Annotated in this window: 54 protein-coding genes and 2 pseudogenes (2 of these 56 only partly in view); 30 read left to right on the top strand and 26 right to left on the bottom strand. The window is 69.9% G+C overall.

All coding sequences use genetic code 11. The features are described 5' to 3' along the window. Positions 1 to 246, bottom strand: partial view of an oxidoreductase gene (locus ACFFQA_RS24145; protein WP_377856442.1) — the start only. 579 nt of this gene lie to the left of the window's left edge; only the first 246 of its 825 coding nucleotides appear in the window; its start codon is at positions 244 to 246; the stop codon falls past the left edge of the window. A 68-nt stretch (positions 247 to 314) separates the two neighbouring features. On the opposite strand from ACFFQA_RS24145, the gene ACFFQA_RS24140 reads away from it, so the two are divergent. Genes ACFFQA_RS24140 through ACFFQA_RS24125 form a run of 4 tightly spaced genes read left to right on the top strand, consistent with a single transcriptional unit; the run spans position 315 to position 5,643 of the window. Then, a complete protein-coding gene (locus ACFFQA_RS24140) occupies positions 315 to 941 on the top strand; it encodes a DNA-binding response regulator (RefSeq protein ID WP_377856439.1) in 627 nt (208 codons plus the stop codon). A gap of 47 nt (positions 942 to 988) precedes the next feature. Continuing rightward, on the top strand, positions 989 to 2,929 hold the full coding sequence (locus ACFFQA_RS24135; RefSeq protein ID WP_377856437.1) for a hypothetical protein: 1,941 nt from the start codon (positions 989 to 991) through the stop codon (positions 2,927 to 2,929). Positions 2,930 to 2,938: 9 nt separating this feature from the next. After that, positions 2,939 to 4,183: an NAD(P)/FAD-dependent oxidoreductase gene (locus tag ACFFQA_RS24130; RefSeq protein WP_377856434.1), complete on the top strand. Its 1,245-nt coding sequence runs from the start codon at positions 2,939 to 2,941 to the stop codon at positions 4,181 to 4,183. After that, positions 4,180 to 5,643 (top strand): cryptochrome/photolyase family protein, encoded by a 1,464-nt coding sequence (locus ACFFQA_RS24125; RefSeq protein WP_377856431.1) that lies wholly within the window; start codon positions 4,180 to 4,182, stop codon positions 5,641 to 5,643. Before ACFFQA_RS24130 ends, ACFFQA_RS24125 begins: the two co-directional genes overlap by 4 nt. Here ACFFQA_RS24125 and ACFFQA_RS24120 read toward each other — a convergent pair. From ACFFQA_RS24120 to ACFFQA_RS24100, 5 genes and pseudogenes are all read right to left on the bottom strand, one after another. Beyond that, positions 5,640 to 5,942 (bottom strand): hypothetical protein, encoded by a 303-nt coding sequence (locus ACFFQA_RS24120; RefSeq protein ID WP_377856428.1) that lies wholly within the window; start codon positions 5,940 to 5,942, stop codon positions 5,640 to 5,642. The two genes, ACFFQA_RS24125 and ACFFQA_RS24120, sit on opposite strands and share 4 nt — an antisense overlap. A 411-nt stretch (positions 5,943 to 6,353) precedes the next feature. Further along, positions 6,354 to 7,328 carry an HNH endonuclease signature motif containing protein gene (locus ACFFQA_RS24115; protein ID WP_377856425.1) on the bottom strand — a complete coding sequence of 325 codons (975 nt, stop codon included), beginning with the start codon at positions 7,326 to 7,328 and terminating at the stop codon, positions 6,354 to 6,356. Continuing rightward, entirely contained in the window at positions 7,329 to 7,478 is a 150-nt protein-coding gene (locus ACFFQA_RS24110) for a hypothetical protein (protein ID WP_377856422.1), read from the bottom strand. It abuts the gene before it with no gap. Between the two features lie 169 nt (positions 7,479 to 7,647). After that, a pseudogene (locus tag ACFFQA_RS24105) lies at positions 7,648 to 8,292 on the bottom strand (class I SAM-dependent methyltransferase); the annotation flags it as partial. 177 nt (positions 8,293 to 8,469) lie between these two features. Continuing rightward, positions 8,470 to 9,912, bottom strand: a pseudogene (locus ACFFQA_RS24100) (SDR family oxidoreductase); the annotation flags it as partial. A gap of 88 nt (positions 9,913 to 10,000) precedes the next feature. On the opposite strand from ACFFQA_RS24100, the gene ACFFQA_RS24095 reads away from it, so the two are divergent. The 7 genes from ACFFQA_RS24095 (at position 10,001) to ACFFQA_RS24065 (ending at position 17,666) form a co-directional block, all read left to right on the top strand. Next, the gene (locus tag ACFFQA_RS24095; protein WP_377856420.1) at positions 10,001 to 10,432 is read left to right on the top strand and encodes a hypothetical protein; all 432 of its coding nucleotides are present in this window, start codon (positions 10,001 to 10,003) and stop codon (positions 10,430 to 10,432) included. 26 nt (positions 10,433 to 10,458) lie between these two features. Continuing rightward, positions 10,459 to 10,815, top strand: coding sequence for a winged helix-turn-helix transcriptional regulator (locus tag ACFFQA_RS24090; RefSeq protein WP_377856417.1), 357 nt, complete (start codon positions 10,459 to 10,461; stop codon positions 10,813 to 10,815). A gap of 79 nt (positions 10,816 to 10,894) precedes the next feature. Then, positions 10,895 to 12,805: a 4-alpha-glucanotransferase gene (locus ACFFQA_RS24085; RefSeq protein ID WP_377856414.1), complete on the top strand. Its 1,911-nt coding sequence runs from the start codon at positions 10,895 to 10,897 to the stop codon at positions 12,803 to 12,805. Between the two features lie 340 nt (positions 12,806 to 13,145). Further along, complete coding sequence (locus ACFFQA_RS24080; RefSeq protein WP_377856411.1) at positions 13,146 to 14,399, top strand: alpha/beta hydrolase; 1,254 nt, start codon at positions 13,146 to 13,148, stop codon at positions 14,397 to 14,399. A 41-nt stretch (positions 14,400 to 14,440) separates the two neighbouring features. Continuing rightward, positions 14,441 to 15,055, top strand: a complete 615-nt coding sequence (locus ACFFQA_RS24075) for a pentapeptide repeat-containing protein (protein ID WP_377856409.1) — start codon at positions 14,441 to 14,443, stop codon at positions 15,053 to 15,055. Between the two features lie 569 nt (positions 15,056 to 15,624). Further along, a complete protein-coding gene (locus tag ACFFQA_RS24070) occupies positions 15,625 to 16,503 on the top strand; it encodes an NAD(P)-dependent oxidoreductase (protein WP_377856406.1) in 879 nt (292 codons plus the stop codon). After that, positions 16,500 to 17,666 carry a cytochrome P450 family protein gene (locus ACFFQA_RS24065; RefSeq protein WP_377856404.1) on the top strand — a complete coding sequence of 389 codons (1,167 nt, stop codon included), beginning with the start codon at positions 16,500 to 16,502 and terminating at the stop codon, positions 17,664 to 17,666. Before ACFFQA_RS24070 ends, ACFFQA_RS24065 begins: the two co-directional genes overlap by 4 nt. Positions 17,667 to 17,911: 245 nt before the next feature. On the opposite strand, the gene ACFFQA_RS24060 is transcribed toward ACFFQA_RS24065, so the two are convergent. Then, a complete protein-coding gene (locus ACFFQA_RS24060; protein ID WP_377856401.1) occupies positions 17,912 to 19,327 on the bottom strand; it encodes an MFS transporter in 1,416 nt (471 codons plus the stop codon). A gap of 280 nt (positions 19,328 to 19,607) precedes the next feature. Between ACFFQA_RS24060 and ACFFQA_RS24055 the strand changes: the two genes are divergently transcribed. Next, complete coding sequence (locus tag ACFFQA_RS24055) at positions 19,608 to 20,240, top strand: transglycosylase family protein (protein ID WP_377856398.1); 633 nt, start codon at positions 19,608 to 19,610, stop codon at positions 20,238 to 20,240. 76 nt (positions 20,241 to 20,316) lie between these two features. Here the strand turns inward: ACFFQA_RS24055 and ACFFQA_RS24050 are convergent, their stop codons facing one another. After that, entirely contained in the window at positions 20,317 to 20,823 is a 507-nt protein-coding gene (locus tag ACFFQA_RS24050; RefSeq protein WP_377856395.1) for a hypothetical protein, read from the bottom strand. 148 nt (positions 20,824 to 20,971) lie between these two features. Continuing rightward, positions 20,972 to 21,754 (bottom strand): glycerophosphodiester phosphodiesterase family protein, encoded by a 783-nt coding sequence (locus ACFFQA_RS24045; RefSeq protein WP_377856393.1) that lies wholly within the window; start codon positions 21,752 to 21,754, stop codon positions 20,972 to 20,974. 66 nt (positions 21,755 to 21,820) lie between these two features. Between ACFFQA_RS24045 and ACFFQA_RS24040 the strand changes: the two genes are divergently transcribed. From ACFFQA_RS24040 to ACFFQA_RS24030, 3 genes are all read left to right on the top strand, one after another. Further along, a complete protein-coding gene (locus tag ACFFQA_RS24040) occupies positions 21,821 to 22,180 on the top strand; it encodes a hypothetical protein (protein ID WP_377856390.1) in 360 nt (119 codons plus the stop codon). Between the two features lie 123 nt (positions 22,181 to 22,303). After that, positions 22,304 to 24,340 carry a putative bifunctional diguanylate cyclase/phosphodiesterase gene (locus tag ACFFQA_RS24035; protein ID WP_377856387.1) on the top strand — a complete coding sequence of 679 codons (2,037 nt, stop codon included), beginning with the start codon at positions 22,304 to 22,306 and terminating at the stop codon, positions 24,338 to 24,340. Then, positions 24,337 to 24,759 carry an acyl-CoA thioesterase gene (locus ACFFQA_RS24030; protein WP_377856384.1) on the top strand — a complete coding sequence of 141 codons (423 nt, stop codon included), beginning with the start codon at positions 24,337 to 24,339 and terminating at the stop codon, positions 24,757 to 24,759. Before ACFFQA_RS24035 ends, ACFFQA_RS24030 begins: the two co-directional genes overlap by 4 nt. Here ACFFQA_RS24030 and ligD (ACFFQA_RS24025) read toward each other — a convergent pair. The 3 genes from ligD (ACFFQA_RS24025) to ku are packed head-to-tail and all read right to left on the bottom strand — an operon-like array spanning position 24,756 to position 28,003. Next, positions 24,756 to 25,667, bottom strand: a complete 912-nt coding sequence (ligD, locus tag ACFFQA_RS24025; RefSeq protein ID WP_377856382.1) for a non-homologous end-joining DNA ligase — start codon at positions 25,665 to 25,667, stop codon at positions 24,756 to 24,758. The genes ACFFQA_RS24030 and ligD (ACFFQA_RS24025) overlap by 4 nt on opposite strands. Next, positions 25,664 to 27,115: a non-homologous end-joining DNA ligase gene (ligD, locus tag ACFFQA_RS24020; RefSeq protein ID WP_377856379.1), complete on the bottom strand. Its 1,452-nt coding sequence runs from the start codon at positions 27,113 to 27,115 to the stop codon at positions 25,664 to 25,666. Before ligD (ACFFQA_RS24020) ends, ligD (ACFFQA_RS24025) begins: the two co-directional genes overlap by 4 nt. Positions 27,116 to 27,118: 3 nt before the next feature. Next, entirely contained in the window at positions 27,119 to 28,003 is an 885-nt protein-coding gene (ku, locus tag ACFFQA_RS24015; protein ID WP_377856376.1) for a non-homologous end joining protein Ku, read from the bottom strand. A 5-nt stretch (positions 28,004 to 28,008) separates the two neighbouring features. Between ku and ACFFQA_RS24010 the strand changes: the two genes are divergently transcribed. From ACFFQA_RS24010 to ACFFQA_RS23995, 4 genes are all read left to right on the top strand, one after another. Further along, positions 28,009 to 28,605, top strand: coding sequence for a subtilase-type protease inhibitor (locus ACFFQA_RS24010; protein WP_377856374.1), 597 nt, complete (start codon positions 28,009 to 28,011; stop codon positions 28,603 to 28,605). A gap of 20 nt (positions 28,606 to 28,625) precedes the next feature. After that, positions 28,626 to 29,150, top strand: coding sequence for a hypothetical protein (locus ACFFQA_RS24005; RefSeq protein WP_377856372.1), 525 nt, complete (start codon positions 28,626 to 28,628; stop codon positions 29,148 to 29,150). Between the two features lie 196 nt (positions 29,151 to 29,346). Beyond that, complete coding sequence (locus tag ACFFQA_RS24000; protein ID WP_377856369.1) at positions 29,347 to 30,708, top strand: oxygenase MpaB family protein; 1,362 nt, start codon at positions 29,347 to 29,349, stop codon at positions 30,706 to 30,708. 29 nt (positions 30,709 to 30,737) lie between these two features. After that, positions 30,738 to 31,577 (top strand): endonuclease/exonuclease/phosphatase family protein, encoded by an 840-nt coding sequence (locus tag ACFFQA_RS23995; RefSeq protein ID WP_377856366.1) that lies wholly within the window; start codon positions 30,738 to 30,740, stop codon positions 31,575 to 31,577. 17 nt (positions 31,578 to 31,594) lie between these two features. On the opposite strand, the gene ACFFQA_RS23990 is transcribed toward ACFFQA_RS23995, so the two are convergent. Continuing rightward, positions 31,595 to 32,710, bottom strand: a complete 1,116-nt coding sequence (locus tag ACFFQA_RS23990; protein WP_377856364.1) for a S1 family peptidase — start codon at positions 32,708 to 32,710, stop codon at positions 31,595 to 31,597. Positions 32,711 to 32,848: 138 nt separating this feature from the next. Next, the gene (locus ACFFQA_RS23985; RefSeq protein WP_377856361.1) at positions 32,849 to 33,427 is read right to left on the bottom strand and encodes a CGNR zinc finger domain-containing protein; all 579 of its coding nucleotides are present in this window, start codon (positions 33,425 to 33,427) and stop codon (positions 32,849 to 32,851) included. 38 nt (positions 33,428 to 33,465) lie between these two features. Between ACFFQA_RS23985 and ACFFQA_RS23980 the strand changes: the two genes are divergently transcribed. The 3 genes from ACFFQA_RS23980 (at position 33,466) to ACFFQA_RS23970 (ending at position 37,620) form a co-directional block, all read left to right on the top strand. Beyond that, a complete protein-coding gene (locus ACFFQA_RS23980; protein ID WP_377856358.1) occupies positions 33,466 to 34,539 on the top strand; it encodes a winged helix DNA-binding domain-containing protein in 1,074 nt (357 codons plus the stop codon). A 152-nt stretch (positions 34,540 to 34,691) separates the two neighbouring features. Continuing rightward, a complete protein-coding gene (locus ACFFQA_RS23975) occupies positions 34,692 to 35,579 on the top strand; it encodes a DMT family transporter (RefSeq protein ID WP_377856355.1) in 888 nt (295 codons plus the stop codon). Positions 35,580 to 35,832: 253 nt separating this feature from the next. Then, on the top strand, positions 35,833 to 37,620 hold the full coding sequence (locus ACFFQA_RS23970) for a thiamine pyrophosphate-requiring protein (RefSeq protein ID WP_377856352.1): 1,788 nt from the start codon (positions 35,833 to 35,835) through the stop codon (positions 37,618 to 37,620). A gap of 29 nt (positions 37,621 to 37,649) precedes the next feature. Here ACFFQA_RS23970 and ACFFQA_RS23965 read toward each other — a convergent pair whose 3' ends face one another. Beyond that, entirely contained in the window at positions 37,650 to 38,627 is a 978-nt protein-coding gene (locus ACFFQA_RS23965; RefSeq protein ID WP_377856349.1) for a helix-turn-helix domain-containing protein, read from the bottom strand. 51 nt (positions 38,628 to 38,678) lie between these two features. Here ACFFQA_RS23965 and ACFFQA_RS23960 point away from each other — a divergent pair, with 51 nt between their 5' ends. Beyond that, positions 38,679 to 39,071 (top strand): cupin domain-containing protein, encoded by a 393-nt coding sequence (locus ACFFQA_RS23960; RefSeq protein WP_377856346.1) that lies wholly within the window; start codon positions 38,679 to 38,681, stop codon positions 39,069 to 39,071. A 26-nt stretch (positions 39,072 to 39,097) separates the two neighbouring features. Then, a complete protein-coding gene (locus ACFFQA_RS23955; RefSeq protein WP_377856343.1) occupies positions 39,098 to 39,949 on the top strand; it encodes a hypothetical protein in 852 nt (283 codons plus the stop codon). Between the two features lie 51 nt (positions 39,950 to 40,000). On the opposite strand, the gene ACFFQA_RS23950 is transcribed toward ACFFQA_RS23955, so the two are convergent. The 3 genes from ACFFQA_RS23950 to ACFFQA_RS23940 all read right to left on the bottom strand — a co-directional run bounded on the left by ACFFQA_RS23950 (position 40,001) and on the right by ACFFQA_RS23940 (position 43,055). Continuing rightward, complete coding sequence (locus ACFFQA_RS23950; protein ID WP_377856603.1) at positions 40,001 to 40,783, bottom strand: carbohydrate ABC transporter permease; 783 nt, start codon at positions 40,781 to 40,783, stop codon at positions 40,001 to 40,003. A gap of 83 nt (positions 40,784 to 40,866) precedes the next feature. Next, positions 40,867 to 41,793 (bottom strand): carbohydrate ABC transporter permease, encoded by a 927-nt coding sequence (locus ACFFQA_RS23945; protein WP_377856340.1) that lies wholly within the window; start codon positions 41,791 to 41,793, stop codon positions 40,867 to 40,869. Further along, on the bottom strand, positions 41,790 to 43,055 hold the full coding sequence (locus tag ACFFQA_RS23940; RefSeq protein ID WP_377856337.1) for an ABC transporter substrate-binding protein: 1,266 nt from the start codon (positions 43,053 to 43,055) through the stop codon (positions 41,790 to 41,792). Before ACFFQA_RS23940 ends, ACFFQA_RS23945 begins: the two co-directional genes overlap by 4 nt. 189 nt (positions 43,056 to 43,244) lie before the next feature. Here ACFFQA_RS23940 and ACFFQA_RS23935 point away from each other — a divergent pair, with 189 nt between their 5' ends. Next, complete coding sequence (locus ACFFQA_RS23935) at positions 43,245 to 43,748, top strand: tetratricopeptide repeat protein (RefSeq protein ID WP_377856334.1); 504 nt, start codon at positions 43,245 to 43,247, stop codon at positions 43,746 to 43,748. 215 nt (positions 43,749 to 43,963) lie between these two features. Here the strand turns inward: ACFFQA_RS23935 and ACFFQA_RS23930 are convergent, their stop codons facing one another. From ACFFQA_RS23930 to ACFFQA_RS23910, 5 genes are all read right to left on the bottom strand, one after another. Then, entirely contained in the window at positions 43,964 to 44,326 is a 363-nt protein-coding gene (locus tag ACFFQA_RS23930) for a YciI family protein (RefSeq protein ID WP_377856331.1), read from the bottom strand. Positions 44,327 to 44,423: 97 nt separating this feature from the next. Further along, positions 44,424 to 45,125, bottom strand: coding sequence for a DUF6193 family natural product biosynthesis protein (locus ACFFQA_RS23925; protein ID WP_377856328.1), 702 nt, complete (start codon positions 45,123 to 45,125; stop codon positions 44,424 to 44,426). Between the two features lie 292 nt (positions 45,126 to 45,417). Beyond that, the gene (locus ACFFQA_RS23920) at positions 45,418 to 45,804 is read right to left on the bottom strand and encodes a VOC family protein (RefSeq protein WP_377856325.1); all 387 of its coding nucleotides are present in this window, start codon (positions 45,802 to 45,804) and stop codon (positions 45,418 to 45,420) included. A gap of 33 nt (positions 45,805 to 45,837) precedes the next feature. Beyond that, a complete protein-coding gene (locus ACFFQA_RS23915; protein WP_377856322.1) occupies positions 45,838 to 47,643 on the bottom strand; it encodes a S9 family peptidase in 1,806 nt (601 codons plus the stop codon). Next, complete coding sequence (locus tag ACFFQA_RS23910; protein ID WP_377856319.1) at positions 47,640 to 48,995, bottom strand: M20/M25/M40 family metallo-hydrolase; 1,356 nt, start codon at positions 48,993 to 48,995, stop codon at positions 47,640 to 47,642. Before ACFFQA_RS23910 ends, ACFFQA_RS23915 begins: the two co-directional genes overlap by 4 nt. Before the next feature lie 99 nt (positions 48,996 to 49,094). On the opposite strand from ACFFQA_RS23910, the gene ACFFQA_RS23905 reads away from it, so the two are divergent. Continuing rightward, the gene (locus tag ACFFQA_RS23905; RefSeq protein ID WP_377856316.1) at positions 49,095 to 49,613 is read left to right on the top strand and encodes an ArsR/SmtB family transcription factor; all 519 of its coding nucleotides are present in this window, start codon (positions 49,095 to 49,097) and stop codon (positions 49,611 to 49,613) included. A 33-nt stretch (positions 49,614 to 49,646) separates the two neighbouring features. Then, the gene (locus ACFFQA_RS23900; RefSeq protein WP_377856313.1) at positions 49,647 to 50,516 is read left to right on the top strand and encodes an alpha/beta fold hydrolase; all 870 of its coding nucleotides are present in this window, start codon (positions 49,647 to 49,649) and stop codon (positions 50,514 to 50,516) included. 17 nt (positions 50,517 to 50,533) lie between these two features. Here the strand turns inward: ACFFQA_RS23900 and ACFFQA_RS23895 are convergent, their stop codons facing one another. Next, positions 50,534 to 51,373: an alpha/beta fold hydrolase gene (locus ACFFQA_RS23895; protein WP_377856310.1), complete on the bottom strand. Its 840-nt coding sequence runs from the start codon at positions 51,371 to 51,373 to the stop codon at positions 50,534 to 50,536. A gap of 292 nt (positions 51,374 to 51,665) precedes the next feature. Continuing rightward, positions 51,666 to 52,670, bottom strand: coding sequence for a helix-turn-helix transcriptional regulator (locus ACFFQA_RS23890; RefSeq protein ID WP_377856307.1), 1,005 nt, complete (start codon positions 52,668 to 52,670; stop codon positions 51,666 to 51,668). 144 nt (positions 52,671 to 52,814) lie between these two features. On the opposite strand from ACFFQA_RS23890, the gene ACFFQA_RS23885 reads away from it, so the two are divergent. Further along, entirely contained in the window at positions 52,815 to 53,741 is a 927-nt protein-coding gene (locus ACFFQA_RS23885; RefSeq protein WP_377856304.1) for an alpha/beta hydrolase, read from the top strand. Between the two features lies 1 nt (position 53,742). Here the strand turns inward: ACFFQA_RS23885 and ACFFQA_RS23880 are convergent, their stop codons facing one another. Beyond that, entirely contained in the window at positions 53,743 to 54,306 is a 564-nt protein-coding gene (locus tag ACFFQA_RS23880) for a TetR/AcrR family transcriptional regulator (RefSeq protein WP_377856600.1), read from the bottom strand. Positions 54,307 to 54,394: 88 nt separating this feature from the next. Between ACFFQA_RS23880 and ACFFQA_RS23875 the strand changes: the two genes are divergently transcribed. Both ACFFQA_RS23875 and ACFFQA_RS23870 read left to right on the top strand, forming a co-directional pair. After that, the gene (locus tag ACFFQA_RS23875) at positions 54,395 to 55,255 is read left to right on the top strand and encodes an NmrA/HSCARG family protein (protein WP_377856301.1); all 861 of its coding nucleotides are present in this window, start codon (positions 54,395 to 54,397) and stop codon (positions 55,253 to 55,255) included. A 9-nt stretch (positions 55,256 to 55,264) separates the two neighbouring features. Next, positions 55,265 to 55,477, top strand: the beginning of a protein-coding gene (locus tag ACFFQA_RS23870; protein ID WP_377856299.1) for a hypothetical protein. The gene runs 363 nt beyond the window's last position; 213 of the gene's 576 nt are visible here — the first part of the coding sequence; the start codon lies at positions 55,265 to 55,267; its stop codon lies beyond the right edge, outside the window.

Genomic DNA, 55,477 nt, shown 5'->3' with positions numbered 1-55,477 from the left:
GACCTTGGTGGCGATCACCAGGTCCTCCGGGTACGGCCGCAGCGCGGAGTTGATGAGTTCGTTCGCCGACCACTGCGGCGAGAAGTAGAAGGCCGCCGTGTCGATGTGGTTCACGCCCAGCTCCACCGCCTTGCGGAGCACGGTCACGGCCTGGTCGCGGTTGATCGGACGGGTGATGAGGCGCATCGCGCCGAACCCGAGCCGGTTCACCGTGCGGTCGCCCATTCGCCACGTGGAAGGTGTCATGACGCCCTAGCCTGCGCGCCGGGCGGCACGCGGGTCCGCGAGTGGCAACTTCCTGCCACACTGGGCCGGTGGACAACGCCCTTGTTCGCGGCGAGGAGGAGCTTCTCGCGCGCACGACACACCTGTTCCTCCGAGCTGACGACGTGGCGTGCGCGGCCGACGACCTCAACACCTGGGCGACCACCCGCGCACGCCCCAGACCGCAGCTGCGCGGTGACAAGCGGATCCGCAAGATGTACCGCCCCGGCGTGCTGATGGACCCGTCGTCCGCCGAGCACCTCCGCGGCTTGGGCAAGCTCGGGGTGGACGTGCGGATCACTCCTGACGAGATCAACGAGACGATCATCCTCGACCGGCGGTTCGTGATCCTCGCCGGTGGGGTGGTCGGAGGTGGCCGCAGCTTCCGCCTGTTCGACAGCCCGGACGTGGCGCGCAGCGTGACCTCGCTCTACGAGGCGGCCTGGCGCGGGGCGACCCCGTTGTCGGTCTACGAGGCGCGCTTCGCCGCGCTCTACGACCTCGCGCCGAAGATCCTCGACATGCTCGCCTCCGGCTGCAAGGACGAGACGGCGGCCCGTGAGCTGGGCCTCGGTGTCCGCACGTACCGCCGCCGCGTCGCGGAGCTGATGGCCGCTGTCGGTGCGACGTCGCGGTTCCAGGCCGGAGTGCGGGCACGCGAGCTCGGCTTGCTCTGAGCCCGAGTACGGTGTCCGGCGGAGTCGCGTGGAGCTGGGGAGCACAGGTGTTCGCGGGGTTGGACAAGATCGACTGGGCGGAGCTGGAGCACGCGTACGGGCCGGCGGACGACATCCCGGAGATCCTGCGAGGGCTGGTCTCCCACGACCCGGACACCCGTGAGCTGGCGTACGAGGACTTCATCGGCGGCGTCCACCACCAGGGCGATGTCTACGAGTGCACCGCGCTGTGCGTGCCCTTCCTGCTCGAAGCCGTGTTCAGCCCGGACGTCCCGCAACGCGGCGAGCTGGTGCGGCTCGTCGCCAGTGTCGGTGGCGTCGACGAGCACGGTGTCGACACCTGGGACGCCGACGAGCCCGACCCGTTCGGCAACCACCCGCACATCGCCACCGCCAGGGCGACGGTCGCTGCCGAGCTGCCCCGGCTCCTCGGACTCTTCGACGATCCTGACGTCGCGGTCCGGCGCGCACTCCCGGACGTGCTCGTTGCCTGCCAGGACCGTTGGGGCGCAACACTTCCCCTGTTACGTGAGCGGATGACCGCGGAGCCCGACCCGCACGCTCGCGCGGCGCTGGTCCGGGCGGTCGGCATGATCGCGGCGCACCTCGACGACGACGCGGAACTGGACTCGGCGCTGACCTGGCTGGCCTCGCTCGCGGCCGAGGGCGACAGCCCAGTCGTGCGCCTCAGAGCGCTGGCCACGCTCGCCGACACCGACCCGGGCGCCCTGCCCCCAGACGTCGCCGACCTCGCCGTCGCGGCGGTGCGGGAGATCGACGAGCCGGGCATCGAAGCGCTCGTCCGTTCGCTGGACACCGCCCTCGGCAGCCGCACCGCCGACCGGACCGCGCTCACGACCGAGCTGCTGTCGTTCCCCGACAAGGAGATCCGCCGCCTCGGCGCCTCCCTGTCCGCGACACTGGTCCGTGAATGGCGCGGTGACCACAGTCGGCTGGTGCGGCGGCTCGGGGACCTCGTCTGCGACCCGGACATGGGCAAGGTCGCGGCCGAGGTGCTGGACGGCTTCGGCCCGGAGGCACTGCCAGCGGCGGACGCCCTGGTCACCGTTCTCGACAGCACGCAGCGGTCGTCGCCGCTGTGGTTGACCACGTTCGCGAGCGGCCCACCCGGTGCCGGGCCGGCCGTACGGGCGCTGGCGCACAGCGGAGACGCGCGGGCTGTTCCGGTTGTGCGCTGGGCGCTGGAGCTCGACCACGTGCCCACCGACATCGGCAGCCTGCTCTACGGCATCCGGTCACACGCCGCCGAGCTACTGCCACTGATCCGGGCGCGGCTGCGAGATCTGCCCGACGACGCCCGAGGCGGAGCCCTGCTCACCGCGATCGGCAACCTCGAACGGGCTGGTGCCGACGCCGTGCCTGACCTGGTCGAACTCCTGGAAGCCGGTCGGCGCAGCAGCGGGCTGTTCTACGCGTTCAGGGCGATCGGTCCCGCGGCCGGGGCCGCGGTGCCACTGCTGAGGCGGCTCTGCGACGAGCACCCGTTCGACGCTCCGCTCGCGGTGTGGCGCATCGCGGGGGACCCGGAACCGGCGCTGGCCGAGGTCTCCGACAGCGATGACGGGATGCGGCTTGCCGCCGCGCTCGGGCAGGAGGCCGCCAGCGCGCTTCCCCTCATCCGGAAACGGCTGGCCGCGCCGCAGGACGCGTGGGCACGGCTGCGCGCGGCGATCGCGCTGTGGGAGGTCGGGGGAGACCCCGAGCCCGTGGTCCCCGAGCTCATCGCCGCCGGGCGGGCCAATTCGTTCTGCCTCGCTCCTGCCGCGGACTGCCTCGCCGAGATCGGGCCACCCGCGCGCGCCGCGGAAGGGTTGCTGCGCAACGAGATCGGGCAGCTCCGGCGGCACAACAAGCACGTGTACCTCGGCGACGCCGTCAGCGAGGACGTGCGACTGCTGACCTCCTGCGCTCGGGCATTGGACCGAATTGCGGGGGTACCGGATGCGCCTGTTCCCGCCCGGCCCTAGCTTCGTGTCGTGACGGAGATCGTGGTTGTCGGAGCTGGGCTCGCCGGACTGAGCGCGGCGGAGGTGCTGGCCTCGGCCGGCGTGGGTGTCCAGGTCCTGGAGTCCTCCGACGACGTCGGCGGACGGGTGCGCACGGACGTGGTGGACGGCTACCGGCTCGATCGGGGCTTTCAGATCCTCTGCCCCGGCTACCCCGAGGTCGCGAACCGGATCGACCTGGAAGCCTTGCGGCCCAAGGCATTCGAGTCCGGCGCGCTGGTTCGCCGCAACGGCGCGCTGCACGCGCTCACCGACCCCAGGCAGGGACCCGGCGCCTGGCGGGACGTGGTCACCCAGCGCGTCCTGGGCCCAGGTGACCTTGCCGCCCTGGCGACCATGTCGGGGCGCGACTGGCTCACCAGCGACCGCGCGTTGGTGACCGCGCTCGACCGCAGCACGCGCGCGGAACTCGCGCGGTGGACACTGTCGGGTGAAGCGGTCACGAGCGTGCTGAGACCGTTCCTGTCCGGAGTGTTCCTCGAAGCGGACCTGACGACCTCGTCCCGGTTCTTCCACCTCGTGTGGCGCAGCTTCGCCCGCGCGACGCCGGTCCTGCCCGCCCAGGGCATGGCGGAGCTCCCGCGTCAGCTCGCCGGACGGCTGCCCAGCGGCGCGCTTCGCCTCCAGGCTCCGGTCGCCGAGGTGACGACGGACGGCGTGCTCCTGGCCGACGGCGAGAAGATCACGGCTGATGCCGTCGTGGTCGCCACGGACGGCAGCGTTGCCGCGAGGCTGCTGCCGGGGCTGCGCGAACCGCGATGGAACGCCGTGACCACGTGGTACTTCAGCGCTCCCGAAACGCCTCTCGCCCGCCCGGTCCTGGTGCTGGACGGCGACAGCGGACCGGTGGTCAACACCGTTGTGCTCAGCGAGGTCGCCGACACCTACGCTCCGGAAGACCGCGCGCTGATCGCCGCATCCGTGCTCGGCGCGGGCGACGACATCGACGAGTCGACCGTGCGCGCGCAGCTCGCGAGGCTCTACGGCGTGGACACCAAGAACTGGGACGTTGTCGGCCGCTACGTCATCCCACGTGCCCTTCCGGCGATGCCCGCGCCGCATTCGCTGCGCAAGCCGGTTCGAGTCGGCGACCGGCGTTACGTCGCGGGCGACCACCGTGACACGAGTTCCATCCAGGGAGCCCTGGTGTCGGGCCGTCGGGCCGCCCGCGCGGCGCTCGCGGATCTCGCGGTCGCCCCGCTGGCCGCGGTATGACAAGTCCACTGTGGATATTCGGTGACCAGCTCGGCCCGCATTTCCACGGCGGCGGTGAGCGCGAGATCGTGCTGATCGAGTCCGAGTCCGCGCTGCGGCGGCGTCCCCATCACCGGCAGAAGCTGCACCTCCTGCTGTCGGGCATCCGGCACCTGGCCGAAGAGCTGGGCGAACGCGCGACGGTGGTGCGAGCACCGACCTACCGCGCCGCGCTGGCGGAGTTCGGTCGCCCGGTCGCGGTGCACGAGCCCGGATCGCACGCCGCCGAGGACCTGGTGCGCGAGCTCGAACGGGACGGACTGGTGTCGGAGATCCTCCCGACCCCCGGATTCGCGTTGTCCCGCAATGATTTCGCGGAATGGGCGAAGGGGCGCGAGAAGTTCCTTATGGAGGACTTCTACCGCGACCAACGGCGTCGGTTCGACGTGCTGATGGACGCCGACGAGCCGTTGGGTGGCCGGTGGAACTACGACGCCGACAACCGCGAACCCCCGCCGAAGGGCGCGACCAGGCTGAAGCTCGACGAGCCGTGGTGGCCCACCGAGGACCACATCGACGACAAGGTCCGCGCCGACCTGGACGCCATGGACCTCGACACCGTCGGCCGCGACGGGCCCCGGCTGTTCCCGGTCACCGCGAACGAGGCGACCTCGGCGCTGGAGCACTTCGTCCGGCACCGGCTCGGCGCGTTCGGTCCGCACGAGGACGCGATCCTCACCGAGGACTGGGCGATGGCGCACTCACTGCTGTCCGTGCCGCTGAACCTGGGACTGCTGCACCCGCTGGACGTCGTGCGCGCCGCCGAGCGCCGAGCCGGGGACCTGCCGCTCGCCGGGGTGGAGGGGTTCATCCGGCAGGTGCTGGGCTGGCGTGAGTACGTGTGGCACCTGTACTGGCACTTCGGCCGGGAGTACATGCGCAACAACGCTTTCCGCGCGAGGGTGCCGCTGCCGGACTGGTGGCTGAACCTCGACGCGGGCGGAGCGCGGGCCGCCTGTCTGCGCACCGCGTTGGAAGGGGTGCGCGATCGGGGCTGGGTGCACCACATCCAGCGCTTGATGGTGCTCGGAAACCACGCCCTGCAACGGGGCTACCACCCGCGCGAGCTGAGCGAGTGGTTCACGACGTCCTTTGTGGACGGTTTCCCGTGGGTGATGCCGGTGAACGTGGTGGGCATGAGCCAGCACGCGGACGGCGGTCTGATGGCGACCAAGCCGTATCTCTCCGGGGGCGCGTACCTGAACCGGATGAGCGATCACTGCTCCGGGTGCTGGTACGACCCGAAGAAGCGGCTTGGCGAGCGCGCCTGCCCGTTCACCGGCGGCTACTGGTCCTGGCTGTGGCACAACGCCGATGCGCTCAAGGGCAACCACCGGATGGCGCGCGCGATCAGCGGGATGAAGCGCCTGGGTGATATCGATGCGGTTGTCGAGCAGGAGCTTTCGCGGGAGCAGTTCTAACGCGAGTCCTGATGGCGGTGTGTCGCGCCCTCGCTCGTTCCCCAGGCGCGAGGGGCGAGCCCGTTCGAGCCGTTGAAGGCGGCGAGGTAGCCGTGCGGCCCAGAGCCCGTGACCCCGACGACCTTGTCCTCGCCGTCCAGGGCAGCGGTGCAGCGCGCGACACCCTGCGAGTCGCTCTCGGTGAGCGCCGCCGTCAGCGTGGCCTCGTACAGCCCCCGTCCGGATTCGCGGTACAGGAGAGCCGAGGTCGGGGCCGCAACGGCGGCCGGTGCGAGCAGGACCACAGCGGCGAAACGCACGGAGGACTCCTCTGCGCAAACGAACAAAGCGGACACAGAGCATGATCAGAAACCCTGCAGACCCGCGTCTGGCGCACCAGGGACCGTCTCCTCTTCACCACCACGGTCCCCGGCCCCTCGTCCCCTCCGGTGCTGGCCGACTGCGTCATCACCTCCACCTGACCCCTCCCTCCGGCGGTCACTCGGCCATTCGCGGGCTTATGGACGTCCCTGGAGGCGCGGACACGTCCATAAGCCCGCGAATGGCCGTCGTCGGGGTGGGGTGGTGGTGGCGTTGGGGGTTGTGCTGCTGCCCCGACTCCGTCGGGTTGCCCCCGGATAATTCTCCCGGACTCCGGCGCGCATTTCCTTGGACATCCAGCACCGCTAGCCCGCTCACCTAATACGGTGGCGGGCTAGCCGGGGTCGGGTTTAAAACGGTGGACCAGGATCCGCTATCGGCTCAGGCTCCCGGACATACGTTCTTCCCATCGGCGTGGTCCAAATATGGATACCGCCCGGGAGCTGTGTTCGTTTCCACCGCGTGTGATGCTTCATCACATGATGCCGTCGACATTTCGCGCCCAGATCATCCGCGACGGTGTTGGTGCCGTCAAAGGGCTCGCAATGATCCAGATCGCAGCGGTGCGCCGGTTGACGGCAGCCGATCGCCACACACGTGACATCCCGCGCTCGGACCAGATCGGCCAGGGCCGCTGAGGGGCGGTAGTTCGTGCGCCCCACATCCACCGCCACCCCGGTCACCGGGTCGGTGAGGATCCGCTTCCACGTGCCCCCGGCCGCGATGTCGCGGGCCACGTCCGCGGGAATCGGCCCGTAGCCCGCGAGCATCCCGGGTTCCTGGTCCATGCCCATCAACGTGGTCGCGGGGAGGGTGACCAGGACCTTGACCTCACCCTGCGGGGCACCGGTCTCCTTGCCCATCAACAGGTCAAAGGCGACATCCGCCCGGCGCTGGTCCATGGTGCGCTCATCGTCCAGACCACGGGCGATCCGGTCGATCCGATCCCACACCAGGGCGCCCTGGACGGCGGTGAACTGGAACCGCAACGCACACATCGCGTCATCGAGGTTCAGCTTCTCCACCCGCCGGGTCCGCTTCTTCTCCTCATGCCGCCGAGCTGCCGCGTCGGGGTCGAGCTTGGCGATCAGGCGTTGGGCGTGCAGCCGGATCCGGCTGTAGTGGTGGGTACGGGCGTACTCGATCAGTACCGCTTCCACGATCTCCGCCTGCACAGCGGTCAACGGCTCCAGTTGGTCCACGATCAACAACGCCTTGCCCTGATCGATCCGACCCTCCTCCAGGGCGGCGAGAACGGCGGGGCGGGAGGCGAGGGTTTCGGCGTGACAGATCAGCGTGCTCGCCTTGCGTGAGGAAATCGACAACTACGCCCCGACCTCATCGCCGAGGTAGGGGTATTCCGCGAAATCCGTGCTGACCACCAAATCAGCGAGACAGCGCGCCAGGACCGCGTGCGCGTGATTCACCGCGCGGTAGGCGTCCTCGATTGCATCGAGGGTCTCGTCGGGGGCCATATTCCCATTCTATCCGCCCGAAAAAGTGATCATGGCTCTGTGGGATGAAATAGGGGGTCGATTCTTTCGCTGTCGGTGAACGTGAAGGTGTGGGTGGGGATGCGGGGTCAGCTCTGCCCCGCGAAGGCGGTGCCACAGAACGTGAAAGGTGCGCCGCACCGGACAGGCACTAGAACTCCAGGCGGTAGAAGTTCGCCATCCGGCTGATCGACGGGACCAGCGCGAAAGCCTTGAGCACCAAGCCGTACAGCGGGTTCTGCAGGTCGGCGAAGCTGGAGAGGTCGAAGGCGCTGAGCTGGGTGACGCAGCGCAGCCTCGGGTGGATCGACTCCAGCTCCGCGCTGCCCTCGATGCCCCAGCGCAGCCGGGCCTTGGCGGCGCGCACCGCCTTGTTGCGACGGGTGACGCGGATCCCGGTCTCGCTCAGCGCGTCGAAGATGAACTGGCCGCTGGGGAAGTGGTCGACGATCCGGCGGAACAGCTCCCGGCCTTCGGCCTCGTCGAGGTACATGGTCAGGCCCTCCGCCACCACCAGCACGGGGTGGTCGCCGGGAACCCGGTCCAGCCAGTCCGGGTCCGTCACCGAGGACGCGATCATCTCGTAGTCGCCCTCGCGCTGCGGGAACAGGCGTCGCCTCAGGTCGATCACTTCGGGGTAGTCGACGTCGAACCAGCGCACACCCGGACCGGGATCGACGCGGAAGACGCGGGTGTCCAGGCCGCAGCCCAGGTACAGCACGGTCGCGCTCGGGTACTCGGCGAGGAACTCGCTGGTCCAGTCGTCGAGGTGCTTGCCCCGCAACGCCACCGACTTCTCGTCACCGCGCCGGATGCCGACCTTGCGGAAGTCGACGTCGATCTTCCTCGCGGCGTCCAGGGCCAGCTTGTCGTGCAGGATCGACTTGGCTGACAGGGCGTCGAGCGCTCTGCCGTACAGAGTGGGCAGCAAGGTCGCCTTCTCTCCGGTCAGCCGCACTCTGTCGCCCGTCTTCCGCGCCGCGTTGAGGATGTTGCGCACCATGCCCCCGAAGACGATGCCGTGGAACGGCCACACCGCCCACCAGTACAGGTGGCCGAGCAACCCGTGCGGCAGGAACACCGCGCGCTGCCGGTACACCGAGCCGTTCCCATCCGACGCCACCGACAGCTCCAGCCACGCCTTGCCGGGCACCTTCATCTCGGCGCGCAGCCGCAGCAGTGTCCCGCGGTCGATCTCCTCGACCCGCCACCAGTCCAGCGCGTCGCCGGACTGGAGCAGGCGCGGATCGCGCCGGCCGCGCCGCAGCCCCACTCCGCCAACGGCCCGGTCCAGCCAGCCGCGCACCGCCCACGCCAGCGGGAAGGAGTACCAGCCGTTCTCGCCGCCGATGCCCTCCACGACGCGCCAGACCTCCGCGCGGGAGGCGGTGGAGCGCTGCTCGCGGACGTCGGTGTAGGCCGAGCCCCCCGACCAGTCCGGGTCGCTGGGCAGCGGCTCTGACGGCGCGCCCGCCGGCGAGGCGTTGGACCAGCGGGTCTCCACCTCGCCGTTGCGGATCTTGGTCAGCGCGAGCTCGACCGCCCGGTCGTATCCGGTCAGCCCGCCGTCCGGCTGCGGTATGACGGAGTCGATGTCGTGCTCGGTGCATACGACGTCGTGCACCAGCGAGTCCACCAGTGGCCGCGCGATCGAGGCCGGCACCGGGGTCACCCAGTTCACCCAGTGCGATGACAGGCGCGGCGTGAGCACCGGCACCGGGATGACCAGGCGCTTCGGCAGTCCCGCGACCCGCGCGTAGTGGCGCATCATCTCCAGGTAGGTCAGCACGTCCGGGCCGCCGATGTCGAAAGCCCGGTTGACGCCGGGCGGCAGGTCGGTGGCGCGCACGAGGTAGTGCAGGACATCGCGCACCGCGATCGGCTGCACGCGGTTGCGCACCCAGCGCGGCGTCACCATCGCGGGCAGCCGTTCGGTCAGGTACCGCAGCATCTCGAAGCTCGCCGAACCGGAGCCGATGATCACCGCCGCGCGCAGCACCACGCTCGGCACACCGGAAGCGAGGAAGATGTCGCCGACCTCGGCGCGCGAGGCCAGGTGATCGGAAAGCTCACCCGAGGGCGGAGTCAGGCCACCGAGGTAGACCACGCGCTTGACGCCCTGGCGAGCGGCGGCGTCGGCGACGATCCGGGCGGCGCGCCGGTCCACGTCGGAGAAGTCCTTCTTGTGCAATGAGTGCACGAGGTAGTGGATGACGTCGATCCCCTCGGTCGCCGCGCACACGGAGTCCGCGTCCAACACGTCACCGCGCAGGACCTCGACGCGATCTGCCCACGGCACATCGCGCAGCTTCACGGGCTCGCGCACCAGGCACCGCACTTCGTGGCCCTCCGCGAGCAGCAGCGGCACGAGCCGCCCACCGAGGTATCCCGTCGCTCCTGTAACCAGACATCGCACGCCCACAGCTTGGTCGTGAACGGCGGCCCGCGCAGCGCCAGTGGGCGATTCGACGTTTTTTCCAGTCAACGCAGGGAAAACCATCCTCATGCGACATCTACGCCGTTCGCATCAACCCGGTGACCAGTGGACACCCGTCAACGACACGGACCAGAACTTCGGCGCGATCCTGCTCGTCGAGCTGATCGTCCGGCCGGTCGTGTACACGACCTTCGACCCGGGGCCGGACGCGCGGCGCGGAGGTATCGCGGAGCTGCTCGCACTCACCTCCGTGCTGAGAGTGGACCACCTGCTCATGCGGGTGCGTGCACTGGTGGAGACGGAAGGGATGCGAGTTCCCGCTGGTGGGGCCGAGCGGCTGGCGGCGGTGGTCGTCGAGAGCTGCGAGGCGTTCACCGGACGGTGGCGCACGTCCCTGTTCGACGCCGAGGAGTTCAACCGGGACCTCACGGTGCTGGAGGAGCTGCTCGACGCGATCGCGCTCGACCTCGCGGCCGGACTGAGCGAACACAACGTCTAGTGGCTTACCTGGAGTAAGCTCCGACCATGAACCTGCACAGCGGTGACTGTCCGGGTAGGACCGTCCTGGACCACGTCACCAGCCGGTGGGGCGTGCTGATCCTGACCTCTCTGCGCGGCGGCCCGTTGCGCTTCTACGAGCTGCGCGACGGCATCGGCGGGATCAGCGAGAAGATGCTCGCGCAGACACTGCGCACGCTCGCCGGGGACGGCTTGGTGGAGCGCACGGTCGAGCCGACGATCCCGCCGAAGGTCAGCTACGAGCTCACCGAGGTGGGCAGGGACCTGACCGGGCCGCTGCAACGGCTGATCAACCGCATCGCCGCGAGAACGCCCGACGTGGTGGCCGCGTGGGAGCTCAACGGTGATCACGCGGTGAGGTGAGGAGGCACAAGCCGCGCCCGACCGCCGCTGCTGGGAGACTTGCGTGGATCTTGCGGACTGTGGCCGGAGAAGGGGAGCGGTGGACGCGGACCTGACGGCGCTTGCCGAAGCACACGGCGTTGCGACCTGGTACGAGGACGGACAGCGGCAGCGGGTCGACGTGGCCCCGGACGTGGTCGTCGAAGTGCTCGCGCTGCTCGACGTGGACGCGTCGACACCGGAATCGGTGCGCGCCGAGCTGGAGCGGGTGCGACAGCGCACGGCCGAGAACGCGCTGCCGCCGGTGATCGTGCTCCGGCAGGGCACCACGCGGGCGGTCGGTGCGGGTGCGCTGCGTCTCGAAGAGGGTGGCGAGCTGGCCGTGGACGGTGAGCTGCCCGCCGACCTTCCGCTGGGCTGGCACGAGCTCCACGTCGGCGACCAAGTGGTCACGGTGGCCGTCGCGCCGCCCGCGCTGCCGGAGCCACCACGAGCGTGGGGCTGGATGCTCCAGCTCTACGCGGTTCGCTCGGCCGGGTCGTGGGGGATGGGCGACCTCGCCGACCTGGCGGAGTTCTCGCGCTGGGCGGGGGAGTCGGGAGCCGGGGTGGTGCTGGTCAACCCGCTGCACGCGCCCAACCTCACTAAGCCGGTCGAACCGTCGCCGTACTCGCCGTCCAGCCGCCAGTTCGTCAACCCGCTCTACCTCCGCGTCGAGCACACCGATGCCTACGCGCGCGCGGACGAGGCGACCAGGGCGCGGGTCGACGCACTGCGAGCCCCGAACGGCGACCGCATCGACTACGACGAGGTGTGGCGGGCCAAACGCGGCGCGCTGGAGTTGTTGTGGCCCTTCGCCGAGGTGGCCGAGCCGGATGCCGCTTTGCGGGACTTCGCCACCTTCTGCGCGCTCGCCGAGGAGCACGGCCCGCGTTGGCGGGAGTGGCCGGAGGAGCTGCGCCACCCCCGCAGCGCCAGGACTGAGCTCACCGAACGCGCCCGGTTCCACGTGTGGTTGCAGCAGTTGTGCACAGCGCAGCTGGAGGCGGTTCGGCGCGGATCCACGGTCCGTGTCGTGCACGACCTCGCCGTGGGCGTGAACCCGGCGGGCGCTGACGGATGGATGCTCCAGGACGTCTTGGCGAAGGCCAGCGTCGGCGCTCCGCCGGACGAGTTCAACCAGCAGGGCCAGAACTGGGGGCTGCCGCCGTGGCGGCCGGATCGGTTGGCGGAGCAGGGGTACCGGCCGTACCGGGACGTGCTGCGCGCGGTGCTGCGGCACGCCGACGGCATCCGCATCGACCACGTCGCGGGGCTGTGGCGGCTGTGGTGGGTGCCGGAAGGCTCGGGCCCCGAGCGCGGAACGTACGTGCGCTACGACGCCGAGGCGATGCTCGGAGTCCTCGCTTTGGAGGCGCATCGGGCGAACGCGGTGGTGATCGGTGAGGATCTGGGCACGGTGGAGCCGGAGGTGACCGAGGCGCTGCACGAGCAGAACATGCTCGGCTCCACGGTGGTGTGGTTCCAGCGCGACCACGAGGCGGACGGCCAGCCGCTGCTGCCGCCGTCGACCTGGCCCGCCAACGCGGTCGCCAGCATCTCCACGCACGACCTGCCGACCGCGCCCGGCTTCCTCAGCGGTGAGCACGTCCGCGTCCGCGCCGAGATCGGTGTGCTGGCGCGCTCGCTCGCCGAGGAGCAGGCCCACGCGGACGCGGAGCGCGCCGACTTCATCGAGCTGCTGCGCGCGGAGTCACTTCTGGGATCAGGGGAAGCGACTGACGACGAGATCGTGGTGGCCCTGCACGGGCTGCTGGCGCACAGCCCATGCAGGGTGCTGCTGGCCTCGCCCTACGACGTGGTCGGCGAGGTGCGGCAACCCAACCTGCCCGGCACGGTCGCGGAGTACCCGAACTGGAAGCTCCCGCTGCCGTTGACGCTGGCCGAGCTGCGCGAAGACCCCCGCGTGCGCCAAGTGGTCGAGCTGTTGCGCACGACGCGGCAGGTGTGACCGTCAGCGGATCAGGTAGGCCGGCTCCGAGCCGAAGTCGCTGTGTCCCGCCAGCCCAGGACGTGCGTGGGGAACCGCCGCGGTCACCTCCGGCGCGGAGCCCCTTGACCTCGGTGAGGCCCGAGTTCGTCAGCGTGTTCAACGACTCTCCGAGCGGTCGCACATTAACGCTTTCACTAGGAAAGTAGTGCAAGCCTGCTACGGTGTCGCCGTGTGGAAACTCCTCGCGGCCGCACTGCTCGTGCTCACGCCGCTCCCGGCGAAGGCCGAGGTCACGTGGCGGCCGTGCGCTCAGGACGCGACGGCCGAGTGCAGGACGCTGCGCCTGCCCGTCACCGCAGTGGGCGGCACGTTCGACATGGCGGTGGCCAGGCGCAAGGCGACCAACCCCGCCAAGCGGATCGGTGTCCTGGTGCTCAACCCCGGTGGCCCGGGTGCCTCCGGAGTAAGGATGGCGGTCGGCGCGAAGGACCTGTTCTCTGCTGAGGTCCAGGAACGCTACGACCTGGTGGGCTTCGACCCGCGAGGCATCGCGGGCAGTACCCAGGTTCGCTGCTCGGGTGAGGTGATCGGGCGCAAGCCACGGGATTTTCCGCGCAACCAAGCCGAGTTCGACGAGCTGGTCGCCTACAACCGAGAACTGCGCGAAGACTGTCGCAAGTGGACGGGGCCGCTGTTCGACCACGTCGACACGCTCAGCGTCGTCGAGGACATGGACGCACTGCGCAAGGCTCTGGGCGAAAAGAAGATCAGCTACTACGGAGTGTCTTACGGCACGCTGATCGGCCAGCAGTACGCGCAGCGCTACGGCGCCAACCTGCGCGGCATGGTGCTCGATTCCGTCATGGACCACGGCCTTAACGCGAAGGACATGGCAGCCAGCGCGGCTGCTGGCGCAGAAGACTCATTCGCGGAGTTCGCCCGCTGGTGCGCCACGGATGCCGCGTGCGCCCTACATGGCAAACCCGTTGCTCAGCAATGGAAAGACTTCCTCACGGCGAGCGACCGCGGCGAGCTGCTGGAGTTCGGCAGTATCCCGATCTCCCCCGAGTACGCGATCGGCCGCGCCTACAGCGCCTTCATCCGTGTGGAGTGGCAGCAGTTCGCGACCTGGATGTCCGAGCTGCGGATCGGCACTGCTCCGACCGAACGTCCTGCGGCGCGCGGTATCGGAACACAGGCACATGGGCGGTTCGCAGTGTTCTGTCAGGACTGGTCGATGCGCCCGGCCTCATATGAAGATCTCCGGCGGACCGCGGACGCGGAGCGTGCTGCGGCTCCCGCGATGCGTTTCTCGCCGGAGCTGCGCGAGGCGATGCTTGACTGTGCCGGCTGGCCGCCGCCCACCAACCCGTCCGCGACGACAGTCCTCGCTCCGACAACACCCACGATCATGGTCGCGAACGCCCGCCACGACCCTTCGACGCCTTACGCGTGGGCGACGGGCGCCTACAAGCAGATGCGCGAGCGCGCGGTTCTGCACACCTACGACGGGTGGGGACACGGCGTCTACCACCGAGGACAGTGCAACCGCGCGGCGATCGACGCCTACCTGCTTGGCGGCCCACCACGCGACGCCACCTGCGGTGGCTAGCGGAAAGGCGGAGTGTCGGTGGGGCGTCGTACGTTGAGCGCATGGCTGAACGCAGGCGCGGCGCTCCACCGCCTCCGACGACCCGGACGGTTCACGACAAGGACTGGGACCACGACGACCTGTCCGGGTTGAGCCATGAGCGGGTGGCGTTCGTCGACGTCGACATGACCGAGGTCGTCGGCCAGGGCGCGGTGTTCACCGAATGCACGTTCCGCGATGTGCGGTTCAACGTCTCGGAGCACACCGGGGCCGCGTTCCTCAACTGCACGTTCACCCGCTGCGACTTCTTCGACGCCAGCTTCACCGACTGCAAGCTCGTCGGCAGCATGTTCGACCGGTGTGCGTTCGACCTGATGAAGGTCGTGGGCGGGGACTGGTCGTTCACCGGGCTGCCCGGCGCCGATCTGCGCAGGGCGTCGTTCAGCGGAGTGCGGATGCGCGAGGCGGACCTCACCGGGGCGCGCTGCGAGGGTGCGACGCTGCACCGTGTGGACCTGTCGGGCGCGTGGCTGGACAAGGCGAACCTGGAGCGTTGTGACCTGCGGGGGAGTGATCTGTCCTCAGTGGACCCGCTGACCGTGGCGCTCAAGGGCGCGGTGATCGAGCCGGAGCAGGCGATGGTGATCGCCGCCGCGCTGGGGCTGCGGTTCGGCTGAGGTCGTTGGGGACCGGGCGGCTCAGCGCCCGATGCTCGACGTGAGCAGGTGTCCGCTCACCCCGCCCGGCGGTCGATGAGCAGGCACCACCTCACCACCCCCTGGCACCCTCGCAACCCTCACCCCCGTGCCCCTCATTTCGCGTTTTGTAGCCTTAATGCGAAATGAGAGCGCTCTTTTGCGCATCAAGGTGACAAAACGCGATAACCGGACCACGCCAGCGCACGGGGGGGCGACGTGGCGTCGAACCGGCTGAAGCGCAGGATGCGCGTGGCCGCGGCGCCGTCGTGATGACCGTGAGCGTGGTCCCGATTGTCTGGGCCTTCACCAAGGTCGGCGTCTCGCTACCGCGCTCCAGCGGCGCGCAGTCCCGGGTCGGCAGGCGATCTCGCCCGGCGGTCGACGAGCAGGCCGAGACCGTCCAGGATGCGCTCCACTGGCCTTCTACGCGGGGAACGGGACGCAGTTCCACGCCCCGCAGGAGGGCGAGACGCTGAAGCACAGCCAACCTCGGCTGAGCCAACCCCGCCGGAATAGCATCGCTCTCATCCGGCAAGGAAGGCTTCACCGTGGACAAGCGAATCGGTTTCATCGGTCTCGGCGCGATGGGCACGGCGATGGCGGCCAACCTCGTCGCGGCGGGGTACGACGTGACGGTGTGGAACCGCAGTCCCGGCCCGGTCGAACTCCTGGTCGCGGCCGGAGCCCGTCCGGCGGCCGACCTGGAAGAGGTCTTCGGCACCGGGACGGTGCTGTCGATGTTGGCCAACGACGACGTCGTGGAGGAGCGCCTGCTGGACCCCGCCCTGCTCGCCGGCGCTCCGGAAGGCGCAGTGCACGTCAACATGGCGACTGTCAGCGTTGAACTGGCCAAGCGCGCCACGGCCCTGCACGCCGAGCACGGGGTCGGGTACCTGGCGGCCCCGGTGTTCGGCCGGGTTCCGGTCGCCGAGGCGGGTCAGCTCAACGTCCTCGCCGCCGGGCCGGACGAGCTGGTCGAGCGGCTCCGTCCGGTGTTCGACGTGCTCGGAAAGCGCACTTGGCCGCTCGGCACGCAGCCGCACCAGGCGAACATCGTCAAGATCATCGGGAACTACCTGCTCGCCACGGCGATCCAGTCGCTGTCGGAGGCGGTCAGCCTGGCCGAGAAGGCGGGTGTCGACGCGAACGACCTGGTCGAGCTGCTCACGGGCTCGCTCTTCCCGGGACCGGTGTACAGCGGCTACGGCAAGCTGATCGCCGACCGCGAGTACGAGCCCGCGGGCTTCACCGCCACGTTGGGCCTCAAGGACGTGAACCTCGCGATGAACGCCGCGGCGGGCCTCGATGTCCCGCTCCCGTTCGGCGAGATCGTCCGCGAGTCCCTGCACGAAGCACTCGCCAACGGTCAGGCGGACCAGGACTGGGCCTCCATCGCCGAGGTCCAGCGCCGCCGGGCGCGGTCATGATCACCGTCGTCTTCGACGAGGCGTTCGCCGCCGACCCGCACGGGCACTACGCCCGTCTGCGCGCGGCGGCACCGAGCCACCGCGCCGAACTGCCGGACGGTTCACCGGCGCGCCTGGTCTGCCCCTACGACCACGTCCGCGAAGGACTCGCGGACCCTTTGCTGTCGTTGAACAAGAAGCACGCGCGCGGCGGCTACGCGGGCTTCTCCCTGCCGCCCGCGCTCGACGCGAACCTGCTCAACATGGACCCGCCCGACCACACCCGCATCCGTCGCCTGGTGACCAAGGCGTTCACCACCCGCCGCGTCGAGAACCTGCGTCCCCGCGTGGTCGAACTCGCGAACTCCTTGGCGGACAAGCTTTCCTCCCCATCGGACCTGACGGTGGAGTACGCCACACCGATCCCGCTGACGGTCATCGGAGAGCTGCTCGGGGTCTCCCGCGCCGACCAGGCCGAGTTCTCGGTCCTGATCACGCGCATGTTCGCCCCGGAGCATCCACGCCAGGTCCCGGCGGCCATCGCGGCGATCACCGAGTTCCTGGTCCGCCTGGTCGCCTCGCGCCGTGAGCGCCCCGGCGACGACCTGCTGTCCACGCTGGTCGCGGCCCGCGACGACGGAGACCGCCTCACCGAGGACGAGCTGGTCTCGCTGGCGTTCCTGCTGCTGCTCGCGGGGGTCGAGAACGTCCAGCACACGATCGCCATCGGCGTGCTCCTGCTGCTGAGCCACCCCGAGCAGCTCGCGGCGCTGCGAGCCGACCCGGCCATGGTGCGCGGCGCGGTCGAGGAGATCCTCCGCTACGACCCCTCGGGGCCGCTGGCCATCCGCCGCTTCGCGCTCGCGGACGGGGCGGGCAGGGAGGCGGGGGAGACGGTGATGCTGAGCGTGGCGGCGGCCAACCGCGACCCCGCCCGCTTCCCGGACCCGGACCGCTTCGACATCCGGCGCGCCGACAACGCCCACCTAACCTTCGGCCACGGCATCCACCACTGCCTCGGCGCCGCACTGGCGCGGATGGAGCTGGAGGTCGCGCTCGGCACCTTGTTCCGCCGGTTCCCGGACCTGTCGTTGGCCGTGCCCGTCGACGAGCTGGCGTGGCGCAGGTCTTTCCGCTCCCGCGCGCTCGCCGCGTTGCCCGTGCGCCTGGGCACGACACCATAGGTGACGTGGGGCCGTCGGCCGGTCGCGCTGGGGGTCGCGATGGTCGGCCGACGGCTGTCCGGGAGCCGCTCCGGGCACGAACGCCGTGCTCTTGGGGTGGACCGCCGACCGGGGCGCGGGAGCCCTGGCCTGCGGCCGACACGGTGCGCGCTCTATCGGGCGCTCAGCCGGACATTTCGAACAACGTGCCACAGAGAACGCTTGTTCCCGCAGGTAACCGGCCTCACAGTCGGACAGCCGACGGCTCAGACGAGAGTCGGGACCGCGTTGCCGGACTGCTCGATCGCCCGCCGCACGGGCACCAGGGAGATGAGGATGATGCCCACCACGAAGAAGACCATCAGCGACAGGATGGCGTAGCGGAACGAGCCCGTCGCCTGGCCGATGCCCGCGTACAGCAGCGGTCCGAGCCAGGACGTCGAGCGCTCGCCGATCTCGTAGAGGGAGAAGTACTGCGCCTCGCGGCCGGGCGGCACCATCTGGCTGAACAGCGAGCGGGACAGCGCGTTCGTGCCGCCGAGCACGAAGCCGATGCCGATCGCCACGCCGAAGAACTGGAACATCTGCCCGGCCTCGACGAAGAACGCCGCGGCGAGCACCACGATCCACAGCGCGAGGCTGACCAGGATCGTCCGCTTCGCGCCGATGCGGCGGGCAACCATGCCGTGCACGACACCGCCGATGAAGGCGATGAACTGCGTCAGCAGGATCGTCGCGATCAGCGTCTCCTCGTCCAGCTTGAGTTCGAGCTTGCCGTACTGGCCCGCGACGTTGGCGACCGTGGAGATGCCGTCGGTGTAGATCAGGTACGCGCCGAGGAAGGCCAGCGTGAGGGGGAACGCCCGCGCCGAGCGGATCGTCGAGCCGAGCTCGCGGAAGCCGTCGGCGATCACCGAGGCGCCGGGGTCGCGCTTGGCTGGCGGCTGGTGCCGCTTGAGCCTGCTGAGCGGGACCAGGGTGAACCCGGCCCACCACAGGCCGGTGATCACGAAGCAGATCTGGACCGCGGTGCCCTTCTCCAGCCCGACCTGCTCGTGCATCAGGAAGAGCACGAGCTGGATGGCCAGGGCCAGTCCGCCGCCGAGGTAGCCGAAGGCCCAGCCGCGCGAGGACACAGCGTCGCGCTCGTCGGGCTCGGCGATCTCCGGCAGGAACGCGTAGTAGACGACGATGGAGGCGCCGTAGCAGATGTTGCCGATCACGAACAGGATCGCGCCGAGCTCCCAGTTCGACCCGGACACCAGGCCGAGCGCCAGGGTCGCTGCGGACCCGCCGAACGCGAAGCCGCCGAGCATCTTGCGCTTGTTCTGCGCCCGGTCGGCGATAGCGCCGCTGATCGGGAGCACCACCACCTGCACCACGGTCGCGATCGACAGCAGGTAGCCCCACAGCGAGCCCGCGGGGAACTGCAGGCCGAAGGCGATGATGTCGCAGTTGCGCAGTGTGTCGTCGTTGGGACACGGGTTGGGCCCGTTGAGCGCCGTGTCGGCCATGGCGGCGCTCTGCGCGACGGTGGTCAGGTAGAGGGAGAGGAACACGGTCACCACCGAGGTGGGGAAGACCGAGTTGGCCCAGTCGTACCAGATCCAGCCGCGCTGCTCCCGTTTGCGCGCGACCGGGTCCGGGTCAGCCATCGTCGCCGCGCCGTCCGCCGTGCTCATCAAGACCCTCCCGCCGGGGTGATCCAGAGCACCCGGCACGCGGACTGTACTGGTACGGGTACCCGGCGCTGACGATCACCGGGCGAGTTGACTGCGAATCGCGATGTACCCGTTCCCCGCCGTCCACTCAGGACCGCGGCCACTGGCCTGCGCCGACCTGGTGCACGGGGTCGGACCGAGGTTTCCGGAACCGCGGCAAATCCGCTCGATCGCGGTACTCAGGTGCCGGTTGTCGGGTGTGTTGCTTGTGGGGCGAACTACCTGCACTTACGGTCGCGCCATGTGTACAGTCCGTAACCTCGCGAAGGCGTTAGTGCTGGTCGCACTCACGGTGGCCCTCGGAGCGGCCGGGGCGGGGACCGCTGTCGCCGACCCGAGCACCACGGACTGGCAGCGGCTGCGGATGTGCGAGTCGACCGACCGCTACGACACCAACACCGGCAACGGCTACTACGGCGCCTACCAGTTCGACCTGCCGACATGGCGCAGCGTCGGCGGGATCGGCCTCCCGCACGAGGCGTCCAAGGCGGAGCAGGACTTCCGCGCGCTGTACCTGTACCGGATGCGCGGCTGGCAGCCGTGGGAGTGCGCGGACAAGCTCGGCCTGCGCGACGACCGCGACGCCCGCACGAAGCGCCTGCCCACCTATGCGGAGGCGGCGTACATCAGCGGCTCGCTCGGCTTCCCGCCGTGGCCCGGCAAGGTCTTCGACTACGGCGACTGCCACCCGGCGCTGCGCACGTGGCAGCTGCGGATGAACGCCTTCGGCTACAAGTTCCAGGGCACCGGGTGCTACTACGCCGAGACCAAGGCGGCGGTGCTCGCCCTCCAGCGCGCCAACGGGATCAAGGACTCCGGCCTGCTCGGGCCGAAGACCTGGGACGCCGCGTGGAACGGCAAACGCCCACGCTGACGAGGGAAGCGGACTGGTGTGGCCCGGCCACCAGTCCGCTCCGGTGCTCCGGGCGGTCAGAACCGCCGCGGTGCCGTCAGCACCTGCGGTGTTCGGTCCGGAGCTGGTCCAGGTGGTAGCGCATCTGGTGGCTGATCTCAATCACCAGGCGCTTGGAGATGTCCTTTCGCCCGGCGAGGAACTCGTGCTGGACGAACCGGCGGAGCTGCTTCTCCGCGCGGATGGAGAGCCGCTTGTGGTCGGCGAGGTACGCCCGCGACTCCTCGCGGACAACGACGCCGCACTTCCACGCCCGGTCCCGCGCCTTCGAGATCACGAAGATCGTGATCTTCTCGATGGTCGTGCGCTCGAAGAGCCGCTCGTACTCGATGACGTTCCTGCCCTTGATGAGCTGGCGGTAGTCGAAGACGTTGCGGTCGTCGTAGATGATCCTGCCGCTGATGATCGGGACCTTGCCCTCGTCGTGCGCCTGCACGGTCGCCGGCGGTTCCGCCGTGCGCGGGGGCGTCATGGCCTGGGCGACGGTGGCCGAGGACAGGGCGAGCGCGCCCGCCAGTCCGACGGCGGCGAGTAATCGAGACATGTCCTGCTTCCTCTCCTGGTGTCGAGTTGATCTCGGCACCAGGGCGAGTGCCCCGGTGTCACGCGCGCCATGCGGGGAGGGTCACAAGATCACGCGACCGGCCCCAAGATCATGTGGTGCGATCGGCTCAGCGGGGAGGCCCCGCCGCTCACGCCGCGGCCCAGACCTTCCGGCGGCGCAGTACGTCGCGCAGGGTGTCCGGGCGGTCGGTCACCAGACCGTCCACCCCCATGTCGAGCAGCACGGTCATCTCCGCCGCCGCGTCGACGGTCCAGGCGTGCACCTCCAGGCCCAACCTGTGCGCGATCCGCAGCAGTCTGTTCTCGATCACGGTGACTCGGCCGCGCCGGACCGGCAGCTGCGCGAGCTGACCGCGCACCGCCGAGCGCAGAGGGAGGACGGGCAGCCGGGCCGCCGCCCACAGCGCGCCGGCCGACCGGCTGCCCAGCGCCGTCAGCAGCCGCGCGCCGCCGCCGAGCCGCAGCCGGGTGAGCCGCTTGTCGGCGAAGGAGGCGAGGCAGACGCGATGCCAGGCGCCGAGGCGGTGCACCACCCGCAGCACCGGATCGACCGCGGAGTCGGCCTTGACGTCGATGTTGAAGAAGGTGTCCGGCAGCTCTTCGAGCACGTCCTCAAGGCGGCTGACCCGCTCCCTGCCGGCGATCCTGGCCTTGCCGACCTCGGCCCAGCGCTGCCCGGAGATGGGGCCGATCCGGTCGGTCGTGCGGTCCAGCAGGGCGTCGTGGTGCACCACCACGACACCGTCGCTGGTGGCGTGGACATCGGTCTCGATGTACTGGAAGCCCTCGGCCGACGCGCGCCGGAACGCGCTCAAGGAGTTCTCCATGCCGGCAAGCTCGTCGACGTGCCAGCCGCGGTGCGCGAAGGCCCTCGGGTAGGGGCCGTCCAGGTAGGGATGCGTACGGGCCACCCTTCGAGTGTGCCTGGGCGGCGTGGCGCGGGGGTGACCGCGTGGTATCCGGATAGCGTCGGGCACGTGCAGGCGGGTAGCGAGGGCACCGGCTGGGGCAGGCGCCCCGAGGCGCGGCACTGCGGATGGTGCGGACAGCGGCTGGCGGACGGCGAGGGGCGCGGCAGGCCCCGCCGGTACTGCGGACACTCCTGCCGTCAGCGCGCCTACGAGCGGCGCGCGGCCATGCAGCGCGGCGGGTTGCCCGAGGACGCCGTCGTGCTCTCGGCGGCTGAGCTGGCCGACCTGCAGGATCGGCTCTTCCAGCTCCGCTGCGCGGCCGAGGACGTGGCGACCGCCGCGGAGGACGGCGCGGACAGCGGCGAGCTGCGGAGGATGGCCGCCGGACTGGTTCAGGAAGCCAAGGGTCTGGAGCGGCTGCGGTAGTTCATGGGGCTTTGGAGACCTGCGGGGACGCCTGGTACCTGTATCAAGAACTGGCAACGATGGGCCCTTGCCCACGGGTGCACGGGGCGGCGACCATGGCGCTCAGCGGCGAGGAGGCGTTAGGTGTCGGACGACGGTGCGGCGCAGTTCGCGGTGCTGCGGCACACGGACGTCGGATTTGCGGTGACTGACCGTGGTGGTCGGTTGCTCTGGGTGAACCCTGCCCTGGCGAACATGCTCGGCATCCCCGAGGAGGGTGCGGCGGGCCGGTCGCTGCCCGCGCTCATGCCCGGTGTGCCGGACGGGCCGCGCGCGGGCATCGCCGCGTTACTCGCGCCCTCGGCCCGCCCGCAGGGCCACCGGTGGCTGGAGGTCAGCTGCACGCACCTAGACGGGACCGAGAACCTCCTCTACCGCGCGATGGACGTGACCGCGTGGCGCTCCCGCGAGCTGGAGGCAACGCAGCAGGCCCAGGCGCTGCACCGCGCGCAGATGCTCGGCCGGATGGGCAACTGGGAGTGGTACCTGCCAGACGACCGGGTCGTCTGGTCGGACGCGCTGCTGGACATGGTCGGCCATCCGCCGGGGACCGAGCTGGACTACGCGGCGTACACCTCGCTGATCCACGAGGACGACCGGCCGGAGTTCCAGCGGGTCGTCGAACGCGCGCTGCGCACCGGTGAGCAGTTCACCTACACCCACCGGATCACCCGCGCCAACTGCGGCTCCGAGCTGGTCTTCGAGTGCTTCGGCGAGGTCGTGCGCGACGACGCGGGCCGCCCGGTGCGGATGCTGGGCACCGCCCACGACGTCACCCAGTCCCACCGGCTGCACAGCGAGCTGCTGCGACTGTCCGAAGAGGACCCGCTGACCGGGCTGCCGAACCGGCGCGCGCTGACCAGGGAGCTGGAGCGCCAGCTCGCCGCGGGCGCGACGGGCGCGCTGCTGCTGCTGGACCTGGACAACTTCAAGGACGTCAACGACCTGCGCGGGCACGCCGTCGGCGACCGGGTGATGCGGACGCTGGCGACCAAGCTCAGCGGTCAGCTCGGACCCGGCCAGCTGCTCGGCAGGCTCGGCGGTGACGAGTTCGCGGTGGTGCTGCCCGATGTGGACACCGCGCAGGCCGCCGCGGTCGCGGAGAAGCTGGCCGCCGGGATCTCCGCGCTGCCGGTGATCACCGGTGCCGCCGCGACGAGGATGACCGCGAGCACCGGCGTGGCGCCGTTCGGCGACGGAGCCGGGTGGGAGGACGTGCTGGCCAACGCCGACCTGGCGCTGTACGCGTCGAAGGCGGCGGGCCGCAACCGCGTCACCGTCTACGAACCGGGCCACTACGCCGACACCGTCAAGCGGGTCTCGGTGCTGGACCGACTGCGGTTCGCGCTGGACAACGACGGGTTCGCGCTGCACGCCATGCCGATGGTGCACCTGCGCACCGGCCGCATCCTGGGCTACGAGCTGCTGCTGCGGCTGGAGGACGGCGACGGCCCCGCGCCTGGCCCCGCGGAGTTCCTGCCGGAGGCCGAGCGCTCGGGGCTGGTGCTCGACATCGACAGGTGGGTGCTGGACAAGGCGCTGGACACGCTGGTCAGACACCCCGACTCCGACCTGCGGTTCAACGTCAACGTCTCCGGCCGCACGCTTGAGGACGCCGACTTCGCCAAGTTCGTGCTGGACCGGCTGGTCGCGGCGGGCGTGACACCCGGGCGGCTCGGCCTGGAGATCACCGAGACCGCCGCGATGACCAACCTCGACGCCGTGCGCGACCTGGCGGAGCAGCTGCGCGCCACCGGCTGCCGGATCACCCTGGACGATTTCGGCGCGGGTTTCGGTTCCTTCGTGCACCTCAAGCACCTGCCGATCACCGGCCTGAAGATCGATGGCGAGTTCGTCCGCGGCATCGACCGCGGCACCAGCGACGCTGTCCTGGTCAGCGGCATCCTGGAGATCGCAAGAGGCCTCGGGCTGTCCACAGTGGCCGAGTGGGTGGAGCGGCCGTCCCAGGTCGACGCGCTCGCCCGGCTGGGCGTCCGCGTCGGACAGGGCTTCCACCTCGGCCAGCCGACACCGCTCGCGGAGATGCTGCGACACCGGAGGGAGCACCAGGCGCCAACAGACGCCGCGCACGGGCTGCCCAGCCGCAGGGCGGGCCGGTGACCGAACCGTTCAGCGTGCGCATCGGCGTGCGCGGCTACGAGCTGGACACCCAGGGCCACCTGCACGGCGCGACCTACCAGGACTACGGCGAGCACGCGCGCTGGGAGGTGCTGCGCGCCGCGGGCGTCCCGCAGGAGAAGCTGCTGGCCAACGGCGTCGGACCGGTCATGCTGGAGATCAACGTCCGATACCTCTCCGAGCTGCGCGCCGGTGACGAGGTGGACGTGACCTGCGGGTTCACCTGGGGCGCAGGCAAGACCTTCCTGATCGAGCAGGAGATCACCCGCACCGACGGCACGGTCGCCGCAGAGCTCAGGGTGGTCTCCGGCCTGATGGACCTGGGGCTGCGCAAGCTCGTCGCCGACCCGGCCGAACGCTTCACCGAGCTCGCCGAGCGGCCGGAGCTGCTCGGTCTCTAGCGGCTCGGCAGGAGGTTCGCCTCGCCGCGCAGGTCCGCGAGCAGGTCACCGTGTTCGGCAACGCGGTCCAGCACTGCGGCCGGCGTGAACACCAGGTCCTGCGGCCTCGCGCAGCTCTCGACCTCGTCCCAGGTGACTGGAGCGGACACGGTCGGGTGTTCGCGGGCCCGCAGCGAGTACGGCGCGACGGTGGTCTTCGCGGTGTTGTTCTGGCTCCAGTCGATGAGCACCTTGCCGTCGCGCAGCGCCCGCCGCATCTTCGACACGATCTGCTGTGGACGGTCTGCGGCCAGGCGCTCGGCGAGCTCGCGCGCGTACTCGCGGGGCCGCTCGGCGTCGGAGCCGCGAATCGGCACGTAGAGCTGAAGTCCCTTGGAGCCACTGGTTTTCGGGTAGGCGGGCAGGCCGTCTCCCGCGAGCTCGGCGCGCAGCAGCTCGGCGACGCGGCAACACTCCACAATGGTCGCCGGAGCACCCGGATCGAGATCGAACACCAGCAGGTCAGGATCGCGCCGGGCGCCGCGCGGGTCGACTGTCCACTGTGGAACATGCAGCTCCAGTGCCGCCAGGTTGGCCGCCCACACCAGGGTCGCGGTGTCCTCGGCCACGGCGTAGTCGGCGTGCTCGTTGCCCCTGCCGCTGCCCGGCGTCGCCAGCCGCACGGTGCGCACCCAGTCCGGGGCGTGCCGGGAGACGTTCTTCTCGAAGAACGACGGCCCGTCCACTCCGTCCGGGAACCGCTTGAGCGTCAGGGCTCGGTCGGCGAGGTGGGGGAGCAGGACCGGGGCGATCCGGGCGTAGTAGTCGATCACCTCGCCCTTGGTGAACCCGTCGGCGTAGAGCACCTTGTCCAGGTTGGTCAGCCGCACGGTCCGCCCGTCCACCCGCACCGACACGGCCTCGCTCATGACCTGCCCACCTCACCAGGGGTTTTGTCCGGGCGCAGGCCCCGCCAGCGCGGCAGTCGCAGCCGTCCGTCCTCGGTCCAGCTCTGGAAGACCACCTCGCCGACCAGGCTCGGCCGGACCCACTGCGCCCGACGGGCGTGCGCGCGGGGCACCTCGGGGGAGAACGGGCTGGTCCGGCGCGCGAGCCCGCGCAGGGTGGTGGTCAGCGAGCGCAGCGCCTCGTCGCTGAAGCCGGTGCCGACCTTGCCGACGTAACGCAGGGTCCCGTCGGGCTCGGGCAGGCCGAGCAGCAGCGATCCGATCAGTCCCGCCCGCTTTCCCGCGCCCGGCTGCCAGCCGCCGACGAGCACTTCACTAGTTTCAAGATCAGTGATCTTGATCCAGTCCGCCGAGCGGAGACCCGGTCGGTAGCGCGACTCGCGGCGCTTGGCAACGACCCCCTCCAGCCGCTGCTGCCGCGCGGCGTGCAGCACGGCCGTGCCCGCTCCGGGGTACGCGCGCGGCGTCAGCCAGTGGCCGCCACGCAGCTCCAGTGCCTCCAGCAGGTGTCTGCGCTGGTCATAGGGCAGGTCGAGGCAGGACCGCCCGTCGAGGTGGAGCAGGTCGAAGACCAGGTACGTGACGGGCCGCTGCCCGGCGAGCCGCGCGATCTTGGCCTGGCCGGTGGCGTTGATCCGCTTCTGCAACGCCGCGAAGCTGGGCCGCCCGTTCTCCAGCACCACGATCTCGCCGTCGAGCAGCGCGGTGCCCGGGAACTGCGGACCCAGCTCGCGCAGCTCCGGGTAGGTCGCGGTGATGTCGGCGCCGCTGCGCGCGAGCAGGCGCAGCCGCCCGCCGGTGATCCGGGCCAGCGCGCGCACGCCGTCCCACTTGAACTCGTAGGAGAACTGTTCGTCCTGGTCAGCGCTGGGGAGTGAGCCGCGGACCGCGAGCATCGGCGACAGCACCTCCGGTGGGGGCGTCCGCTCCGGCGTGCCCGCCTTCGTCGCACCGCGGCGGACCATCCAGTCCTTGCCGGCGCGGTCCTTCCGGTCCGCGCGGAAGAAGACGTACCTGCCGGTGGCGCGCGTGCCGTGCAGGACGACGTCCACCTCGTGCTCGGACCACTTCAGGGTGTCGTAGCGACCGCTGTCCCAGATGGTCATCCGGCCGCCGCCGTACTCGCCCTTCGGGATGTCTCCAGAGAAGTTGAGGTACTCCATCGGGTGATCCTCGGTGCGCACCGCGAGCCGGACCGTGTCCCGCTCCTCCGGCAGGCCCCTCGGCACCGCCCAGGACGCGAGCACCCCGTCGCGCTCCAGCCGCACGTCCCAGTGCAGCCGTCGCGCGTGGTGCTCCTGGATGACGAAGAGATCGTTGTTCCCGCTGGTCAGCTCCTCGGTGCCGGGCATCGGCTCCGGGGTCCGGGCGGCATCGCGCCTGCGGTGGTACTCCCGGAGGTCGGCCATGGCTCAGGCGCTCTTGTCCTTGGCGCCGGTCTTCTTCGCGCCGCTCTTCTTCCGGGCGGAGGCCTTCTTCCCGCCTCCGGCGTCGGAGCTGTCGGCTCCGCGCTTCGCCTCGGCCCGCCCCGCCTTGGCCTGCGCGACGCTGCGCTCCAGAGCGGCCATCAGGTCGATCACCTCGCCGCTGTCCTCGGCCTCCGGCTGCGCGGGCAGCTCCGCACCCTCGGCCTTGGCCTCGACCAGCTTCGCGAGCGCGTCGCGGTAGTCGTCGGTGAACTCCTCGGGGACGAAGGTGCCCGCCATGCTCTCGATCAGCGACTCGGCCATCCGCAGCTCCTGCGGCCGGACCTCCACGTCCCCCTCGAGGAAGCCGAACTCCGGCGTCCTGATCTCGTCCGGCCACATCATCGTGTGCAGCACGAGCACGTCGTCGCGGGCGCGCACCACGGCGAGCGACTCCCGCTGCCGCATGGTGATCTTGACGACCGCCAGCCGGTCCGCCCGCTCCAGCGCGGTCCGCAGCAGCACGTACGGCCGCACCGCCGCCTTGTCCGGCTCCAGGTAGTAGCTCTTCTGGAACAAGATCGGGTCGATCTCCTCGGTGGGCACGAACTCCAGCACCTCGATGGCGTGGTCGGTGGAGATCGGCAGCTTCTCGAAGTCCTCGCGGTCCAGGACGACCATGCGGCCGTCCTCCATCTCGTAGCCCTTGGCGATGTCCTGGTAGGCGACCTCCTCGCCGCACGCGGAGCAGACCCGCCGGTACCGGATGCGCCCGCCGTCCTCCCGGTGCACCTGGTGGAACCGGAAGTCGTGCTCCTCGGTCGCGGCGAACAGGCGCACCGCGATGGTCACCAGACCGAACGAGACCGCGCCGTGCCACATCGCCCTCATCGGCCATGCGTACCTCCTCAGCAGCGGTTTCGCACCTTGATCTCGCCGATGGCCCACCGGGGTTCGACTGCCTGCCGTATCCGTTTTTTCACCGCGATGGTCCAAGTCTTGTTCCACGGCGCGAGATTCCGGGCCGACCAAGCGTATTCGGGTCGGAACCCGCAAGGAGCCGGAACGCCGGCGAGAAAAGCGGGGCGCCAGCGCCGGAGGGAATTGGGATGAGAATTTCTTTGCCGATTGCACTGATTCTGGTGGCAGTCCTGTCGCCAAGCGCAGAGGCAACTGTCGCGCGGACAGAGCTCACGTTGACCCTCGCGAAGGGGGAGAAGCCCTTCCCCGCCGTGAAGAAACGGAGTCTGACCTGCGACCCTGTTGGCGGAACCCACCCATTCGCCAGGCAGGCATGTCGAGATCTCAAGCGCAGCGACGGGGACTTCCGGCGCCTCCCCGGCGATCCGCGGCACAGCGGGTGTCCACGGGACTACTGGCCGGTCACAGTGACCGCACGTGGTTTCTGGAAAGGACGGCCGATCGCTTTTAAGCACACCTACGGAAATGACTGTACGCGTAACGCGGAGTCTGGACCTGTGTTCCGGCTCTGACTAGCACGGAGGTAAGCAGAATGAAGCGAAAGTCAGCTGTGGCCGCCCTCATGGGGCTCGCAATGATGGTCCTCGGTACCGCCACGGCGAACGCCGCGGCACCGCCCCGGCTCCAGCCGCTGGGCGATGTGGTGGTCAGTGACAGCATCACGGCCTACGCTGGCCCGCGCATCGGCTCCAGCCATGTGACGCGCTGCAAGATCGAGGTGCAGGCCCGCTTCCGGACTGACATCAGCCCGGTCACCGTCCGGTTCGCCGGCCGCAACGACTGCAGCCGGGCGCTCTACCAGACCGGTCGTGCGCGCCTGCTGAACGAGACCAGGGCGATCGAGAAGTCCGCGCCCGCGTTCCCGATCGGCATGAAGACGAGGGCCGTCAGCCAGAGCACCTACCAGCAGTTCTCCAGGGGTCTGGAGCGCACCGTCCAGCACCACACGGTCGTGCGGGCGCCGCTCGGCCAGGTGTGGAAGGTCGTTCCGCAGGGCTGCCGTGGCAAGAACACCACGCGTCTGACCTGCACCTTGGAGCAGTCCTTCATCGTGTGACGCACACCTCTGGGCGGGGCCGAGCAGTCGGCCCCGCCCAGGGCGAGTCCCTGAAAGATCATTCCTGCCTGACATTGCCTGAACGATTTCGCCGCCACCGTCTCCCGCGACGGTGGCTTCTGCGTTTTCCTTGCCTGGCTTCTGTCGCCGCCGCGCGGGCTCCGGCCGTCGCGGCCCCACCCGCGGGACGGTCCCCATGAGTGATGCTCCTTCCACCGGCGGCCCGTTGCCCGGCCCGGGCTCTCTGATGTGGCGTTACGCGGGGCTGTGGCGGTTCATGCTCGTCCTCGGCAGGGCGCTGGTGCTGGAGACGGCGCACCCGGCCGTCGGCGCGGGGGTCGCGGAGTTCTCGACCTACCGGCACCGCCCCTGGCGCCGGGCCCAGCAGACCCTGACCAGCCTCCAGCGCATGGTCTACGCCGACACCCGGGGCCGGGAGAAGGAGGTCGCCCGGCTGGACCGGCTGCACAGCCACATCAACGGCGTCGACGAGGCGGGCCGGGCGTACAGCGCGCTCGACCCGGAGGCGAAGGCATGGGTCTACCTCACGATCTTCGAGGGGATCGTGACGATGTGCCGCACCGGTGGCGACCCGCTCTCCGCCGAGGACGAGGCCCGGCTGTACCAGGAGTGGCTGGCCATGGGGGCGCTGCTCGGTGTCGCCGAGGCGATGCCGCCGACCGTCGCGGACTTCTGGGCCTACTTCGAGCGCGTGTCCAGCGAGCGGCTGGAGCGGACCAAGGGACTGCAGGACCTGCTCGACGCGTTGGCCGGTGAGTTTCCGCTGCCCTCCGGGCTGGAGTTCGTGCCATTGCCGTTGTGGCGGCTGGTGAGCACGACGGCGGTGCGGGCCTACGCCGACGTGACCGCCGCGCTGTTGCCCCCTCAGCTGCGGGAGCGCCTGGAGATCCAGCCCAGCTTCGTCGGCTCCGCACTGTCCACTGTGGTCTGCCGTGGCGCGGGGCTGCTCGACAAGGTGCTGCCGACGAGGTTGCGCTACACGCCGCTCGCGGTGACCGCGCTGACCGCCGAACACCTGCTGCGTCCGAGTGGGCCGCGACCGGGCGTGGGCGGCTCGGAGATCTTCGCCAGGGTCCTGGACCAGAACGGCGACGGCGCGCTCAACTGGGTCGATCTCGCGGCGTCCGCGCGGGTGATCGCGGCGCGGCTCGATCTGGACGAGAAGACCGAGACCGCGCTCTACGACGCCTTCCACGCGTGGTGGGTGGAGCTGCGCGAGATCGCCGACGCCGACAGCGACGGCCGGGTGAGCGGGGAGGAGTACGCCTCGGCGCTCTACGAGGGCAGCGCCCTGCGTGCCGCGATGGACGTAGTCGCCGACGCCGTCGACCGCGACGATGACGGCTACGTCGAGCTGGCCGAGTACGCGCACCTGCTCGGCGGGGCGGAGCACCACGAGGTGGTCGAGAGCTTCCGGCGCTTGGACGCCGACTCCGACGGCAAGCTCACGGTCGCGGAGTTCGCCGTCGGGCTCGGTGCGTTCTTCCTCGGCCAGTCGGACTCCCCGGTGGACCGCCACCTGCTCGGACAGACCTGACCGCCGGATCCGGCGAGTAGCGTGGATGAATGAGGATTGCCAGCTACAACGTCATGAGCGGTGGTTTCGACGGGTACGACCACGAATCGTCCGTGCCGCAACGGCTGCCTGAGTTGACGCTGGCGATTCAGGAGCTGCGGGCCGACGTGGTCGGCCTCGTCGATACCTTCAGGTGGGACGAGGTATTCACGACCGACGACCTCTGTCGACAGTTCGGTTACAAGTACGCGTTTTGCGTCAGTTTGGACGACGAGCGCTTGAAGGAGCTGGGGCACGACAACGGACTCACGCTGCTGAGCAATGTTGAGATGGCAGATGTCCGTGCTGTCAGGGTCGCAACTCGAAACGCGATCTCGGCCCGCTTGCTCGGCGAGCGGGCCGAGGTGTCGATCATCCTCGCGTACCTTGACGACCTCAGTGAAGATGTGCGGGTCACGCAAATGAGGACCCTGTCGTCGGAGATCAACTCCGACGAACCGACGGTTGTCGTGGGTGACCTGAACTCGATCAAGGCGAGCGAGGTGACCAACCTGGCTCGATCGCTGTCCCGTGTTTACGAGACCAATCCAGGTCTCGCCGGGGCGCTGGAGCCGGTCGTAGCCGACATGCAGCGAGGGGAAGTTGTCGCGCTACTTGAGTCCTTGGGTTTGCGAGATGCGGACCCAATGGGTCGGCCAACACTCCCCACGCAGTTGTTCCCCATCAAGCTGGATGGGGCTCTTCTGCGTGTGGACTATTGCTTTCACTCGCCGTCGGTGACGGTGCGGAACTTCACGGTGCCAGATTCCGCGACATTCCAGAGGGCCTCAGATCACCTCCCCATCGCCTTTGACGCGGAGGTGGACCCTGGTGCGGCCCGGCCGAGGTAGGCGGGCGACGACGCTGGTCAGCCGGTCATCAGAGTGAGGTTGTACGCGGAGAGGATCTCCTTCAGTGGCTGGAAGAACGTGGTCGCCTTCCCGCCCTGGCACGTCCCGCCGCCCCCGGAGAGCACGCCCTGCGCCTGGGTGAAGCCCTCACCCGCGACCCAGGAGCCACCGGAGTCCCCGGACTCGGCGCACGCGTCGCTCTTGGTGAGCCCCTTCACCGAGCCGAGCGAGCCGCCGTAGTTCACGGTCTGGTCCTTGGCGAGCACGGTGCCGCAGTGCCAGCCGGTGGTCCGGCCGGACCGGCAGACCGCCGCGCCGACAGCAGCCTCCTCGCTGCCCTTCACGACGATGTTGGTGCCGTCCTGCCGGTTGACCCACGGCTTCGTGGTCCAGTCGGAGGTGGTCCGCACCCACGCGTAGTCGTTCTCGGGGAACGAGGACTCCACATAGGACCCCATCGCGACCTTGTTGAACCCGACGACCTTCTCACCCTTGGGGCCGCAGTGGCCCGCGGTCACGAAGCCGCCGTTGACGGCGAACCCGACCGAGCACGGACTGCTGCCGGTGTAGAACGCGTCGCCACCGCGGACGTCGTGCATCGGAGCCGGAGCCTCGTCGGCCTCTTCGACCACGATCGCGGGCGATACTCTCCGCGCCGTCTCCAGGAACCGCGCGGTCGCCTCGTCCTGTCTGCCCCGGAGCACCTCCACGACAACGGAGTTGTCACGGTCGTCGACCCGCCACCCGGTGACCGAGTCCGGCGCCTTGATTCCGTCCAATGTGGACTTCGCCGACCTCAGCGCGGCGTGGGAGTGCTTGACGACAGCGACCTCGGCTCCCTCCGCGCGCACCTCGTCGGCTTTGGCGGAGTCGGTCACGGCGACGACGAGCTTGCCCGCGTGAATCCACGCGCCACCAAAGGAGTCACCGGCCGATAGCCGTGCGCGCTGCTCGATCTGAGTGGCCCTCGCGTCACTGCTGAGCCGCGCACGCGCCTGCTGTGCGTCGAGCCCGAGGTCGCGCTGAACGGCGTGCAGCAGCTCCGGCGAGTAGTTCTCCGCCGCGGCGGGCGCGGTGATGGCACTGGCCGCTCCGGCAGCTAAGAGGACAGCGCCGGTCAGGGTGCGGTACATGGATCTCCCTCGTCTTCGGTGTGGCAGTGCAGGGGCCACCCGGCGAAGCTAACGACGAGAACTGCCTCGCGTCGCCGTTCGACAAGGTTGTTGAATTCACGGAAACTCCCTCACACTCTCCGGAGTGCGAGTGGGCGTTCAGCGGCGGCGTGCTCGTTGTTTGGCGCGGTTGCCGCAGCGATCCATAGAGCACCAGCGGCGCTGGCCAGGTCGGGAGAGGTCCACGAACACGAGTTGGCAGTTCTCCGCTGTGCACTCGCGGACTCGTGCGGCCGCGTCGCCGCCGAACAGCTCCACGGCATCCCTGGCGATCGACGACAACGCCTGTGTCGCGGTCGCCGGTGCCCATTCTCGTGCTCCGGAGGTGAGCACTGGGACCAGCGGTGGTGATGCGGCGATCTCGTTGAGCGCCGCAACCGCGTCGGCGGGGCGCGGCCGTCCTGCGAGTTGGGCCTGCGCCATGTCCCACACCGCCGTGCGGAGCCTCGCCACGACGGGCATGTCGTCCACTGTGGACGCGGCGTTCGGGACCCGTAGGCGGGACAACGCCAACCACCGCGTCAACAGCGTGGGGGTGGGGACCGAGTCGTGGGCCGCGTAGCGACCGACGCCACCCGTTGTGAGCAGCTCCAGGCAGACCGCTCCGGCGTCGAAGCCGAACTCCACGTCGTTCGGCCAGCGCAGTCGCAGTTCGTGTGGACTTGACCTCGTCGCCATGACACCACTATAACCGGTGTCAACCCACGGGAGACACGATGACCACTCTGAGCCGTGACCAGGTGCTGGCCTGGCGGATGAAGCGGCACCACATCACCGAGCCCGCGCACGCGAGCGCCGTCGAGCTGGCTCGCCGTCTCGCCGGAGTGCAGGCGCAGGTGTCCTCCTCCGCGGTGCAGGCGATCGCGTTCCGGCAGGCCAAGCCCGACTCCGACGAGGTCGACCGGGCGCTGCGGGACGAGCGGACGCTGGTCCGCTCGTGGTCCGTGCGCGGCACGCTGCACCTGCACGCCGCCGACGACGCCCCGCTCTTCGCCGCGGCCATGGCCGCCGTGCGCTCGTGGGAGAAGCCCAGCGTGTTGCGTGGCCACGGGGTCACGCTGGCGGAGATCACGTCGATCATCGAGGCCGTCGCCGAGGTGTTGCACGGACAGGTGCTCACCCGCGAGGAACTGACCGAGGCCGTGCTTGAGCACACCGGCTCGCCGCACCTCGCGGAGATCCTGCGCTCGGGGTGGGGCTTCGCGCTCAAGCCGACCAGCTGGCTCGGGTTGCTCTGCCACGGCCCCGCCGAGGGCAACCGGGTCACCTTCACCAGTCCTTCGACGTGGCTGCCCGGCTGGCGGACCGTCACCGCCGAGGAGGCTGGGCCCGAGCTGGTGCGGAGGTACCTGGGAGCGTACGGACCGTCCACTGTGGCCGACTTCGGCGCGTGGTTCTCCCGTGGTACCAAGGTTTCCTTGCTGAAGTCCTGGTTCGCCGCCGCTCGCGACGAGCTGACCGAGGTGGTCGTCGACGGCACGCCGATGCTCGCGCGGACCGAGGACGTCGCGGAGCTGGTGGACACTGCGCCGAACAAGCTCGTGCGGCTGCTGCCCGCCTTCGACCAGTACGTGATCGCGGTCAACCGCGACCTCGTCCCGGCCGAGCACCTGGCGAAGGTCAGCAGGGCTGCCGGGTGGATCTCACCGGTCGTGCTCCAGGGTGGGCGCGTCGCCGGGGTGTGGAAGGAGGAGGGCGGTGTCGTGCACATCGAGCAGTTCGAGCGCGTGCCGAGGAAGGCCCTCGCCGCCGAAGTCGCTCGCGTTCTGCCTGGAACCTCTCTAGGGTGACCGCCGTGCACCGAATCTTCATCGTCACGCCGCCGCCGGCCTCCTAGCGGGGCAGGCATTCAACAGCGCATCGTGCCGATCCGGCCATGCGCGTTCCCGGCGTGCCCCGCTTCAGCGACCTTTCCCCTTCTCGTCGCAGGAGCGCCGCACACATGCACGCACCGACTGTCACGTCAACCACCCGTGCCCAAGGGCTGTTGAGCCTGGCCACCGCCGGTTTCCTGTGGGGGACCGGCGGCCTGCTCGGCAGCCTTCTCGGCCGCGCGGCAGACCTCTCCCCGATGGCCGTCGCCACCTACCGGCTCCTCGTCGGCGGCTCGCTGCTCGTCGCCTTCCTGCTGCTCACCGGACGAGCGCTGCCCCGGGGACGGGCGGCGTGGACCCGCGTCGCGTGCATCGGCGGGCTGGCCGCGTTCTTCCAGAGCAGCTACTTCATGGCCGTCTCGCTGACCTCGGTCAGCATCGCCACCCTGGTCACCATCGGCTGCTCGCCCGTGCTGGTGCTCGTCGCCGAGCGGGTGCTGGGCTGGCGCCGGATCGACCGCGTCGCGGTGCTGACGCTCGCGCTCGCGCTGACCGGGCTCGCGCTGCTGGTCGGCGTGCCGTCCGGGGAGTTCTCCGGAACCGACGTGCTCGCCAGCGCCGGGTTCGCGGTGCTCGCGGCCGGAGGCTTCGCCACGATGACGCTGCTCGGGGCGCGACCGGTCGCCGGGCTGGACGACCTGACCAGCACGGGGTTCGCCTTCACCTTCGGCGGGCTGCTCATGGTCCCCTTCGCCGACCTGGGCTTCTCCGTGAGCCTGACCGGTGTCGGTCTGCTCGCCGCGCTCGGGCTGCTGCCGACGGCGGTGGCCTACACGCTGTACTTCCGGGGACTGCGCGGGATCGGCGCGAGCACCGCGGCGGTGATGGCGCTGCTGGAGCCGCTGACCGGGGCCATGCTCGCCGCGCTCGTGCTCGGTGAGCGGCTCGGGGCGACCGGGATCGCCGGGGCGGCGCTGCTGTTCGGGGCGGTGATCATCTCAGCCCGGCGGGGCTAGCCACGTGTCAGCGGCCTGGCGCCCACGCCACCTCACGCCTCCCCGCATTTCGCGTTTTGTAGCCTTAATGCGAAATGGGAGCGCTCTTTTGCGCAATTAGGTGACAAAACGCGAAAACTCCGTGCACGTCGGCCAGTGCGCACGGGGGGCGGTGTCGCCTCGGGGGATCGGGGCGACTTGCAGGACACGGGCTAGCCACGTGTCAGCGGCCTGCTTCCGGGTAGCCGGGTGAGGAGACGACCCGGGAGGAAGCATGGCCGAGACTGTTGCCGACTACCTGCTCCAGCGCCTGCGTGACTGGGGAGTGGAGCAGGTCTTCGGCTATCCGGGCGATGGCATCAACGGCATCGTCGCCGCCTTTGGTGACGCGGACAACGTGCCGCGCTTCGTACAGGCACGACACGAGGAGATGGCCGCGTTCCAGGCCGTCGGCTACGCGAAGTTCAGCGGACGCGCCGGGGTCTGCCTCGCGACCTCGGGCCCCGGCGCGATCCACCTGCTCAACGGCCTTTACGACGCCAAGCTCGACCACGTCCCGGTCGTGGCGATCGTCGGGCAGACCGCACGGAGCGCGCGCGGTGGCAGCTACCAGCAGGAAGTCGACCTCCAGGTGCTGTTCGCCGATGTCGCCAGCGAGTACCACGTCGAGGTCACCGTGCCGGAGCAGTTGCCGAACGCGCTGGACCGGGCGATGCGGACCGCGTTGACGCAACGCGCTCCCACGGCGCTGATCATTCCGAACGACGTGCAGGAGCAGGAGTACACGCCGCCGAAGCACGAGTTCAAGCAGGTGCCGTCCAGCCCGCCGAGCCTTGCCACGGGCGCTGCCGTGCCGCCACCTGAGGCGATCGCCGGGGCCGTCGAGGTGCTCAACGCGGGGGAGCGGGTCGCGATCCTGGTCGGCCAGGGCGCGCGCGGCGCCGCGCAGGAGGTGCTCGACGTCGCCAAGGCGACCGGCGCGGGCATCGCGAAAGCCTTGCTGGGCAAGGACGTCATCTCCGACGAACTGCCGTTCGTCACCGGCTCGATCGGCTTGCTCGGCACGCGGCCGAGCTACGAGATGATGCGGGACTGCGACACGCTGCTGATCGTCGGCTCGAACTTCCCGTACAGCCAGTTCCTCCCGGAGTACGGCAAGGCGCGCGCGGTGCAGATCGACGTGGACGGCCGCATGATCGGCATGCGGTATCCCACCGAGGTCAACCTCGTCGGGGACGCGAAGGCGACACTGGCGGCGATCGCGCCGATGCTGCGGCACAAGGAGGACCGGTCGTGGCGCGACACCATCGAGTCCAACGTGGAACGGTGGTGGAGCACGGTGGAGCGGCAGGCCATGCTCGACGCTGACCCGGTCAACCCGATGCGCGTCGTGCACGAGCTCTCCGCACGCGTACCGGACAACGCGATCATCACCGCGGACTCCGGGTCGGCGACCAACTGGTACGCGCGGAACCTGCGGATGCGCGGAGACGTCCGCGGTTCGCTGTCGGGCACGCTCGCCACGATGGGCTGCGGCGTGCCGTACGCGATCGGCGCGAAGTTCGCGTGCCCGGACCGGCCGGTGATCGCGCTCGTCGGTGACGGGGCGATGCAGATGAACGGGCTCGCCGAGCTGATCACCCTGGCCAGGTACCGCGAGCTCTGGCCAGACCGGCGGTGCGTGGTGTGCGTGTTCCACAACAACGACCTGAACCAGGTCACGTGGGAGCTGCGGGCGATGGGTGGGGCGCCGAAGTTCGAGGAGTCCCAGGTGCTGCCGGACGTGGACTACGCCGCGTTCGCCCGGTCGCTCGGGCTGGGCGGGATCGCGGTCGACAGGCCGGAGGACCTCGGTCCGGCCTGGGACCGCGCGCTGGCGGCGGACCGGCCGGTGGTCCTGGACGTGCGCTGCGACCCCGAAGTCCCGCCCATCCCGCCGCACGCGACCTTCGACCAGGTCGTCGCCATGACCGAGTCCGTGTTGCGCGGGGACCCGAACGCCTGGCACATGATCAGCCAGGGTGTGCGCACGAAGCTCCAAGAGCTGCTGCCGGGCCGGTGAGCGCGGCCGAAGGCATGGTCTGCCCTGCTTCACCGTGACGGGCTGAGTCCGAACCGCCTGCGATATGCGGACGGCGTGAGACCGGTCCGCCTCCGCATCTGAGCCCGAAGGTTGGACGCGGTCCCGAGGCCGCTGGCGTTGGCGACGGCGTCCAACCGCGGTTCGCCCCGTTCGATCAGGCGGCACGCCAGGGCGACCCGCTCCTCGGTCAGCCAGTCCAGCGGCGTCGTGCCCAGCTCCGCGCGGAACCGCCGGTGCAGCGTGGCCACGCTGACAGCGGCGCGTCGAGCCAGATCCACCGTGCTCAGCGGCTGGTCGAGCCGTTGCTGTGCCCATGCCAGCACCGGTGCCAGTGCTGTCTCCGGCACCACGGGCACCGGACGCTCGACGAACTGCCGCTGACCGCCGTCGCGGTGCACGGCGAACACCAGCCGACGGCTCACCGCGGCGGCGACCTCCGCGCCGTTGTCCCGGCGAATCAGGTAAAGCCCCAGGTCAAGAGCTGCGGCGCTGCCCGCTGCGGAGAGCACGTCGCCGTCATCGACGAACAGCACGTCCGGCTGGAGATCCACATCCGGGTACCGGGACGCGAACACCTCGGCCCATCGCCAGTGCGTGGTGGCCCGTCTGCCGTCGAGGACTCCGGCCTCGGCGAGGGTGAACGCGCCGGTGCAGAAGCTCACCAGCCGGGTCCCGCGCTCCGCCGCGCGCCGCACGGCGTCGAGGACCCGGGGTGAGGCACCAGCCTCCGGGTCGGGGCGGTTCGGTGCGATCACGGTGTCGGCCTCGTCGAGTGCGTCCAACCCGGCGACGTCGGAGAGCGTGAAAAACCCGTTGTGCATCCGCACGCTCGGCGTCGCCGAACAGAGCGTGAACTCGTACCAGGGCAGGTCCAGCTCGGGGCGGCGCAGCCCGAACAGTTCCGTGGCCACGCCCAGCTCGAACGGGTTGGAGCCCTCGTCGACGAGCACGGCGACGCGATGCGGCTGCGAGAATCCACGCGACATGTGCGATTCCTAGCACTCGCGTGGCGGGCGCGCCACGGGCACGCTCGTCGCATGACCACCAGTCCCATCGCTCTGACCAGTGCGCTCGCCCGCTTCGACGCGATCTGGAGCCCCCGGATCGTCGCCCAGGTCAACGACTACGACGTCCGCATCGCCAAGGTCGCGGGTGAGCACGTCTGGCACTCCCACGACAACACCGACGAGTTCTTCCTGGTGCTCGAAGGAGAGCTGACCATCGCGCTGCGGGACGGCGACGCCGAGCGGACCGTCGTCCTCGCTCAGGGCTCGGTCTTCGTCGTGCCACGCGGGGTCGAGCACAAACCGTCCTCCGCCGATGGCGCGTCCATCCTGATGTTCGAGCCGAGCGGCACGCTGTCGGTCGGTGACCGGCGGGACTCGGTTCCCGATCATGTCGATGTCACCACCGGACACCGGCTGGACTGACTCGAACCGACTGGCACCATGGGACGATGAACGTCGAAGTCCATGTGACGGATCTCGGCTTGCTGCTGGGGTCATGGACGGTGAACGTCATCGGCACCGAGATCAGGAAGATCACCGCGCTCCAGTGCGCGACCGGAGACCCGAGCCGGCCGCACGGCCGGACGGTCCGGGCCACCGAGGCTGACCGCGACCGGTGGTGCTCCGCGACGGACGAGTTCCTCAAGCAGATCCGTGCTCTCCAGGAACGGGAGCGTGTCGCGAGCCAGCACCTGTGGCCGCCCTTCCAGGGGCGACTGTGGTGGCGGCTCCGGTACGCGCTGCGGAACTGGAGCCTCCGCAGGAGCTACAACGACACCGCTGCCCAGTTGCGCTCGGACTTCGACACCGCGCTCGCGACCTATCAGGAACACGCTGGTGATCTTCCCGATTACGTCGTGGAGTTCACCGAGCGCGAGTCGGTACGCCGGGCGGAGGAAGACCGACGCGACAAGGCTCGGCGCGCGGCGGTGCTGACCACCGCCACCGGACCGGTGTGGGCGTACGAGCTCGTCGTGAGCCCAGCGCGTCGCAGCTTCGCGATCTGGCTTCCGAGCCTCGACGGCGGTCAGGCGACGCACACGGGAATGACCGCGAACCAGGTGCAGGCCGCGTTGGAGGCGGAACGGTCGGAGCACCCGTACACCACCGTCTACTGGGACATGCAGACCAGGCGGGCGCTGGAGGAAGGACACGGGAGCGACGTGCTGGGCTGGCGGTCCTTCACCGGCGTGCTCATCGACAGCCACCCGTACGACCCCAGCAAGCGGACGATGCCGTCGAAGTACCACTCCGGGCCGTCGAGCGACTACGGCAGTGGCGGCTTCGGCGGTGGCATCTGAGAAGACGTGAAGGCCGGGCACCACGCGGTGCCCGGCCTTCATGGTGCCCGTTCAGCCCTTGATGCCGGTCTCCGCGACGCCCCTGACCAGGAAGCGTTGCAGCGTCACGAAAACGAGGACCAGCGGCAGGATCGAGACCGCAGCGGCCAGGAACAGCTGGTGCACGTTCAGGTTCTGCGCGGTGAGGAAGCTCGACAACGCCACCTGGACGGTCCACGAGGACTGGTCCTGGGCGATCACCAACGGCCACAGGAACGCGTTCCAGCTGCCGATGAAGGAGATCACCGCGAGCGCGGCGATGAAGTTCCAGGAGTTCGGCACCACGATCCGCCAGAACGTCCCCCAGTAGCCGAGGCCGTCGATGCGGGCGGCCTCCTCCAGCTCCTTGGGGAAGGCCAGGAAGTACTGCCGGAACAGGAACGCGGTGAACCCGCTGAACAGACCGGGGATCACCAGGCCGCGCAGGTCGCTGAGCCAGCCGAGGCTGGAGACCACGACGAAGCTCGGCACGAACGTCACCGCCGCCGGGATCATCAGCGTGGCGACCACCGCGTAGAAGACCTTGCCGGAGTGCCGGTAGGGGATGCGGGCCATGCCGTAGCCCGCCAGGCCGCACAGCAGCAGCTGCCCGATCGTCTGCAGCACCGAGACGAGCACGGAGTTGCCCATGCTGGCCAGCAGCGGCACCGACGGGTCCGAGAACAGCTCGGCGAAGTTCTCCCAGTGCAGCGTGTCCGGGAAGAACGTCCAGTCCGGCGCGGCGACCTCGGCCTCGGTGGCCAGGCCGTTGCGCAGCAACAGGTAGAACGGCACCAGGAACAGCGCCCCGGCCACCACGAGCGCCAGGTAGCGCAGACCCGAGGTGATCACGCCCGCCGGGGTGCGCCGATACCCGGCCGGGCGGTGCACGTGCTCGCTCACTCGCCCCTCCTGAACCCGAACAGCCTGCCCTGCAACAACGTCACCAGCGCGATCAGCAGCGCGAGGATGACCGCGCCCGCGCTGCCGTGGCCGAAGTCCTGCCCACCGCTGCCCAGCGCGCTGTAGTAGAGGTAGACCAGCGGTGGCCGGGCGAAGGGCGGATAGCCGTCGGCCGAGCCCAGCACGTTGTAGAACTCGTCGAACGCCTGGTAGGCGGCGATGAGGGTGAGCAGGATGACCGAGACCGAGGTCGCCCGCAGCTGCGGCAGCGTCACGTGGCGCAACGTCTGCCAGCCCGGCTTGGCCCCGTCGATCCACGCCGCCTCGTAGAGGTGCTGCGGAATGCGCTGGAGCCCGGCGATGAACAGGATCATGTAGAAGCCGAGCTGCAGCCACAGCCGCAGCGTCACCAGCACCAGCCAGTACCACGGCGGGTCGGTGGAGACCGTCCACGCGATCGGCTCGATGCCGAACCAGGACAGCACGGTGTTGGCCAGCCCGTAGCGCAGGCCGTTGAAGATCGACAGCTTCCAGATCAGCGACGCGACCACGTAGGAGCACGCGGTCGGCAGGAAGAACACCGACCGGAAGAAGGTCCGCGCGAAGCCGATCTGGTTGACCAACAGCGCCAGGGCCAGCGACAGCACGAACGTCAGCGGCACGATGAACAGCGCGAACAGCGTGAACGTGCCCATGCTCTGCAGGAACGCGCCGTCGCTGAGCATGTCGATGTAGTTGTCCACCCCGACGAACTCCGTCGGGGTGACCGTGTTGTGCGCGTTGAAGAAGCTGAGCAGCAGGCTCCAGCCGATCGGCAGGTAGGCGAAGATCGCCAGACCGGCGAGGAACGGGCCGACGAAGAGCCAGAAAGCCTTGGCGTTGCCGGGTTTCTTCTTGCGGACGGTGGCGGCGGCCGAGCTCATCCGTACAGGCGCTTCAGCTCGTCCTGCGCCTTGGCCACCGCGCCGCGCAGCTCGACCGCCGGGTCGGCGCCCTCGCGCACCACCCGCGACAGCGCGTCCTGGTAGGCGGTGCGCATCGACTGCGTCCAGTCCGGCGGGTTGGAGGACTTGGCGAGGTCCTTGACGAAGGCCACCGCGTCAGCGGCCGGGCCGGCCTTGAGCTTGTCGGCCTTGCCGGCCAGCGAGGCGCGCGGCGGGATGTGGAAGCCGTAGGAGAGGTTGAAGTCCTCCTGGTACTCGGTGCGGTCGATCCACAGCCACTTCACGAAGGCCTTGGCCTCGTCGATCTTCTTGCTCTTCGCGTTGACCATCGCGCCGTACGCGCCGACCGGGACCGACGCGCTGCCCGATCCGGAGAGCTTCGGCCACGGCAGCAAGCCGAAGTCCTCGCCGAGCGCCTTCTGCACGGCGGGGACCGCCCACAGACCGCACCACTGCATGGCGACCTGGCCCTGGATGAACGCGTCCGGCTCCGACCAGTCCTTCACCGCGCCGAGCAGCAGGCTGTTGCTGGTGTTGAGCTCGCGCAGCTTGGCGACGGCGGTCGCGGCGGCCGGGTCGTCGAAGCCGACCTTGTGCTCCGGGGTGACGTAGTCCAGGCCGACCGACCACAGCGCGGGGCCGCCGAGCGTGGACACACCGCTGTCGTTGCCGACGAACAGCCCCTTCACGCCGCCGGAGGTGAGCTTCTTCGCGGCGTCGATGAGCTCGTCGACGGTCGTCGGCGGCTTGACGCCCGCCTTGTCCAGGAAGCTCTTGCGGTAGAACAACATCTGCATGTCGACGGCCTGGGGGATGCCGTAGACCTTGCCGTCCACGGTGTGCCCGGCGAGCACGGTGGCGGTGAAGTCGTCCTTCGCGGGCGCGATCACGTCGTCCAGCGGAACGATCTGGTTCGCGCGCACCATGCTGATCTGCAGCGTGGACTCGAAGACGTCAGGTCCGCCGCCGGAGAGCAGCGAGGTGGACAGCTTCGAGGAGTAGTCACCGGGGTTCCACTGCACGGAGACCGGCGTGGCGGTGTACGCCTTGGCGTAGCGCTCGACGGCCTGCTGGACGCCGTTCTCCCCGTACGCGTGGTACCACTGCTGGAGGCCCTGGCCACCGTTGCCGCCGCGGCCGGTGTTCGACCCGCACGCGCTGAGACCGCCGAAGGCGCCCGCGAGCGCGACCGCGCCCGCTGCGTTCAGGAAACCGCGCCTGGACAGCGGTGTTGAGGACATCAGTACCTCCATCGACACGTACTCGGTGTGGCCGGTGACTTTCCCACACCGAACCCCATCACGCCGACACGACCCGCGTCGATCATTCTCGCTGACTGAGATCGACACCGCTGCACCCCCGACTTCATCGCCGCGTGGCGATGGGTCGGAACTCGGGTCGGCCGGCTGCTGAGATGAGATGATCGCCCCATGTCGGAGTCTGTCGAGACCGGGATCGAGCGGATCGTCCAGGCGCGGAAGGAAGGACGCCTGGAGGACGCGCTGCGCGAGGCACTAGAGCTGTCCGATAAGTACCCGGACGACGCCCGCGTGGCGTATCAGACCGGGTGGGCGCACGACTCGCTCGGCAAGGAGTCGGCCGCTGTCCCGTTCTACTCTCGCGCGTTGAGCCTTCCCGGCCTGAGCAAGGTCGAGCGACATGGCGTTTTCCTCGGCCTCGGCAGCACCTACCGGACGCTCGGCCGGTACGAGGAGTCGCTGGAGACGCTGCGGCGCGGCGTCGCGGAGTTCCCGGACTACGCGCCGCTGAAAGCGTTCCTGGCGATGACGCTCTACAACTGCGGTGAGCACAAGGAAGCCGTCTCGTCGCTGCTGAACCTCGTGCTGGACACCACCGACGACGAGGAAGTGAAGTCCTACTCGCGAGCCATCGCGCTGTACGCCCGAGACCTCGACCAGGTCTGGGCCGACTGAGCCCCCCTGGCCCCCCAGCCCCCTTACCTCCGTGCCCCTCATTTCGCGTTTTGTAGGCTTAATGTGAAATGAGAGCGCTCTTTCGCGCATTAAGCCTACAAAACGCGAAAACCTCGACCACGTCGGCTGGGTTACGCGCGCACGGGGGTGCCGGGGGGACGGAGTTCCCACGGGGGGCGGAGTTCCCGCTAGGTCGGACGGCGTGCGGGGCCGGGTTAGCCGATCTGGTTGAGGTCGAAGACCGGACGCACCTCGACCTCGCCCCCGAGCCGCACGTCGGGCACACGTGCGGCGATGCCCACCGCCTCGTCGAAGTCGGCGCAGTCCACCACGTAGAAGCCGGCCAGGTGTTCCTTCGCCTCGGCGTAGGGGCCGTCGGTGGTCATCACCTTGCCGTCGCGCAGCGACACGTGCCTGGCGAGCTTCGGGTCGGCCAGCCCCTCGGAGGAGACCAGGTGGCCGGACGCCGCCAGCTCCTCCGTCAGCTTCTTGTGCCCCCTGCCGAAGTCCGTGCGCTGTTCGTCGGAGAGCCGCTCCCACCTGGCCAGTGAGGCGGCGTTGCTCTGGATGAGGATCATGTACTTCACCTGGGCCCCCATGGTTTCCAAGCGCGGTTTCCACGATTGTCCGACCAAGGCCGTCGACCTCAAGCCGTGAGGCGGGCGGAGGACCTGCTCACTCCGTGCGCAGGTCCTCCGCGGTTCCCGGCACCGCCGGTCCGCAGTCGGCGGGCAGCGCGGCGACCGCCACCGCGACCGCGCCTGCCGCGTCATCCTCGCCGAGCACCGTGTCGTCCGGGCCGACGACGCGGTAACGGCCTGCGCCCAGCGGCAGCACCACGGGCGGAACGCTCAGGTACGGGTAGCCGGTGCAGCGGCTGAACAGCAGTGCGCGGCGGCTGGTGAACGGGAACAGCTCGCGCAGCCGCGGCTCGGTCAGCGCGGCCTCGATCAGCGGGCGCAGGTGCGGGTCACCGTTCTCCAGCAGCATCCGCCACTTCACCTCCACGGCGTCGCCGCGCTCGTGGGCCTCGGCGAGCTCGGTGTAGGACAGCAGCGGCCATGCCGCGCGCAGGTCCGCAAGGCAGGCGCCCGCCTCCCATGCGCGGCAGATGCCCACCACCTCGGTGATGTCCGCGGTGTCACCGCGCGCGAGGTTCACCCCGCGGCTCCACAGGCTGAGTTGGAACGAGCGTTCCCTGGTGGCCAGGTCGACCTCGACGGTGCCCCGCGCGCTGAGCACGCGGGCGGAGTGCGGGTGCTGGTCGGGCTCCAGCGTGAGCTCGCGGCCGTCCACAGCGGACTGGCGCAGCAGCGCGGCGCTGAGGTCGGCCGCTTCGACGAGCTCGGGGTAGTGGGAACGCATGTCGTCACGCATGAGGTGCAGAGGTCCTAGTCCGTGGTCAGGCCGGTCGATGACCCGCACAGCATCCCCTGAGCCCCTCGCGTGGGCGCAGCCGACCCGCCACGCCGGTTCCGGGAACCGGGGCGGGTGGGGGAGAAGGGGGGACGGTGCGGCGGTCGCCTCACGGCGGATGGCACGAACGCGGCTCCAGCCGAACGGTATTCCGCGACGGCCTGAGGTAGGCCCGGGGGACACGTTCCGCACCGCCCCAGTCGATCAACTCATGACCACTGCCCGGTGTTCCCGGACCGGCGTGTGACCTGGGTCACGCGTCCCCGGAGCCGTACGGGCGGGTCAGGATCTCCAGCGCGTGGCCGTCGGGGTCGTCGAAGTAGACGCCCCGGCCGCCGTCATTGGTGTTGATCTCGCCGGGCCCTCGGTGGCCGGGGCCCGCCCAGTACGGCAGGCCGCGCTCGCGGATCCGGCCGAAGATCACGTCGAACTCGTCCTCCTCCACGAGGAAGGCGTAGTGCTGCCTGGTGAACTCGCCGGGGTTGTGCAGCACGTCCAGCGAGACCTCGTTGTCGGTCTGGACGACGAGGAACGGGCCGAACTCCTGCGGCTCGGCGAAACCGAGGACCGAGACCAGGAAGCTCGCGGTGGCCTCCCGGTCGGTGGCGTGGACGATGGTGTGGTTCAGCTTCACGGTCATGGTCCGACCGTAGAACCTCGATCTTGCTTGAGGTCAAGGCGCGAGGTGTTCGGCGAACCACTCGATGACCATCTCCTCCTCGCTCTCCCTGGTCTCGCGGTCGGCGACCACGTGCCCCTCGCCGTCCACCCGCACCAGCTCGACCGGCAGGTCCAGCTCGACCAGCCGCGCGTACATCTGGTCGGACTCGGCGATCGACACCCGCGTGTCGTTGATCCCGTGCACCAGCAGCAGCGGCGCCTGGAGCCGGTGCGCGTGCCGGTACGGGCTGGCCTCGCGCAGCCGGGCGTTGTCCGCGGGGTCGTCGGGATCGCCGACCCAGTCCCTCGCCCGCCGCCGCCACGTCGGCGGGAACGAGCGCACGTCGCTGACCAGGTCGGACACCCCGCAGATCGACACGCCCGCGCGCCACAGCTGCGGCAGCCTGGTGAGACAGCTCAGCGCCGCGAAGCCACCGTAGGACGCGCCGAACACCCCGAGCCGCTGACCGTCCACCCAGCTCAGCCCGTTGAGGTACGCGGCGGCGCCCGCCAGGTCGTCCAGGTCACCGCCGCCCCAGTCGCGGTAGATCAACCGCTGGTAGCTCAGCCCGTAGCCGGACGAGCCGCGGATGTTCGTCGCGAGCACGCCGATCCCGCGCGCCAGCAACCTCTGCGTCATCCCCGAGAACCAGGGCCGGGCCTGGTGTTCCGGGCCGCCGTGGATGTCGAGGACGACCCCGGCCCTGGAGACCCCGCGCGGGCGGTAGAGCAGGCCGTGCACGGTGCGGCCGTCCGCGCTCGGGAACCGCACCACCTCCGGCTCGACCAGGTCGTCCGGCAGGTCCGGGCCGGAGTCGGTGAGCTGCCGGACTCCGCCGGTCGTGAGGTTCACCGACCAGGCGTCCTTCGCCGCGGTCGCCCTGCTGGCCAGGACGAACAGCTCTTCGCCGCGCAGGTGGAGGGTCTGACCGTCGAAGCCGTACTCCTGCGTGGCCACGCAGCGGGGGAGCCCGTCGACCGTGCCGCGATCACCGGTCTGCCGGTTCAGCCACTCCAGCCTGGAGTAGCTGGCCACGTTGACGCCCCACACCAGCCATCGCCCGTCTGGCGAGAGCGCCGCGCCGTCGATGTCGTGGTCCGGCGTCGCCAGCCAGTCGAGCGAGCCGTCCGGCTTGAGCAGCGCGAGCCCGGTGTGGTCACGGCCGAGGGTCGTGCAGACGTAGATCCCGTCCTCCGACCACGCGGCGGGCAGGAACTTCGCCGGGCCCTCGTGCGGGGTGACGTGCTCGACCGCGCCGGTGTCGAGGTGGCACACGAACAGGTCGTGCTCGGTGCCCTGGTGCATCCGCAGCACGAGCAGCCGACGCGAATCGGGTGAGAAGAACATCGGCAGGTAGCGGTCCTCGCTGACCTCGTCACCCGCTTGAAGCACGGTGGTCACCGCGCCCGTGGTGAGGTCACGCACGAAGACGTCGAAGACCGACTCGTCCCTGGCGCTCGTCGCGTAGGCCAACAAGCGGCCGTCCGGGCTGTACGGATTGCCGGAGCTGGCATAGGGCACACCGATCTCGGCGCGGGTGCCCTCCGGGGTCAGCCACTCCACGGCGCCGCTGACCAGGTCGACCTCCGCGATCCGGTAGTTCTCGGCGCCGTCCGGGTCGATCTGGACGAGCAGCCTGCTGCCGTCCGGCCGCCAGCCGAGCCTGGTCACCGTGCCGTCCACTTCGGACAGTCGTGGTGCCGCTGCGCCGTCCAGCCTCAGGCACCACGGTTGTGGTGACCCGCTCGCGTCGGAGATGTAGGCGAGCAGCGTGCCGTCCGGGCTCGGCGCGAACCCGTCGATCTGGTCGGCGATCATCGGTGGTCTCCCAGGGTGAGCTGGATCGCTGCCGCGGCCACGATTCCGTTGAGGAACCGGTCGAGCTCCAGGTTCTCGTTGGGCGCGTGGTTGCGCTCGTCCACATTGGCCAGCGGGACGCCGTAACACGGGACGTCCAGCTCGTCGGTGAACGCGGAGATCGGCAGGCTGCCGCCGAGTGCGGGCACCAGCAGCGGGGGCTCGCACAGGCCCAGCTCGGTCCCGGTCAGCACGGCGCGGGTGAACGGCGTCTCCGGCAGCGTGCGGGACGGCGACATCGTGCCGCCCGGGATGAACTCGATGTCCGGAGCGTGCTCAGCGACGTGTCTGCGCATCGCCTCGACCACGTCCGGCACCCGCTGCCCGCCGACCAGCCGCACGTCGCAGCGCGCCACCGCGACGCTGGGGATCACTGTGCGGTGCTCCCCAGCGTCTTCGCAGGTCAACGAGTTGATCGTGAAGGTCGGCGCGGTGAGCCGCTCGTAGTAGCCGGGCTCGGCTGACGGCTCCAGCCGCGTGGTCCCGATCCCGGCGAGCACCTCGGAGAGGTTGAGCGGCAGCGCCTCCAGCGCGGCGCGCTCCTGGGGCGACAGCGGGATCACGCCGTCGTTGAAGCCCTCGACCAGCACGTTTCCGTCGGCATCACGCATCGACGCCAGCAGCTGCACGAGCTGCCACGCCGGGTTGAGCCCGACGCCACCCCAGTTGCCGGAGTGCAGCGCGGTGGTCGGCCCAGTGGCTCGCAGTTCGAAGGTGACGATGCCGCGCACACCGAGCACCACGCACGCGCGCCCGGACTCGTGCACCGGACCGTCGCTCCACAGCACCAGGTCGGGGCGGTCGTCGGCGAAGCGCTCGCGCACCACGCGGGGGAGGCTGGGGCTGCCGATCTCCTCCTCGCCGTCGAGCAGCACGGTCACGCGGCAGGGCAGACCTCCGGTGAGCTCGCGCAACGCGCGCAGACCCAGCAGTTGCGCGAGGTGCTGACCCTTGTTGTCGCCAGTGCCACGCCCGTACATCCGGCCGTCGCGGATCTCCGGCTCGAAGGGCGGCGAGATCCACTCGTCCAGCGGGCCCGCGGGCTGGACGTCGTAGTGCCCGTAGATCACCACGTGCGGGGCGCCCGGCGGGCCGTCGGCGGTGCCGATCAGCGTGGGAATGCCGTCCGTCGCAACGGCCTCGGGTTCGAGACCGCAGCCGCGCAGCAGGTCCATGCCATGCACCAGCGCCTCCGGCATGCCTTCACCGGTACGGCTGACGCTGGGCTGTGCGACCCATGCGCCGAACTCGTTGGTCAGGCTCTCGTGGCGCTCGGCCACCCACAGCCGGACCCGGTCGAGAAGTGCGTCCACCAGGACCCCCCAGACAAGTGATTGCACATAGTGAAATCGATAGCATGAAATCAAACCAGTGCGGGGTTGGACAAGACCGCCGTCGGTTAACCTGCGGAGATGTCACGACCTACCCGCACGGCGACGGTGGCCGAGCTGAAGGTGCTCGGGCATCCGCTGCGCTGGCGGATCCTGCGGCTGTGCCTGGACCAGGCGCTGACCAACCAGCAGGTGGCGCACCGGCTGGAGCTCTCGCCCGCCACCACGCTCCGGCACGTCCGCGCGCTGGTGAAGGCGGGTTTCCTGGAGGCGGAGCAGGTCCGCACGGGCGCCCGCGGCGCGCTGGAGCGGCCGTACCGCGCGACGGGCCGGACCCGGGGCCTGGTGGCGCTGGACCTGGACGCGGCAGAGCTGGTGCAGCAGATGGATCTCGCGCTGCTGTCAGCACACCGCGCCGAGCTCGCCCAGGCGGGACCGGATGCGGGGCGCGACATCGCGCGCGGCGTGCTGCGGCTGACAGAGGGGTCGCAGGCGGAGCTGAGGCAGCGCCTCGGCGCGCTGCTGGCGGAGTTCGAGTCCCGTGACGAGCCGGACGGCGAGCCGCTGAGCTATCTCTGGTCGCTCGCGGTCCGACCCTGAAACTCCCTTCCCACCACGGGGATGATGTCCGATATGGACAGTGGGGTTGTCGGAGTCGCTGACCCGGATCGCCTCGGGCGGACGCGCTTGCCGGACGGCAGGAGCCTCGGCTGGGCGGAGTGGGGACCGGAGGACGGCACCCCGGTCCTGCTGTGCCCGGGAGCGGCGACCAGCCGCTGGCTCGGCTTCGGCGCCCACGTGCCAGGCATCCGGCTGATCTCAGTCGACCGGCCGGGACTGGGCGCGTCCGACCCGCACCCCGGCCGCACCTTCGACGACTGGGCGGCCGACATCGCCGACCTCCTGGCCGCCCGCTCACTCACCCGGCCCGCGATCGTCGGCTTCTCCCAGGGAGCCCCTTTCGCGCTGGCCTGCGCCACCGCCGGGCTCACCGGCCCGGTCGCCCTGGTGTCCGCGGGCGACGAGCTGGCCGACCCGCGCTTCGCCGACCGCCTGCCGCCGGAGGTGCGCGGCATGCTCGACCTGGCCGCCCGCGACCCGTCTGCGGCGGAGTCACTGTTCGCCACCATGACCCCGGACGCCATGTGGGACATGGTGATCACCATGAGCGGCGGAACCGACCGCGAGGTCTACACGACTCCGGAGTTCGAGCGCGCCTACCGCCGAGCGATGGCGGAGTGCTTCGCGCACGGCTCGGCCGGATACGCCCGCGACACCCTGCTCGCGATGCGGCGCTGGCCCTTCGACATCGGGGCGATCACGGTCCCGGTCGATCTCTGGTTCGGCGCGAAGGACACCAGTCCGGTGCACTCACCGGACTTCGGAGAGCTCCTGGCCACCCGCATGCCCGCCGCGCGCCGACACGTGGACAGCGACGCGGGCGGAGCGATCCTGTGGACCCACGCGGAGGCAATCCTGAGCACACTCACGTCGCGGGACTGACCGGGTGAAACACAGCACTACGCCAGGAAGTCGATGAGGGCCGGAGCCAACACGGCGGTGTCCACGAAATGAGTCTGACCAGGCAAAACGAGATGCACGCCGTTCTTGACCCCCTCCGCGATCCGCTGCGCCGCCGCGCCGAAGAACGCCGGACTGTCACCGCCACTCATCGCCAGCGTCGGCACGGTGACGGAACCCAGTGACTCGGTGGGCACGGCCCCACCCCTGGCGACGTTGCGCATCACCGCCGAGTCATACGCCAACGACGGCGCGACAGCCTCCATGGCGGGCCAGTGCGGGCCGCTGCGCATCTGGTCGATCATCTCGGACGGCGTCCCGGTCGACGCGATGAACAACGCCATCGCATCCCCTGGCCTGCCCGCGCTCAACAACTCGATGAGCTTCGTGGCGTACTCACCGGCAGCCTTCCGCTGCTCCGGGCTGTCCTCGCCGAACGGCGCCTCGTAGAGCGCGAGCTTGGTGACCGGCAGCCCGGACGTCGTCGCCTCCAACGCCAGCACCGCGCCGGACGACATGCCGTACAGCGCCGCCGAACCTCCGGCCTCGGCGATCAGAGCCGCGATGTCCTCGACCTCGCGAGCGGCCGACTCCTCCTCGTTCCGCGCTGGCGCGCCCGGAGGCAACGGGTCCCCGCTGTCACCTCGTCCCCTGCGGTCGTAGGAGTAGACGGTGAACCGCTCGGCGAGCAGCGGTGGCAGGTCGCGGTCGGACTTCCGCGTCATCGTCGCGCCGCCGACATAGATCAATGGAGGACCGTTGCCCCTGCGCTCGAAGGCGATGACCGTGCCGTCGGCAGACCGCACAGTCTCTTGGCGCACAGTGCTTTGGGGGCTCATGATCTGTGCTCCGTTCGTCGAGAGGCCTCGATCCTAAGCAGGACGTCCGACACCGGAGACCTCATGAGCCCGAAGGGGTGGGAGACGCGCGCACTGTCCACATTCGACGTTCCGGTCCCGACGCGCGGCGCTGGCGTCTACCCCTTCACCTCGGAGCCCCCCCACTTACACCCGCCCGCCCGTCTTCTCGCGTTTTGTAGGCTTAATGCGAAATGGGAGCGCTCTTTCGCGCATTAAGCCTACAAAACGCGAAAACTGCGGCAGGTCGGGAGAGTCGCGTGAGCGCGAGGGGTCATGTGGCCGGTGTTCCGGGACGCCCAGGACGCCGAGGTCGGTCGCGTGGTGGCACGGCTCGCGTGACCCGTGCGCCCAGTTCCCGCAGGAACTCGGCGAGCTCCGGTGGGTCGTGGACCTCGAACTCGCAGCCCAGCATCGCCAACCGCAGCGCGAGCCACTCCAGGGTGTCGGTGTCGCTGTGCAGTCGGCAGGTGTTCTCGTCGATCTCCTCAAGATCACCCGGCCGGTCGCCGAACCGGCCCGCCACCTCCTTGAGCGGCATGTGCAGCGTGGCCACGGCGCGGTAGGTGGGCGCGAGCGAGTAGATCTGGTTGGTCACGAACTCGGCGGCGTTCGCGGCGGGCAGCTCGCGCGGTGTTGCCCTGGCCCCGGTCGCGAGCGGCTCGGTCACCCGATCGACGCGGAAGGTCCGCCAGTCGTCCCGGTCGAGGTCGAAGGCGACGAGGTACCACCGCCGCCCCGACGGGACCAGGCTGTTGGGCTCGACGTGCCGTTTGCTCTCCTTCGCGTCGGCGGCCCGGTAGGCGAAGCGCACCCGCTCCCGGTTGGCGATGGCTGCCGCCAACACCGTCAGCACCTCCGGCTCGACCATCGGACCGGTGGCCGAGTACATCGGCACGGTGGCGGCGTTCAGCGCGCCGACCCGGTAGCGCAGCCGCGACGGCAGCACCTGTTCGAGCTTGGCCAAGGCCCGCACGGACGACTCCTCGATACCCGTGACGGCATGGCCCGCTGCGGTGCGCAGGCCGACCGCGATCGCCACGGCCTCCTCGTCGTCGAGCAGCAGCGGCGGCAGCGCGGCGCCCGCGACCAGGCGGTACCCGCCGACCGAGCCCATCGTCGCCTCGACCGGGTAGCCGAGGTCGCGGAGCCGCTCGATGTCCCGGCGGATCGTGCGGAGACTGACCTCAAGGCGCGTGGCCAGCTCGCTGCCCGGCCACTCGCGCGGAGTCTGCAACAGGGACAGCAGGTTCAGCAGCCGCGCTGGTGTGTCTCCCATGCGCACAGCGTCTCAGGCATGTGTGCCAGGTACTGACCTACTTGGCTCGTAGCCCGGGGGGCGGCAGGGATAATCGCGTCGACCGGTCGCCGTTGAGGGGCCGCGTCGAAACAGGGCCATCGCACAGAACATTGGGGGACGCTCGTGCAGTTGGGGTTGAAGAGTCTCATCAACACCGAACTCGCTGTGCACGTCGAAGAGTGCCGGGCGGCCAATGCCGTGTCAGGGGCTGCGAAGGGCCCGAGCACCCTGGATGAGCTGGGGGAGGCACGAGCCAAGCGGGATGCGGCCTCAGCACGTCCGGACTCGTCAGCTGTTGAGCAGGTAGTCGAAGCCGCTGGTCGGCGGGTGCCCGTGCGAATCCTCGCTCCCGGTGGCACCGCGCCGCGCGGCGTCTACCTGGACATCCATGGTGGTGGCTTCTACATGGGGTCGGCGGCGCAGGGGGACGCGCGTAACCAGCAGCTCGCGGATGCTCTCGGAATCGCTGTCGTGAGCGTGGACTATCGACTCGCTCCTGAACATCCCTGGCCGGCCGCGCCCGACGACTGCGAAACAGCGGCACTGTGGCTCCTCGAACAGGCCGAGGCCCGCTTCGGCACCACACGGCTGGCGATCGGCGGGTTTTCGGCGGGATCCACGCTCGCCATGACGACACTGCTGCGCCTGCGCGATCGTGGTGTCGTCGACTCCTTCGCCGGTGCCGCGCTGCAGTTCGGCACCTACGACCTGAGTGGTCTGACCCCCGCGGGTCGGCTGATCGCTGACGAGTACTTCATCCAGGCCTACGCCGGTCATGTGGCCGACCGCACCGCCCCGGACATCTCCCCGGTTTACGGTGACCTGCGCGGTCTGCCTCCGGTTTTGATGGTTGTCGGCGGCTCGGACATCCTGCTGGAGGACAACATGGCCATGGCGGCCCGAGTTTCGGCAGCCGGAGGCGAAGTCGACCTCCGGATCTACCCGGAAGCACCGCACGGCTTCACCTCCCGTTCGACAGGCATGGCCAAAGCCGCGCTGCACGACATCGAGCGTTGGTTCGCGGACCGCTTTTCCGCGGCGTCCGGCTGACCTATCTGGTTCGCAGCCCGTCCAGCGAGAAGGCCAGCAGCCGTTCCGCCTGGTCCGCAGGGACGCTCTCCCCGGCCCACGCCATGGCGTTGACCAGCGCGAACAGGTCGCTCGCCGTGGCGTCGGGACGGACCACCCCGGCCTGCTGGGCGCGGTCGAGCAGCAGCTCTCCGGCGGTCGTCAGCTCCCGACAGGCCGCGTGGAGTGCGGAGCTCTCGTCCTCGAAGGCGCTCATCAGCGAGGTGGCCAGGCCCCGGTAGGAGCCGGCGTGCGCCACCGCCGCGCGGACCCAGGTGTCGAGCGCCTCGCCGGGCGACGGGTGCTCGCGCAGCTCGCGGGTCCTGGCGGTGATCGTCTTGATTCGCTCGCGCATCAAGGCTTCCAGCAACGCCTGCCGGGTGGGGAAGTGGGAGTAGAGCGTGCCGATCGCGACGCCCGCGTTCTTCGCGATCTGCTCCAGCGACACCTCGGTGCCCTGGGCGAGGAACGCGGTGTTCGCCTCGGCGAGCAGGCGCTCGTAGTTGCGGCGTGCGTCGGCCCGCATCCTGCGCGGTTCTCCCGGCATGGCCACGCGTCCTTCCTTGACAACTTGAGGGTGCCTCAATATTTTTCTTGAGGCACCCTCAAGTTTACCTCCTCGCGTGGAGAACACCATGAAGCTCGTGCTCGTGTCCGGTGCGACCGGGCGTCAGGGCGGCGCCGCCGTCACCCACCTGCTCGCCGACGGCTGGCGGGTCCGCGCCCTCGTCCGCGACCCCGACGCCCCCGCCGCACGAGCCCTCGCCGAGGCCGGAGCGGAGCTCGCCCGCGGCGACCTCGACGACACCGGCTCCCTTGCGGCCGCCGTGACCGGCGCTCACGGAGTCTTCGGCGTCACGCCCGACGACGCCGACCTGGCCCGCGAGACCCGGCGCGGCAGGAACCTGGTCGACGCCGCCGCTGCCGCCGGTGTCGCGCACTTCGTCTTCACCTCGGTCGGCGGCGCGGACCGCAACGCCGGAATCGGTTACTGGGAAAGCAAATGGGCCGTGGAACAGCACATCCACGCCGTCGGCCTGCCCGCCACGGTGCTGCGCCCGGTCCGCTTCATGGAGAACCACGCCATCCCCGGCATCCCGCTCGGCGGCATCGTGGGGGACACCCTCGTGCACCTGTTCGCACCGGACTCCCCGGTGCAGCTCATCGCCGTCGACGACATCGGTAGGTTCGCCGCGCTGGCGTTCGCGCACCCCGAGGACTACGTCGGCAAGGCGCTTGAGCTGGCCGGGGACGAGCTGTCCCCGAACGCGGCCGCAGCCATGATCAGCAGCGCGGTCGGCCGGGAGATCGGCTACCGCCAGGTGCCGGCGGGCGATCTGATGCCGGAGGAGACTGCGCGCACGTTCGCCAGCAGCGGGCGCGTGTGGCAAGCCGACATCCCGGCGCTCCGCGCCCTTCACCCGGGACTGCTGGACTTCCCTGCGTGGCTGGCCAACGGCGGTGCGGACCGCATCCGTGATGCGCACTTCTCGTAGGCTGGCCAGGTGCTCCGGACCCGCTACTACGACACGGAGCAGGTCTACGCCTGCGACATGGAGTGGGTCGAGGACCTGGTCTCGCCGGATTCCGTGCGCCGGGCCGCCGCGGTCACCCGGTTCCACCAGGCAGAGTCAGACCGCCGGACGTCCCTGATGGACGCGCTGCGGAACGTCTGGCCGACGCGGATCCACAGCCCCGACCGGGTCGACGGTGATCCG

Source organism: Allokutzneria oryzae (assembly GCF_042429765.1).
GTDB classification, from domain to species: domain Bacteria; phylum Actinomycetota; class Actinomycetes; order Mycobacteriales; family Pseudonocardiaceae; genus Allokutzneria; species Allokutzneria oryzae.
This window is presented reverse-complemented; position numbering and strand designations above follow the sequence as displayed.

Coding starts and splice junctions, on each gene's coding strand:
- ACFFQA_RS24125 (WP_377856431.1), top strand. CDS start 4,180: ATGACAAGTCCACTGTGGATATTCGGTGACCAGCTCGGCCCGCATTTC.
- ACFFQA_RS24110 (WP_377856422.1), bottom strand. CDS start 7,478: ATGGCCCCCGACGAGACCCTCGATGCAATCGAGGACGCCTACCGCGCG.
- ACFFQA_RS24095 (WP_377856420.1), top strand. CDS start 10,001: ATGCGACATCTACGCCGTTCGCATCAACCCGGTGACCAGTGGACACCC.
- ACFFQA_RS24090 (WP_377856417.1), top strand. CDS start 10,459: ATGAACCTGCACAGCGGTGACTGTCCGGGTAGGACCGTCCTGGACCAC.
- ACFFQA_RS24075 (WP_377856409.1), top strand. CDS start 14,441: ATGGCTGAACGCAGGCGCGGCGCTCCACCGCCTCCGACGACCCGGACG.
- ACFFQA_RS24065 (WP_377856404.1), top strand. CDS start 16,500: ATGATCACCGTCGTCTTCGACGAGGCGTTCGCCGCCGACCCGCACGGG.
- ACFFQA_RS24060 (WP_377856401.1), bottom strand. CDS start 19,327: ATGAGCACGGCGGACGGCGCGGCGACGATGGCTGACCCGGACCCGGTC.
- ACFFQA_RS24055 (WP_377856398.1), top strand. CDS start 19,608: ATGTGTACAGTCCGTAACCTCGCGAAGGCGTTAGTGCTGGTCGCACTC.
- ACFFQA_RS24050 (WP_377856395.1), bottom strand. CDS start 20,823: ATGTCTCGATTACTCGCCGCCGTCGGACTGGCGGGCGCGCTCGCCCTG.
- ligD (WP_377856382.1), bottom strand. CDS start 25,667: ATGAGCGAGGCCGTGTCGGTGCGGGTGGACGGGCGGACCGTGCGGCTG.
- ligD (WP_377856379.1), bottom strand. CDS start 27,115: ATGGCCGACCTCCGGGAGTACCACCGCAGGCGCGATGCCGCCCGGACC.
- ku (WP_377856376.1), bottom strand. CDS start 28,003: ATGAGGGCGATGTGGCACGGCGCGGTCTCGTTCGGTCTGGTGACCATC.
- ACFFQA_RS24010 (WP_377856374.1), top strand. CDS start 28,009: ATGCGTACCTCCTCAGCAGCGGTTTCGCACCTTGATCTCGCCGATGGC.
- ACFFQA_RS24005 (WP_377856372.1), top strand. CDS start 28,626: ATGAAGCGAAAGTCAGCTGTGGCCGCCCTCATGGGGCTCGCAATGATG.
- ACFFQA_RS24000 (WP_377856369.1), top strand. CDS start 29,347: ATGAGTGATGCTCCTTCCACCGGCGGCCCGTTGCCCGGCCCGGGCTCT.
- ACFFQA_RS23995 (WP_377856366.1), top strand. CDS start 30,738: ATGAGGATTGCCAGCTACAACGTCATGAGCGGTGGTTTCGACGGGTAC.
- ACFFQA_RS23990 (WP_377856364.1), bottom strand. CDS start 32,710: ATGTACCGCACCCTGACCGGCGCTGTCCTCTTAGCTGCCGGAGCGGCC.
- ACFFQA_RS23985 (WP_377856361.1), bottom strand. CDS start 33,427: ATGGCGACGAGGTCAAGTCCACACGAACTGCGACTGCGCTGGCCGAAC.
- ACFFQA_RS23980 (WP_377856358.1), top strand. CDS start 33,466: ATGACCACTCTGAGCCGTGACCAGGTGCTGGCCTGGCGGATGAAGCGG.
- ACFFQA_RS23975 (WP_377856355.1), top strand. CDS start 34,692: ATGCACGCACCGACTGTCACGTCAACCACCCGTGCCCAAGGGCTGTTG.
- ACFFQA_RS23970 (WP_377856352.1), top strand. CDS start 35,833: ATGGCCGAGACTGTTGCCGACTACCTGCTCCAGCGCCTGCGTGACTGG.
- ACFFQA_RS23965 (WP_377856349.1), bottom strand. CDS start 38,627: ATGTCGCGTGGATTCTCGCAGCCGCATCGCGTCGCCGTGCTCGTCGAC.
- ACFFQA_RS23960 (WP_377856346.1), top strand. CDS start 38,679: ATGACCACCAGTCCCATCGCTCTGACCAGTGCGCTCGCCCGCTTCGAC.
- ACFFQA_RS23955 (WP_377856343.1), top strand. CDS start 39,098: ATGAACGTCGAAGTCCATGTGACGGATCTCGGCTTGCTGCTGGGGTCA.
- ACFFQA_RS23945 (WP_377856340.1), bottom strand. CDS start 41,793: ATGAGCTCGGCCGCCGCCACCGTCCGCAAGAAGAAACCCGGCAACGCC.
- ACFFQA_RS23940 (WP_377856337.1), bottom strand. CDS start 43,055: ATGTCCTCAACACCGCTGTCCAGGCGCGGTTTCCTGAACGCAGCGGGC.
- ACFFQA_RS23935 (WP_377856334.1), top strand. CDS start 43,245: ATGTCGGAGTCTGTCGAGACCGGGATCGAGCGGATCGTCCAGGCGCGG.
- ACFFQA_RS23930 (WP_377856331.1), bottom strand. CDS start 44,326: ATGATCCTCATCCAGAGCAACGCCGCCTCACTGGCCAGGTGGGAGCGG.
- ACFFQA_RS23925 (WP_377856328.1), bottom strand. CDS start 45,125: ATGCGTGACGACATGCGTTCCCACTACCCCGAGCTCGTCGAAGCGGCC.
- ACFFQA_RS23920 (WP_377856325.1), bottom strand. CDS start 45,804: ATGACCGTGAAGCTGAACCACACCATCGTCCACGCCACCGACCGGGAG.
- ACFFQA_RS23915 (WP_377856322.1), bottom strand. CDS start 47,643: ATGATCGCCGACCAGATCGACGGGTTCGCGCCGAGCCCGGACGGCACG.
- ACFFQA_RS23905 (WP_377856316.1), top strand. CDS start 49,095: ATGTCACGACCTACCCGCACGGCGACGGTGGCCGAGCTGAAGGTGCTC.
- ACFFQA_RS23900 (WP_377856313.1), top strand. CDS start 49,647: ATGGACAGTGGGGTTGTCGGAGTCGCTGACCCGGATCGCCTCGGGCGG.
- ACFFQA_RS23895 (WP_377856310.1), bottom strand. CDS start 51,373: ATGAGCCCCCAAAGCACTGTGCGCCAAGAGACTGTGCGGTCTGCCGAC.
- ACFFQA_RS23890 (WP_377856307.1), bottom strand. CDS start 52,670: ATGGGAGACACACCAGCGCGGCTGCTGAACCTGCTGTCCCTGTTGCAG.
- ACFFQA_RS23880 (WP_377856600.1), bottom strand. CDS start 54,306: ATGCCGGGAGAACCGCGCAGGATGCGGGCCGACGCACGCCGCAACTAC.
- ACFFQA_RS23875 (WP_377856301.1), top strand. CDS start 54,395: ATGAAGCTCGTGCTCGTGTCCGGTGCGACCGGGCGTCAGGGCGGCGCC.